Consider the following 55,773-nt stretch of genomic DNA (forward strand, 5'->3'; position numbering starts at 1 on the left):
TGACCTGGAAGGAGTACGAGGTCGACGCGGTGAGGCCGCTGATGGTCGCCGAGGTGCCCGTCACCGCCGTCACCTTGGTGCCGTTGCGGTAGACGTTGTAGCCGGTGGCGCCCGACACGGCCGACCAGGACAGTGAGACGGAGGAGGACGTCGTGCCGGAGACCGTCAGCCCGGAGGGCGCGGCGGGAACGGTGGGGGCCGGGTCGCCGCCACCGCCGCCGTCGGGGCCGTAGACGGAGATGTCGTCGGCGTAGTACGCGGCCTGGCCGTACCACCCGTGCGTGTACACCGTGACGGACGTCGTCGACGCGCCGGTGGTGAACGTCGTGGAGAGCTGCTTCCAGGACGCGGTGTCGGGGGTCCAGGTCGAGACGTCCGTCGTACCCGTGCCGGTGACGCCCAGGTAGGAGTAGCCGCCCTGGACCCATCCGCTCAGCGAGTAGGTGGAGTTGGGCTTAACCGCCACCGACTGGGTGCACTGGGCGTTGTCCTGACCGGCCGGGGTGGCCTTCAGGGCCGAGGCGCCGGAGTGGACGGGGGAGGAGACCGTCGTGCCGCTCGCGGCCGTACAGGTCCAGTTGCCCAGGCCCGACTCGAAGCCGGCGTTGCGGGCGTTGTTGACGTCCGCGGCCGAGGCGGGGGTCGTGGCCAGGCCCGCGACCGCGAGGGCGAGGGCGGTGGCGGCGGACCAGGTGCCGACGCGAGTCCGGCGTCTGCGTCCTGTCCGGTCCGATGGCATGGCTGATGCACGGTCCACAGGGGCCTCCGGTGGGGGAGTCGGTGGGGAGGGTGGGGCTGGGGACGGTGGCCACCGTTGGCGTACAAGTTGGTCTAGGCCAATCCGGCTGTCAAGAGGTCCAGACCAAAACCATCTCCGGTCGAGCGCTCAACCTGTCCGGTTTTGGAGCCACTTGTGCCCGATGAGTTCCACACGAGCTACACAAACGCTGTTCTCCGGTCATTGGGGCGTGGATACAGTGCTCAGGTAGTCACGCAATGAAGTCGTCCCGGCGCGTTGGAGTGACACCGACGAGCCGCGGGGCGTGAAGGAGCGGGGAGCTGCGCGTGCCAACTGCCATTGCCGTGACCAGTGCCGACATGGCACTGCCGGCGCAGGACGAACGGACCATGCCGGCCGTCGTGCTGCGCGACCTCGACCGGCGCCCGCTGGAGCACACCCTCACGGAGCTGCACGCTCTGACGGAGCAGTACGGGTACCTGGTCGTCGTGTGCTCGCAGGCCACCCCGGAACCCGTCGTGCGACGGCTGCACACCCTCCGCTCGCTCCTGGAGAGCGACCGCGTCGCCGTCTTCCGGCCCGAGCTCCCGCCGCTCGGCGTCGCCGTCCTCGCCCGGCAGTTGCGGCAGCTCGCCTCCTGCGACCTCAGCCCGGGCGTGCTCGCCTCGGCCGGCCGGCTGCTCACCCACTACATCCACGCCGGCGCCGTCCTCGGCTCGGTCGCCCGGCTCGACCGGGTGCCGGTCGGCCTCAAGGCGCACGCCAAGTCCTGGGTGCCGGGCAGCCAATTCGCCGTCGTCGCCCATCCCGAGCCGCAACTCGTCCGGGTCGCCCCCGGTGCCAAGCTCAAGGGTCCCGAGTTCGGCACCTGGATGCTCGTCGCCAGGGGGCAGTTGCAGAGCGACTGGCTCGCCGGACTCGCCAAGGAGTGGACCGCGCACGCGCTGCGCGAGACCCCGCTGCCCGCCGAGTCACCGCGCTGGTGGGGTACGGGCCGGGTGATCGAGTTCTGCAGCCACCTCGCCGACCTGTCCGTCCTGTACCAACTGGTCACCTCGGTACGGCAGTCCACCTGCCACTGGTGCGGCCTCGACGTCATCGGCGACCGCTGCGTGTTCTGCTCCGCCACCCCGCCCGCCCACGAGCCCCACGCGCCGCGCGCCCTGGAGCAGCGAACGCCCGCCTGACCAGCCCGAACGCCAGATCACATCCCGCTCGACCGATTCCCCCAATGAGGTTGCACGGTTCATGAACTCCCGTCAGCGCCGCGGCGTGATACTCCTGATCCTGTCGGTCCTGTGCGCTCTGGGCGCGTTCGCCGGCGTGCTCTCCGTCGTCCATGACGTGAACTCCAAGGTCGGGCCCGAGGTCACCGCCTACCGGGTCAAGTCCGACGTGAAGCCGTACACCGCGCTGAACACGGGCCAGTTCGAGAAGACCGAGATGCCGAAGCGGTGGCTGTCCGGCAACGCCGTCACCGATCTGCGGCAGCTCCGGGGCAAGATCGCCGTGACCACCCTGCGGGCGGGCTCCCTGCTCCAGACCGACATGATCGTCGACCGGCCCGCCCTCCAGCCGGGCCAGCAGGAGGTCGCCATCATGATCGACGCGGCGACCGGGGTCGCGGGCAAGATCACCCCCGGCTCGCGCGTCAACGTCTATGCCACCTTCGAGGGAAAGAAGGAGGGCGACCCCGACCAGTCGAAGATCATCGTGACCAACGCCCGCGTCCTCGACGTCGGCCGGATCACCGCGCTCGAACCCGACGCCGGCAAGGACCGCAGGGAGCCCACCGAGGCCGTCCCGATCACCTTCGCGCTGTCCACCCTCGACGCCCAGCGGATCACCTACGCCGAGTCCTTCGCCCAGCGGGTCCGGCTCGCCCTGGTGGCACCCGGCGGCCAGACCGGCGTCCCGGACAAGGACCGCACGTACGAACTCGCGACGGACAAGTGAGAGGCGGTCCGCATGCCCACCAGGATCCTCCCGGCCGGCGCCGACCCTGACGCCGTCCGCTCCCTCGTCACGCTGCTCAGCCAGCTTCCCGACGCGGAACCGCAGCCGCCCGCCACCGACTCCACCCAGCTCGTCGACACCCTCGCCCGGCTCGCCGCCGAGTCGGTCGACGAACTGCCCGAGGTCGTCGTGGTCCACGAACGCATCGGCCCGGTACCCGCGCTGGACCTGATCCGTGAGGTCGCCCTGCGCTTCCCGGCCGTCGGCGTCATCCTCGTCACCACCGACGCGAGCCCCGGCCTGTTCGCCGCCGCCATGGACTCCGGCGCCCGCGGCGTCGTCCCGCTCCCGCTGTCGTACGAGGAACTCGCCAGCCGGGTGCAGGCCGTCGCCCAGTGGTCGACGGGCGTACGCCGCCATCTCGGGCACGGCGCCGAGCCGTTCGGCGGGGCCGGCGGCACCGTCGTCACGGTCAGCGGCGCCAAGGGGGGCGTCGGTGCGACCCTGGTCGCCATCCAGCTCGCGCTCGCCGCCCAGGCCTCCGGCCGGCCCACCGCCCTGCTCGACCTCGACCTGCAGACCGGCGACATCGCCTCCTACCTGGACGTCCAGTTCCGCCGCTCGGTGGTGGACCTGGCCGCCATCAACGACATCTCCCCGCGCGTCCTCGCCGACGCCGTCTTCCGCCACGACACTGGGCTCGCCCTGCTCCTCGCCCCCGCCGAGGGCGAACGCGGGGAGGAGGTCACCGACCGCGCCGCCCGCCAGATCGTCAGCGCCCTGCGCTCGCGCTACGAGGTCGTCGTCGTGGACTGCGGCGCCCAGCTCGGCGGCGCGAGCGCGGCGGCGGTGGAGACGGCCGACACCGCGCTGCTGGTGGCCACGCCCGACGTGGTCGCCGTACGCGCGGCCAAGCGGACCGTGCGCATGTGGGACCGGCTGCAGATCCGCAAGGCCGAGGAGACCACGGTCGTCGTCAACCGGCACTCGCGGACCACGGAGATCCAGCCCCCGCTGGTGCAGCGCATCACCGGAACGGCGCTGGCGCGCACGGCCGTACCCGCCAACTTCCGGGAACTGCAGGCGGTCGTGGACGCGGGCCGGGTCCACGAGCTCGACGGCAGAAGCACCGTCAAGCAGGCCCTGTGGGCGCTCGCCGGGGAACTGGGCCTCGCGAAGGCGCCCGACGGCCCGTCCCACCGGGGCGGTGGCCGGCCGCGCGGCGACCGGGGGTCGGTGAGTTTCCGGCGGCGGAAGGAGTGAGGGTCCGATGAGACGCCTGCGCGGTGACGACCGGGGCCAGGTCGCCGTCGAGTTCCTGGGGATGACCCCGCTGATCGTGCTCACGCTGGTGCTGATGTGGCAGTGCGTGCTCGTGGGGTACGCCTACACGCTCGCGGGGAATGCTGCCGACGAGGGTGTGCGGGCGGGGACGGCGGCGCATCGGGGGGAGCGTTTCGGCGCGTGCGAACAGGCGGCGCTGAAGCACCTGTCAGGAGCCTGGCGAGAGGGTGCCGAGGTGACACAGTGCGGCGGGGAGGGCTACGTGACCGCCGACGTCTCGCTGAAGGTCCCCGTCCTCTTCCCCGGCTCCATCGACTTCCCCGTCACGGTGCACGGCCACGCCGGAGCCGTCGAGGAGGTGAAGGACTGACATGCCACGCAGGGGACGAGACCGCGGCCAGGTGGCCGTCGAGTACCTGGGGTTCATCCCGGTCCTGCTGATCGTCGGGCTGGCCGGGTTCCAGATCGGGGCGATCGCCTACGCCGCCGAGCAGGCCGGCACGGCCGCGCGGGCCGGGGCACGGGCCGAGTCGCTGGGGCAGTCCGCCCAGCAGGCGTGCGCGCAGGCCGTCAGCGGCGGGCTGACCGTGACGTGCGGCCCGAGCGGGGGAGGGGACGACTCCGTCACCGTCACCGCCTCCGTCTCCATCCCCTCGATCGTCCCGGGCTGGCACTTCGACCCCGCCGAGAAGTCCGCCACCATGCCCCGCGACCACTGACCGAGGAGAGGCGAACCCATGAGCCTGCGGGCACGCATCAACTCCCCCGAGGAGCAGGGCACCCGGGGAGAGGACGGGCATCTGGTCGCCTCCTACCGGGCCAAGCTGCTGGAGGAGATCGACCTCGCCGAGATGAGTTCGCTGGCCGCCGCCGAGCGCAGGGCGCGGCTCGAGCGGGTGCTCGGGCACATCATCAGCCGTGAGGGCCCGGTGCTCTCCACCGCCGAGCGCTCCCAGCTCATCCGGCGGGTGGTGGACGAGGCGCTGGGCCTCGGCATCCTGGAACCCCTGCTGGAGGACGCCTCCATCACCGAGATCATGGTGAACGGCCCGGACGCGATCTTCGTCGAACGCGGCGGCCGCGTCGAGCAGCTGCCGCTGCGCTTCGCCTCCGCCGACCAGCTCATGCAGACCATCGAGCGGATCGTCTCCACGGTCAACCGCCGGGTGGACGAGTCCAACCCGATGGTGGACGCCCGGCTCCCCTCCGGCGAGCGGGTCAACGTCATCATCCCGCCGCTGTCCCTGACCGGCCCCACCCTCACCATCCGCCGCTTCCCCCGCTCCTTCACCCTCCAGGAGCTGATCGGCTTCGGCTCACTCGACGAACCCATGGTGTACCTGCTGGCCGGGCTGGTGCAGGCGAAGTTCAACATCATCGTCTCCGGCGCCACCGGCACCGGCAAGACCACCCTGCTCAACGCCCTGTCCGGGCTCATCCCGGCACACGAGCGCATCATCACCATCGAGGACTCGGCCGAACTCCAGCTCCAGCAGACCCACGTGGTCCGGCTAGAGTCACGGCCGCCGAACGTCGAGGGCAAGGGGCAGGTCACCATCCGGGACCTCGTGCGCAACTCCCTGCGCATGCGGCCCGACCGCATCGTGGTGGGCGAGGTCCGCGGCGGCGAGTCCCTCGACATGCTCCAGGCCATGTCCACCGGCCACGACGGCTCCCTCGCCACCGTGCACGCCAACAGCGCGGAGGACGCCCTCACCCGGCTGCAGACCCTCGCCTCCATGTCCGACGTCGAGGTGCCCTTCGTGGCGCTGCACGACCAGATCAACAGCGCCGTCGACGTCATCGTCCAGCTCACCCGGTTCGCCGACGGCGCCCGCCGCATCACCGAGATCGCCCTGCTCGACAGCCACGGCGGCGATCCGTACCGGCTCGCCACCGCCGCCCGCTTCCACGCCCGGCCCATGACCGCCGACGGCCGGGTGTACGGCGCCTTCGAGTACCACCCGCTGCCCCGCCGCACCGCCGACCGCCTCCACATGGCGGGCCAGCCCGTCCCGCAGGCCTTCGGCGTCGCCCACTCCGCGGAACAGCTCGCCACCCGAGAAGCCAGGTAGGACCCGCATGGAACTCCATACGCTCGTACAGCTCACCACCGGTGTCGCCCTGCTGACCTGCGTCCTGGCCGTCGCCGGCATCCACACCTACGCCGCGGGCCGGGCCCAGCGCGCCGCACTCATCGACCGGCTCGCGCACACCGGAGCCGACTCCGTCCCCGGCCGCCGGCGCCGCTTCCGCACCCTGGACCGCCGGCTGCGCGGCACGGCGCTCGGCCGGAAACTGGAGCTGCGGCTGGCCGCGACCGGCCTGGACGTCACCCCGGGCGAGTTCTTCGCCTACATGCTCGCCACGGTCGCCGCGCTCTGGCTCATCGGGCAGGCCACGCTGGCCCCCTTCTTCGGGCCGCTCGCCGGGCTGCTCGGCGTCTGGGCGGCCGTCCAGTTCCTCAACTGGCAGCGCCAGAAACGCATCGAGCGCTTCATCAACCAGCTCCCCGAACTGGCCCGCATCCTGGCCAACGCCACCCAGGCCGGCCTCGCGCTGCGCACCGCGATCGGCATGGCGGCGGAGGAGCTGGAGGCACCCGCGGGCGAGGAACTGGCCAAGGTCTCCGACCAGCTCGCCATCGGCCACTCCCTCGACGACGCGCTCGGCGAACTCGCCGACCGGCTCCCCTCCCGCGAACTGGTCGTGCTCGTCACCACCCTGGTGCTGTCCAACCGGGCGGGCGGCCAGGTCGTGTCGGCACTCCGCAACCTCACCGAGACCCTCGAGGAACGCAAGGAGACCCGGCGCGAGATCCGCACCCAGCTCTCCCAGGTGACGATGACGTCGTACGCCGTCCCCGTCCTCGGCGTCGGCGCACTGTTCCTGATGAACGGGGTCAAGGACGGCGCCCTCGACCGCATGACCGGCTCACCGGTCGGCCAGGCCTGCGTGATCATCGCGTTCGCCATGTACGCCGTCGGGTTCGTCCTCATCCGCCGGATGAGCCGGATCGACGTGTGAGGGGGCTGACCTGATGGCACACCTGCTGGCCCTGCTCATGGGCCTCGGCGTCTGGGGCGTGTTCGCCGGCATCCGGATGTACCGCGCGGACGCGAAACTCCCCGGCGACCTAGCGCTCGCCCTCGAGGTCGGCGCCACCCGCACCGGCGCGGTGGACTCCGTGATCGACCGCATGGGCATGCGCTACGCCCCGGCCGTGCTCCGCCTGATGGGCCCGCGCCTGGTCGACCGGTACCGCCGCAGGATCGACCTCGCGGGCAACCCCGGCGGCCTCACCATCGACCGCTACGCGGCCCGCCGCGCGGTGTACGGAGCGCTCGGCGGCGTCGGCTTCCTGGTCTTCCTGCTGCGCGGCCAGTGGTTCGTCGCCCTGCTCCTGCTGCTGTTCGGGGCGTTCTGGACGGAGGTCGGCATCTGGTCGGCGATCCGCGTCCGCAAGGACGTCATCGAGCGGACCCTGCCGGACTTCCTGGACGTGCTCGCGGTGGTGGTGAGCGCGGGGCTCGGCTTCCGCCAGGCGCTGGACCGGGTGGCCACCCGCTACGAGGGCCCCTGGGCGGACGAACTGCGCATCACCCTGCGCCAGATGGACCTCGGCATGAGCCGCCGCCAGGCCTTCGCCGAGCTGCGGCGCCGGAACGACTCCGAACAGGTGGCGATGTTCGTGACGGCACTGCAGCAGGGCGAGGAACTGGGCGCGCCGATCGTCGACACCCTCGTCTCCCTCGCCAAGGACATGCGCCGCACGGACGCCCAGAACGCCCGCCGCAAGGCCGCCCGCGCCGTCCCCAAGGCCACGCTGATGATCACCACGTTCATGGTCCCGGCGACGATGCTGCTGCTGGGCGCGGGCCTGCTGCTGGGCTCCGGCGTCGACTTCGGCTCCCTGACGGGCGAGTAGGCGGGGACGAGGTGACGACCATGACGCCGGCGAGGGGGACCACGGGCCGCCGGCACTGGCGTGCCCGGGCGAGGGACGCGGGCGCGGGCAGGGGCGGCCCGGGCACCGGGGCCGGACTGCCCGCGGCGGGCGTCGGTGCCGGTCGCGGCCCCTCCGATGGCGCCGTTGGCGACGCGAACCCGGTGCCGGGCGGGGCCTATCCTCCTCCCCCCGACCCCGAGAAGCTGCAGATCCGTGCCCTGCAGGCGATGTGCCGGCAGGTCTTCGGGTTCCGCCTCGCCATGATCGTCCTGGCGGCCCCGGCAGCCCTGCTCAACGCGTCCCCCGGACTGGGCGTCCGCCTGGTCGGCGCGGCCGTCGTCGTCACCTTCATGGTGTCCTACGTGCTGTTCCGCGACTGGGAACGCTTCGGCCCCCTCCTGCTGCGCCACCCCAGCCTGCTGGCCGCCGACACCCTCTTCGGCTCCCTCCCGCTGATCTCCGCGGGCCCCGGCACCACCCTCGCCTACGTCAGCGTCTGCACCCCGCTGCTCGCCGGCCTGGTCTACGGCTGGCGGGGCGCGGCCTGCTTCGCCTCGCTCCAGTCGCTGATCCTGCTGCTGGTCCACGCCACCCTGAAGGCCGACCAGCGGGCGGGCGTCGCCGAGTCCCTGCTGCTGCCGGGCCTGTGCGTCGTCACCGGCGCGATGGGCTCGACCCTGCGCAACCTGATGCTCCGCTACGGCGCCGCGACCCAGGCCCTCACGGCGGTACAGGCCCGCCTGGCGGCGACGGAGGCGGTACACGCGGAACGGGCCCGGCTGGCCCGCGAGATGCACGACTCGGTGGCCAAGACCCTGTACGGCGTGGCCCTGGCGGCCGACGGCCTGGCGGCGACCGCGGCGGCCGGCGCCCCGGACCCGGCCCGGGTCCGCCGCCAGGCCGACCTGGTGTCCCGCTCGGCCCGCAGGGCGGCGGCGGAGTCCCGGGAACTCCTGGAGGACCTGCGCCGCGAGGACTCCCCGGCGGCTGCGCCGCACACGGACCTCTGGCCGGAAGCGACGTCCCGCGCGGCGGACTTCAGCACCCGCACCGGCCTACCGGTGACCTGCCGCCGCACGGACGACCCCCGGACTCCCCTCCCACCCCTCCCCCCACCCCTCGCCCGCCACCTCCTCGCCATCACCGCGGAGGCGCTGGAGAACGCCCACCGCCACGCGTCCGCCACCCGCGTGGAGCTGACCGCGGGAGTCGAGGGCGACCTGTTCCGCCTGTCGGTCACCGACGACGGCGACGGCCTGCCACCCGGTACGACGCTGGACAACCTGCGCCGCTCCGGCCACTTCGGCCTGCTCGGCATGGTCGAACGCGCCGCCGCGGCGGGAGCCCGCATCCGCGTCGGCCGCGGCGGCAACGCACGCGGCACGGAGGTCAGGGTGGAACTGCCCCTGCGGCCGGCACGGCCCGCGCACTTCGACGTCACGCCCGAGAAGCCCTGAGCCCATGAGCCCGAGAGGAGGCACCCGATGCAGCACCTGAACCCCGGCCCGGACTTCCCGCCGGCCACCGTCACGGCCCCCCTCCGCCTCGTGGTGGCCGACGACAACCCGGTCATCCGCGCGGGTCTCACCGCCCTCCTCTCCGACCGCGAGGACACCACGGTGGTGGCGCAGGCGGCGGACGGCCGCGAGGCGTACGAGGCGGCACTGCTCCACCGCCCCGACGTCATCCTCCTCGACGTCCGCATGCCCGGCGTCGACGGAATCTCGGCATTGCCCCACCTGGTACGCCTGGCCCCGGTCATGATGCTGACGTACAGCCATGAGACGGAGACGGTACGGGAGGCGCTGCGGCTGGGGGCGGGGGGTTACCTGGTGCACGGTGAGTTCACGACGGAGCAGCTGGTGAGGGCGGTGCGCGACGTACGCGAGGGACGGCCGCATGTGACGCCGGGCGCGGCGCGGGCGTTGGTGAACGGGTTGCGGGAGAGTGCATCTGCACATTCGGAGCCTGAACTGCCCTCCGTTCTAGGCTTGATTCCGCCCCAAAACCTTTCGCAACTGCAACCGGATGTGGGACAGTCGTATCGGTCGCGGTTCCAACTGAGCGGCAGGGAGGCGGAGATCATGGACCTCATCGCGTCCGGCATGACCAACCAGCAGATCGCCGCCGCCTGCTTCATCAGCGAGAAGACCGTCAAGAACCACATCAACCGCATCTTCGCCAAGCTCCACAGCACGACCAGGTCCCAGGCGGCGGCCAAGTGGCTGGGGGTGGCCTGAAATGGCCGACCGGGGGAGGGGCTGGGCCCGGGAATGGGTCCTGGGGCCCTTAGGGGAGCGTTGGGCTTCGCCCTACCTTCTCAGGGTTGAAAACGAAGCCGGAGGAGAGCACCGTGAGCGACCTGATGCTGAAGCTGCTGGAAGTCCTGCAGCGACGCGACAGCGACAAGGGGCAGACTGCGGTCGAGTACTTGGGGATCATCGCGGTGGTCGTGGCGATCGTGCTGGCAATCACCGGCACGGATATCGGGCAGACGATTCTGGACGCGATCAAGTCGAAGATCGCCGAGATCACCTGAGCCGTCCACGCAGGTTCAGCGACTCAGGGCAGGCCTTCCCCATCTACATCACGGTGGTGGCAGGCCTGCTCTTTCTTGCGTTCGCCTACCTTGCGGTCGGACAGGCCGCGGTGAACCGGGGCGGCGCCCAGACCGCGGCCGACGCAGCAGCGCTCGCAGCCGCCCAGGAGGCACGCGACCAGCTCGCCGGACTGTGGGTGGATGCCTTGTCCGACCCCGCCAAGTGGACTGACATCTTCGAGGGCAAGGGCGCCGACGATCCCTGCTGGCGAGCGGAGCAGCTGGCCGCGGAGAACGATGCCCACCTCAACTCCTGCAATCCTGAACTGCTCCGATACACAGTCGAAGTCCAGACCAACAAGTCGGTCGGGGACTCCGTCGTACCCGGCACCGAGAACATCAAGTCGACCAAATCCGCGACGGCTGTGATCGAGGCTCTATGTGATTTCGATCCTCCCGGCGAGGGCGCCACGACCGATGCGCTGCCACAACTCACCTGCGAGGACGGCAAGGACTGGGAACCGGATCCGGACGACCGAGCAGGACTGCCAAAGCCCGAAGATCTCTTCGATGTCCACTTGGCCGACTGACAAGCGCACGACGATCAAGAAGGAAGCAGAGTCATGAGCATTCGGTTCACTGCGCACGCCCGCAGAGGACTGGTCGCGCTCACAGTGTCGACCGGTCTGGCTCTCGGGGTAACCGCTTGTGGTGGCGGTGGTGGCGGTGGTGGCGGTGGTGGCGATGACGCCAAGAAGCCGGAGACCTCGGCTTCCGCTTCAAAGGGCGACGGTTCCAAGTCGAGTGCTCAGGAGGGACAGTCCGAGGAGCCATTGGCGGAGCTGAAGGGACCCAATGGCCTGCTACTTCAGATCACGGCGGCCGCGCGCGATTCGGGTGGATTCGTCACAGTGAGCGGAAACCTGAAGAACGACAGCGGGAGCAAGGCCGTCATCCCGTCCAATCTCAGCGGTAACGAGACGGAGATCATCAGGAACGGCAGCTCACTCGGTGGCGCCACACTCGTCGACTCCAAGGGCAAGAAGCGCTATTACGTACTGCGCGACACGGACGGAAGGCCACTCACCACCACGGGCCTGCCTACCCTCAAGCCTGGTGAAACGTTGCCGGTGTTCATGCAGTTCCCCTCTCCGCCGACCACCACATCCGAGGTCAACTTCCAGCTGCCCGGATTCCCCACGGCCTCCATCCAGATCTCCGGGTGAGGCCAAAGTGACCACCACACCCCGCCTCACCCTCACCCTCACCACAGCCCTCCTCCTCGCCGCCGCCAACCTCTCCCTGGCCCGCGCCGACGACACCTCCCCCAGCGAACCCCCGGGCACGGAACCCTCCGCCACCGCCCCCGTGGAAGTCGACCCCACCGACCCGGACCTCAAGCTTCCCGAGGGGGCCACCCTCGCCGAGTCCAAGGTGCTGGACATCAAGTCGGTCGTCGAGGACCAGAGCGGGGACGAGCGGCGGGAGGACACCAACGCCGACGTCACCTTCGCCCTCCAGGCCGAGGTCCTCTTCGGCAAGGACAGCGCCAAGCTGAGCGGCGAGGCCAAGGCCCGTATCGCGACGATCGCCGATGAGATCAAGAAGCAGAACGCGCCCCGGGTCCGCGTCTTCGGCTTCACCGACGACCTCGGCTCCTCCGCCCACGGCGACGTCCTGTCCAGGCAGCGCGCCAACGCCGTACAGGCCGTCCTCGACCAGGACCTGAACGACCCGAGCGTCACCTTCGAGGTGCGCGGCTACGGCGAGCAGTACCCGATCGCCGACAACTCGACGGAGGCGGGCAGGAAGAAGAACCGCCGGGTGGAGGTCTCCTTCCCGCGCACGGAGAACTAGGAGTCCCCGGCCGCTCCGCGCCACGAGGCCCGGCACCTACGCCGGCTCCACCTCGATCCCGACCCGTGCCCCCGCCGCCAGCCCCCACCCCGCCATGGCCCCCGCCTCCGCCTCCAGGACATGGCGGGCCCGGAGCCGGGGCAGGCCCAGGCGGCCGGGGTGCATCGTGTGGACGGCCAGGACGGTGAGGCGGCGGTCCAGGTAGGCGACGTCGATGGGGAAGCGCATGCGGAAGGTGTGCACGCTGCTCGCGGGGGACAGCAGCATCGCCCCGGTGAGCGAGTCACGGCCCAGCAGACCCCTCGTCCGCGCCCGGTAGGACGTCGCCATCTCCAGCGGGACGGTGACCGCCGCCCCGCCCCCGCTCGGCCGGATCACCAGCCTCCCCCGCCCGTTCCGCCAACGCGCCATCCCCAGCCCACCTCCGCGGGTGACCGTACCCGGGAGAGGGAAGGAGAAGCGCCAACAGCGGTGCCCGTAAAGGAGTTGTCCCGTTCGACGCCGCGCACTAGGAAGGCCCTATGACTGGACTAGGCGCGGTGTTCCGACCTCAGCTTCCTCCCGAGCGGCTTCGTGAAGTGGCCCGGGCCGCGGAGGAGTCGGGGCTCGGGGAGCTGTGGTTGTGGGAGGACTGCTTCCTGGAGGGAGGGGTGTCGACGGCCGCCGCCGCGCTCGCCTGGACCGAGCGGTTGCGGGTCGGGATCGGTCTGCTGCCCGTGCCGCTCAGGAACGTGGCCGTCACCGCCATGGAGGCCGCCTCGCTCGAGCGGATGTTCCCCGGCCGGGCCGTCCTGACCGTGGGCCACGGCGTCCAGGACTGGATGGGGCAGGTCGGCGCACGGGCCGCCTCGCCCCTCACCCTGCTGGGTGAGCATCTCGACGCCCTGCGCGCCCTGCTGCGCGGCGAGCGGGTCAGCGTGAGCGGACGGTACGTCCGGCTGGACGACGTCGCTCTCGACTGGCCCCCGGAGCGGCCGCTCGGCGTGCTGGCCGGCGCCACCGGCCCCCGAACGCTCCGTCTCGCCGGGCAGAAGGCCGACGGCGTCCTCCTCACCGCCTCCACCTCACCGGACGGCGTACGGCAGGCCCGGCGGATCATCGACGAGGCGCGCCGGGAGGCGGGTCGCGGCGGACCGTACCGGCTCGTCGCGAACCTCCTCACCGCCACCGGGCCGGACGCCGCCGCACGACTGCGGGCGGAACTCGTCACCGAGGGGCTGGAGTCGGTCCCGGACCTCGGTGTCGCGGGGGACGCGGTGGCCGTGGCCGCGGCGGTGCGCCGGATCGCCGAGGCCGGTGCAGACACCGTCGTCCTGCAGCCGACGGGTGACGAACCGGACCCCGAGGGCTTCGTGCGCTTCGCCGCGCGGGAGGTCCGGCCCCTCCTGCCGTAGCGGAGCCGTGGAAGGAGGGGGCGTTGTCAGTGGCGGCTGCCACACTGCACGGCATGACCGACGAACACGACGATGTGCGTCTGCGTGAAGTCAGGGACGACGACCTCCACGTCCTCCACGCCTACGAGAACGACCCGGAGGCCGTCCGGCGGTCGAAGTTCACTCCCCGGCCGCTGGACGCCTTCCTCGAGCACTGGCGGGAGCGGATCATCCGCGACCCCGACAGCCTGGTGCGCACGGTCACCGTCGACGGCGAGGTGGCCGGCAGCGTCGTCTCCTGGACCGCGAAGGACGGGCGCAGATTCGTCGGCTACTGGCTCGGCCGCCCGTACTGGGCGCGCGGCGTGGGAACCCGCGCCCTCGGCCTCTTCCTGGAGCTGGAGCGGGTGCGCCCCCTGTACGCCGACCCCTTCTCCGGGAACACCGCCTCGGTCCGCCTGCTGGAGAAGCACGGCTTCGAACACGTCGGCACGGACCGGGACGGCGACGACGTGTTCGTCGTGCTCGCCCTCCGGCGCCCTGCCGCGGAAGGCCGGTGACGGACCCCGCACCGGCCACCGGCGATCAGCCGGCCGCCGGGCGGTGCGCGCCCGTGGCCCCGTCGATCAGTTCGCGCAGGATGTCCATGTGGCCGGCGTGCCGGGCCGTTTCCGTGGTCATGTGGACGAGGGTCCAGCGCAGGGAGACGGACTGGTCCCGCCAGGAGGGGCGGCCCAGGGTGTCCAGGGGCAGGTCGGCGATCATCCGGTCGGCGGCGGCGCGGGCGCGGCCGTAGAAGGCGACGATCCGGTCCGTCGTCTCGTCCGGAGCGATCCGCATGTCCTCGCCCTCGTACGGGTCGAACCACAGGGGCTCCGGCTCGCCGCCGAACGTCTCCACGAACCAGCCGTACTCGACCGAGGCCAGGTGCTTGACCAGGCCGAGCAGGGTGGTTCCGGTCGGCGTCATGGGGCGGCGCACTTGTTCGTCGTCCAAGCCGTCGAGCTTCCAGAGCACGGCGTCCCGGTGGCGGTCCAGGCTCGCGCGCAGGATGTCCTTCTCTTCCGCGGCACCATCGGCGGGTGAGTTCGTCATGGACGCGGAAATTAACAGGACCCTGTGACAACGAGGCTGCGACGATGGCGTCCATGACAGAGAAGGGCTCCTTCCGCGCCTTCGAGGACCTCGTGGCCGAGGGCGCCGCCGTGCCCACCGAGGGCTGGGACTTCTCCTGGTTCGAGGGGCGGGCCAGTGAGGCTCGGCCCTCCTGGGGGTACGCCCGTTCGGCGGGGGAGCGGCTGGGGCGGGCCGAGTCCGCGCTGGACGTCCAGACCGGGGGCGGGGAGGTGCTCGACTTCGCCCTGGGCGGGGCTGGGACGGACCGGCCGCACCTCGTCGCCGCCACGGAGGGGTGGCCGCCGAACGTCGCCAAGGCCACCGCCCTGCTGCGGCCGCGTGGCGTGGTGGTCGTGGCGGCCCCCGACGATGCGCCGCTGCCGTTCGCCGACGAGTCGTTCGACCTGGTGCTCAGCCGGCACCCGGTGACCCCGCACTGGGCGGAGATCGCCCGGGTGCTGCGGCCGGGCGGTACGTACTTCGCCCAGCATGTCGGGCCCGGCAGCGTGTTCGAGCTGGTCGAGTACTTCCTCGGGCCCCAGCCGGAGTCCGTGCGCCGGGGCCGTGATCCCGAGGGCGAGCGGAAGGACGCGGAGGCGGCCGGGCTCGAGGTCGTGGACCTGCGGGCGGAGCGGCTGCGGATGGAGTTCCACGACATCGCCGCCGTCGTGCACTTCCTGCGCAAGGTGGTCTGGATGGTCCCGGGCTTCACCGTCGAGGCGTACGAGCCCCAACTCCGCGCCCTGCACGAGCGGATCGGGGAGGAGGGGCCGTTCGTGGCGCACAGCGCGCGGCACCTCTTCGATGTCCGGAAGCCGGCCTCCTGAAAAGAAGGAGAAACGGGGCATGTCGTCCACCGGTTCATCTGCGTTTCCCTCGGGGTTTTCACATCGTTATCGGGGGCGGTTCACATCCGTCTCATCCGTCACGTAGGTTCAGGCCAAGGTAATTCGCGTCAGCAAAGCTGCGCGGGCGGCACCGCGCGGTGGAGGGGGCTGCGCGGTGCCGCGACGCCCGCCGGATCCGCGGCGGGACCGTCAAGCCGCCGTTCGCTCGCCGGGTAGTCCGTCGGAGGGACCCGGGGACAACTCGCCGAGCGTTCACCAAGACGGCCCAAACCCTCTTGATCTCGCCGATCGCCACCCGATTCCCTGAGAATCCGCTGTGAATCGGCCATGAGACACCCCTGAATCCAGCGTTCCGCGCACACCTCGGCGTCGCCGGTCGATTCCGGAGAGTAGTTGTGGCACGCCGATGCACGCGTCCGCCCTCACGAAGGGTTATGGTGGAAACCCCCCCTCGGGCCGGTCCGTCTCCCCCCCACGGACCGGCCCGTTTTTTCTTCGGGAACCACCCGGCGGAGGGCCGGCGTCCCCACCCCGGGGGGCGAGCCGCCGGCGGCGGTACCCTCGAAACCCGCCCAGACAAACCCCGAAGGGTCTCTCCCGTGAACCTGCGCGACAAGCTGCGTGGCCTGCTCGTCGGGCTCTACGCGCGCCGGGTGGAAGGTCACCTGGACCACGCTCAGGTGCCCAAGCACATCGGCGTCATCATGGACGGCAACCGCCGCTGGGCGAAGGCGGCCGGTTCCACCACGGTCCACGGCCACCGGGCCGGTGCCGAGAAGATCGAGGAGTTCCTCGGCTGGTGCAGCGAGACCGATGTCGAGGTCGTCACCCTGTGGCTGCTGTCCACCGACAACTTCGACCGTCCGCAGGAGGAGCTGGTCCCGCTCCTCGGCATCATCGAGGACGTCGTCCGTACCCTTGCCGCCGACGGCCGCTGGCGGGTGCACCACGTCGGCACCCGCGACCTGCTGCCGGCCGGGATGCAGGGAGTCCTCAAGGAGGCCGAGGAGACCACCGCCCACGTGGACGGGATAGTGGTCAACGTCGCCATCGGTTACGGCGGCCGCCAGGAGATCGCCGACGCCGTGCGCTCCATGCTCCTCGACGCCCAGGACAAGGGCGCTTCGCTGGAGAGCCTCGCCGAGTCCGTCGACGTAGACATGATCGGCCGTCACCTCTACACCGGTGACCAGCCCGACCCGGACCTCGTCATCCGCACCAGCGGTGAGCAGCGGCTGTCCGGATTCATGCTCTGGCAGACGGCCCACTCCGAGTACTACTTCTGCGAGGTCTTCTGGCCGGCCTTCCGCAAGGTGGACTTCCTGCGCGCGTTGCGGGACTACGCCGCACGTCACCGCCGTTACGGCGGCTGACGCCGCACCACGCCCAGACCTCACGCCCCGCCGGCCTCCACACCGGCGGGGCGTCCCGTATACCCCGGTTGGGTGGGAAGTAACAAGGAGTTCACCGGTGCGCTGTCGGCCACTTCTGCATGGCGGCGCTTTTCGCAGGGCATAAGGCAAACAGGTCGACACCCGAACCACGGGTGTCGGATCTCAGCGGGCGGCACGGGGCCGTCCGCCCGGGAGGCCCTTTGCACCAGCCCGACCGTGCGGTCACCGTACGGAAGCAGCCGCGGAGGTCCGGTGTCCGGCCCGTCCTGCGCGGGGGCCGGGGACCGGTCGCAACGCTCCCGCCCTCCCGGCCCGGCTTCCACTTCGTCGCTCCCCGACCTCATCCGAGGGGGTACGTCCTTCCGTGGTGACCAGCACAAAGCGCCACAAGCCAGATCGGCGCACTTATGTTCTCGACACCAGCGTCCTGCTGGCCGACCCCAACGCCCTGACGCGCTTCGAGGAACACGAGGTCGTGCTCCCCGTCGTCGTGGTCACGGAGCTGGAGGCCAAGCGGCACCATCCCGAACTCGGCTACTTCGCCCGCCAGGCGCTGCGCCTGCTGGACGACTACCGGGTGAAGCACGGTCGCCTCGACGCCCCCATCCCGATCGGTGAACTGGGCGGAACCATCCGTGTCGAGCTCAACCACTCGGACCCCAGCGTGCTGCCCACCGGCTACCGCCTGGGGGACAACGACTCACGCATCCTCGCGGTGGCCCGCAACCTGCAGGCCGAGGGGTACGACGTCACCGTCGTCTCGAAGGACCTGCCGCTCCGGATCAAGGCCTCCTCGGTCGGCCTGCTGGCCGAGGAGTACCGGGCCGAGCTCGCCATCACGGAGAACTCCGGCTGGACCGGAATGTCCGAACTGACGCTTCCGGCCGAACAGGTGGACATCCTCTTCGAGGAAGGACACGTGTACGTCCCGGAGGCCTCCGCCTTCCCCGTGCACACCGGTCTGACCATCCAGTCCGAGCGCGGCAAGGCGCTCGGCCGGGTCACCGCCGAGGGCAATGTCCGGCTGGTGCGCGGCGACCGGGAGGCGTTCGGCATCAAGGGCCGCAGCGCCGAGCAGCGCATCGCGCTCGACCTGCTGCTCGACCCGGACGTCGGAATCGTCTCGATGGGCGGCCGGGCCGGCACCGGCAAGTCGGCGCTCGCGCTGTGCGCGGGCCTGGAGGCGGTCCTGGAGCGCCGTCAGCACCAGAAGGTGATGGTCTTCCGGCCGCTGTACGCGGTCGGCGGCCAGGAGCTGGGCTATCTGCCGGGCTCCGAGGCCGAGAAGATGAGCCCGTGGGCGCAGGCCGTCTTCGACACGCTCTCCGCCGTCACCAGCCGCGAGGTCATCGAGGAGGTCACCGCCCGGGGCATGCTGGAGGTCCTGCCCCTGACCCACATCCGGGGCCGCTCCCTCCACGACGCCTTCGTGATCGTCGACGAGGCGCAGTCCCTGGAACGGAACGTACTGCTGACCGTCCTGTCCCGGATCGGCGCCAATTCACGGGTCGTCCTGACCCATGACGTCGCCCAGCGGGACAATCTGCGGGTCGGCCGCTACGACGGCGTCGTGGCCGTGGTCGAGAAGCTGAAGGGGCATCCGCTCTTCGCCCATGTCACGCTGACCCGGTCCGAGAGGTCCCAGATCGCCGCCCTTGTGACCGAAATGCTCGAAGAGGGCCATATCTGACGGGAGTAGCCCCGTTGGCGCCGTCCGGCAAAGGCCAAGAGCCTAGCCGGGCGGCGCCTTCGCGTGTGGGGGTTTCCTGAAAACCCCTGGGGCAAACGAGGTGTGAGCTTTCACACGCAACTCAGAATTGCCACCCGGTGTCTGGTTACGGCAGAGTCTCACTCCTGTCAGGCCCCGCATACGACACACCTGTACCCCTGGGGGTACCCCCACGCCCTTGAGGCAGTGGGGGAGGTACGGCACCACAGAAGCAACGCTCCAACTCCATAGCGTCGTCGTATGCCGCCCGCGCACCACGCGGCGCTCCCCCTGGGGGAGTTGCCCACCGGGCCCGCGCCTCCCGTGACCCCGCAGTTGGGAGGCCAGTGCCAGGGGCACGATTGCGTCCGCCAGGGTCACCGAAGCGGGCGATGCTGGAAGGAAACCGTGTGAGCCGGATTTCGGTCCGGGGATTCGCAGTGGCCTCGGCCACCGCGGTCACCGCCGTCGGAAGCGTCGTCGGTGTTGCCTCGGGCAGCACCGCGCAGAACAACGACGCCGAGGCGACGGCAGCCGACACCACGCTCCTCGCGGACATACCCGCGGGTCAGCAGGCCCAGGTGCAGACCGCGTCCCTGACGCAGCAGGCCGACGCGCAGGCCATCGCCGCTGACGCGAGTGCCAAGAAGGACGCCGAGGAAGCCGCCCGCAAGGCAGCCGCCGAGACCGCGGTCGCCAAGAAGGCGGCGGCAGAGAAGGCGGCCGAGGCAGCCGCCAAGGAGCGCGCCGAGGCGAAGGCCGCGGCCACCCGCTCCACCCGGGACTCCTCGAGCTTCCCGGTGCAGAGCAGCTACAGCGTGGCGCAGATCCAGGCGATGGCACGTCAGATGGTGGCGGCCGACCAGTTCCAGTGCTTCAGCAACATCGTGAACCACGAGTCGAGCTGGAACTACCAGGCGGTCAACGCCTCGTCCGGTGCCTACGGCCTCTTCCAGGCCCTGCCCGCCGGCAAGTACGCCTCCGCCGGTGCCGACTGGCGGACCAACCCGGCGACCCAGATCAAGTGGGGCCTCAACTACATGAACGAGCGGTACCACAGCCCCTGTGGCGCCTGGTCGTTCTGGCAGGCCAACAGCTGGTACTAGGCCGACGGCCGGTCCAGGGCCGACCCCCGGCAGCGGGCCGGCCCCGCTCAACCCCGCGCAGCCCCTCCCCGTCCTACGGGGAGGGGCTTTCGCACTGTACGGTCGTACGCGAACGGCTCCCGGGGAGCGGTGGCGTACACCCGGGAGGCGGGGGAAGAGGACGGATCATGTCGCGAGTGCCAGGGTGGCTGGGCCGGCTGGGTGCCGGACTGACCGAGATGAGTGAGCGGTTGAACGAGCGCCGCGCCGAAGTGGAGAAGGACACCGGGTCCGACCCCGTCGCCCGCCGGAGGGCCGACCGGGCCGCCGACCCTGCGCCGCCCGCTCCCCGGCCGGCCGCACCGGCCGGGCCGCGGCCCGACCCGGCCCAGGCGGTGCCCTGGGGTGTGCGGGTCGCGGCGGAGGCGGGCTGGCGCCTGCTGGTCCTGGCCGGCACCGTGTGGGTCCTGATGCGGGTCATCAGCGCCATCCAGCTCGTCGTGTTCACCTTCGTCATCGCCCTGCTGGTCACCGCACTGCTCCAGCCGACGGTCGCCCGGCTGATGCGGCACGGGGTGCCGCGCGGCCCGGCCACCGCGCTGACCGCGATCCTCGGCTTCGTCGTCATCGGGCTGATGGGCTGGTTCGTGACCTGGCAGGTCGTGGAGAACATCGACACCCTCTCCAGCCAGATCCAGAGCGGCATCGACGACCTGCGCAACTGGCTGCTGAAGAGCCCCTTCCACGTCACCGACAAGCAGATCAACCAGATCGCCAAGAACCTCCGCGAGGCCATCGGCGCGAACACCGACCAGATAACGTCCGCGGGCCTGGAAGGTGTTCAGGTAGTCGTCGAGGCACTGACCGGCATCCTGCTGGTGTTCTTCTCGACGCTGTTCCTGCTCTACGACGGCGAGCGCATCTGGCAGTGGTCCCTGAAGCTGGTGCCCTCCGCGGCCCGCCCCGGCGTGGCCGGCGCCGGCCCGCGTGCCTGGCGCACCCTGACGGCCTACGTCCGGGGCACGGTGCTGGTGGCCCTCATCGACGCCATCTTCATCGGCATCGGCATCTACTTCCTCAACGTGCCGATGGCCGTCCCGCTGGCCGTCTTCATCTTCCTGTTCTCGTTCATCCCTCTGGTCGGCGCCGTCGCCTCCGGCGCGCTGGCGGTGATCGTGGCCCTGGTGACACAGGGCGTCTTCACCGCGCTGATGACCCTCGTGGTCGTCCTCGCCGTCCAGCAGATCGAGGGCCACGTCCTGCAGCCCTTCATCCTGGGCCGCGCGGTCCGAGTCCACCCGCTCGCCGTCGTCCTCACGGTGGCGGCCGGCGGCATGGTGGCCGGCATCGGCGGCGCGGTGGTGGCCGTACCGCTGGTGGCGGTGACGAACACGGTGGTGGGGTATCTGCGCCAGTACGCGCAGGAACCTGCGCCCGATCCGGACACAGTGCTGGTGGACTCCGAGGCGGCACCCGCGGCCGCCCAGGAAGCGGCCGGCGAGCCGTCGCGGGCGCCCTCGGAGGTGTCCTCAGCGGTAGAGGACGAGGAGGGACGCGAGCAGCAGCGCGCCTGAGGCGGAGAGCCCGAGGACGCGGAACCGGCTCCACGCCGTGAGCGCGAGGCAGCCCGACCAGACTCCGCCCACGACCATGGCGGCCCACCACCCCGCTGTCGTCTGCGCCGCCGAGAGGGGAAGCGGAGCCAGCAGGACCGTCGGAGGGATCACGGCGAGCCGGGGCCGTATCTCCAGCCGCTTGTAGACGACGATCAGCGTGATCAGGGCGACCGCGATGATCAACGGAAGGGCCGTCAGGTCCCACCAGGTGAAGCAGAGGCCGTCCGTCGTCTCGCACGCCTTGTCGCTGTGGTGCTTGACCCATGCGAGGTGGTGCACGGCACCGGCGGCCAGTACCGCGCCCGTGACGGCGGCTCCGGACACGCGCGGTGCCGCGTGCGGTGGCTCCGTGGCGAGGGTGTTCATGCCTGCAGTCTTCCTCAGTCGACGGCCGGGGGCCTGAGTGCGGATACTCAGGCCCCCGGATCGGTTGTCCGAAATCAGCGGTTCTCGATCAGCGCCCCGTCACATGCTCCTGAGGGTCTGTTCCAGTGTGTCCGCGTAGAGCCGGGCTCCCGCCGGCTTGGGGTGGAAGGACTGCATGGAGGGGTTAGGCGCCTCGTTGTCCGCCTGCTCCCGCCCGGTCTCCACGAGAGCGTGGATGCCTTCCGGATCACCGCAGGCCCCCTTGCCGTCGAAGTTCTTTCGCGGGTCGGAGAAGACCGCCCACGAACCGGCGTCCTGGGTGGCCCCGTTCATCTCGGTCGCGAGTGTGTCGGCCAGTGAACGCACCCAGTCGTTCTCCACGGTCTCGTATGCGCCGGGGAGGCAGCCGTGGTCCTTCTCCACCAGGCGCGGGTAGCCCATGAGGACGACCTTCGCGTTCTGCGCCCGGGTGTGGATGGCGTTGAGCACCTTGACGATCTGTGGCCGCACGGCGTCGTGCAGCCACGTCGGCGCCCAGTCCTTCAGGTCACCGGTGGAGCCGCTCGTCTTGTCGCCGGTCGCGGGGTCGACGTTGTCGAGTTCGGAGTACGGGCACGTGCTGAGCGACGGAACCGGCAGGTCGATGCACTTCTTCATGATGTCGGCGAAGCGTGCGTCGTTGCCGCCGATGCTGATCGTCACCAGCGTGGTGTTCTGGTCCAGGTACCCGGTGTCGATCTGGGGCACCTCGCTGGACTGACCCTCGCTGAGCACGTTGTAGGTGCGCGCTCCGGAGCAGGCCACGAAGTGGTAGTCCATCTTCGGGTCGAGGTTGTCGGACATGGCACCGATGGAGCTCGAGTATCCCGGGAGCGTCGCCTGCCTCGACCACGCCAGCTTGGAGCGGTGGCATTTGTCGATCTGCTTGTCGCTCAGCTTGTCGGGGTGGTCGGTCTCCGCGTACAGGTCGGCGCCGCCGGGCGCGGTGGCGCCTTCACCCGACGAGTAGGAGTCGCCCATCGCGACGACGGAGTTGGCCGGCTTGCCCGCGAGCGGCTGGAAGGCGACCGCCCCCCAGGCGATGTCCTCGTCGGCGGTTCCGTCCTCGGTCACGTTCGACAGCTCCACCCGCGGGGTGCCGGTGAAGTGGAACGCGCCGAGGCTGACCCAGCCCCCCGCGCGTTGCAGCACGACCCGCTTGGGGCTCTTGCTGTCCGTGCCGAGCACGTTGTAGGAGGCCTGCCGCGTCTGGGCGCCGGTGTCGGGAAGGTGCACCAGGACGCGTGCCCAGTTCAGGCTCTGGCCGAGGGTCCAGGTGCCGTCGACGGTCATGTAGCCGTTGGGGCCACCGAAGTGGTCGGCGTCGCGTGTGTGGGTGTACCAGTAGTGGCCGCCGTAGCCGCCGCCCACCGAGTGCAGGTCGGCCTTCGCCTGGTATCGGCCTTCTGTGCCCGGGTTGAAGGAGAACTGGAAACTTCCCGCGGAGGAGACCGTCGCGCAGTCGCTCTGGTCGCTCCAGGTCGGTGTTCCGTTCGGGACGGAGGCGACGACCTTGGAACCGGCCGGGGCGCCGGAGCACACCGGCGTGCCGTTCTTGAGGCGGTAGCCGCGTCCCGGTTCCTGCACCAGGGACTGGTACTTGATGTTCTCGTGGCCGCAGGTGGCGGCGCAGTCGCTCTTCCAGGTCACATTGGGCTGGTTCCACCAGTACTGCGCGTAGCACTCGGCGTCCGGGCACTTCGGCGGCGTGTCGGGGTCGCAGCCGTTCTTGGAGTTGCAGAACGCGTCGAGCGAGGGCTGAACGTGCACCCGGTTGTATCGAGCGCTGCCTTCGTACAGGTAGGGCTGGTCCGATCCGTTCCAGTAGGCCGGGCGGAAGCCGGCGGAGGAGAAACCGGACTCACCCGGCCAGTCCTGGCGGCCCGAGGTCGCGTAGGAGAAGCCGGTGTCCATGGACCAGGCGGACCAGCCCATCACCTTGACCTCGTACGGCCAGTCCTGCGGATGAGCCGCGTCCTTGACGGCGTACGGGTCCACGTCGGTGTTCATGAACGGACGGCCCCAGCCCTTGGCGTAGATCGGGTTGGCCGGGTTGTTGTACCAGCCGAGGCCCCAGTGCCCCGCGTGCTTCCCGGCCTCGGAGGGCGGGTTGAACCCGAGGTTGTAGTTCCAGACGGCGGTGAACCAGTTCTCCACGTAGGCCGGGTCGTCGTTGTTGACGGTGATCTTCTGGCCGGCCTTGTGGACCTCGTTCCACTTGTCGGCGAGGATCTTCAGGGAAGCGGCGATGTTCGTCGCGTAGTCGATCGCGACGAGTTTCTGCAGAGCCGGGGACAGGCTGGTCTCGTGGTCCTTCTCGTGACCGGCCATGCGCATGCCGTCGGTCACCTGGCCGACGCCGTACCCGCAGTCCGACTTGTCCCAGTTGATCTGCCAGTACGCGGCCGGGTCGTTCGGGTCGGCCTTGTGGCCGTAGTAGCCGTCGACGGCCGCCAGGGGGTTGCCCATCTGCCCGGGTACCGACCCGCCCTCGGCCTGCCACATGTTCGACTCCTGGGCCATGATGCCGAGGAGCACGTTGACCGGGATCCTGCCGCCGCCCGTCAGCTTCGGCAGCGGGAACAGGGACTGCGGGTCGATGGTGCCCAGACCGGCCTGGCCGCGGTATCCGCCCTGGCGGATATAGCTCGCGCTCAGATTGCCGCGCACCGCCATGTCGACGGCCCACTCGACCTGGTTCGGCGTCGGCTGCAGGGCCTGAGCCTTCATGTCGTTGCGGGACACGGCGCACCAGCGGTCGTCGTCCGTCGGGGAGCTCGCGGTCAGGCCCGCCTTCGAGGAGGCGCCCCGCGGCCGGTGGGTCCCGGTGGCCGCGGCCAGGGCCGGGGAGGGATCGTTCCCCGAGCCGTTGACGGCGTCGTGCAGCACGCTCTGGGTCAGCTTCGTCCCGGTGGTGGTGGCGGTGCTGGTGACCGTCAGCGCCTTGTCGCCCTCGTCGGCCGGCGTCGCCGTGCGCGAGTCGGGTTCCCCGGACTTCGTGAAGCCCTTGCCCGCGCCCTTGATGTGCGTCAGGCCGGCGCGGACACCGGGCGTGAGCACGGGCTCGACGGCGAGCCTGCCCTGGGAGGACACATCGGTGCCGGCCGGGGCGTTCAGACGGGTGACGCCGGTTCCCGCGGTGGCGGGAGAGCCCTTGGGGTGGCCGGTGAGGAAGACCCGGCCGCCGTCGCCCGGCATGAGGTCGAGGTCGCCGAGCCTGCCCGAGGCGATGCTCTTCGGCTTGCCGCGGCCGGTGAACAGCTTGGCGTGCGCCGTGGACTCGCCCTTGCGGTCGACGAAGGCGATACCGCCGTCGGCGGCGGGCCGGATGTCGAACGGGGCACTGTCCGCGTCCGCGAGGTTCTTCACCTTGCCGGAGCGGTCGAGGTGGATAAGGCGGCTGCCGAGCGCGGCGACCGCGCCGTCCTTCACCGGCACGGCGCTCGTGATCTCACCGCGCGCCGCCGCAGTGCCCGTCGTCCTCCCGGACACGTTCACGGTGATCACACGGGTCCGCGTGCTCGCGGCGTCGTTCATGTCCCGGAAGCCGGTGAACGCGGCCTGGTGGGTGGTCGTGTTGCAGGACGGGTCGAAGTAGGCCAGCGACGCGGTGAAGGGCAGCTTGGTCACCTTGCCGGTCGTCAGATCGACGACGGCGGCGAAGGCGCCGCCCTGCATCAGGTCGGGCTTGTTGGTGAAACCGCGCGGCGCGTAGACGACGGCCGCGTGCGAGCGGTCCATCAGGCACTGGTTGCCGATCCACGAGTCCGCCGGCATGCCCGGTTCCGACAGCAGCGCGACGGTCTTCCACGCGTAGGCCTTGGAGCTGTCGGCGACGAGGATCCGCAGACCGTCGGCGTCTGCGGCGGCGGTGACCGCGCGGTCGGGACTGTTCTGCCAGCCCTTGCCGAGCTGCCCGCCCGGGTTCCGTACCGCGCCGGAGGGTGCGGGCGGTGGCGGGGTGGTGCGGGCGGAGGGGTGGGACGCCGGAGTGGCGCCGGCGGGTGCCGCCTGAAGCATGCCGCCGGTCACAGCGGCGCAGGCCACGAGGGCCACCAGGGGCGCGCGAGTTCGTCTCTTGGAGCGCAAAGGAGCTTTCCCCGTATTTCATTGAGTTGTTTCCGTGCCTTTCCGGGCACGGGCGAACGCCCCTCCGCCCGGGGCGGGACAGCCCTGCGGGACGGATGGCGGTGGGAATTCGAATTCAGCGATCCGGGACTCCGCGCGTGCGACGCGCGAAGTCCCGGTGCACCGTTCGGGCAGTGCCTGCTAGTTGCAGTTCGTGCTGTCCTGAACGTTGTTGACGATGTACGTGCTCGAGCTGGAGCTGGTCTTCATCAGCGAGGTGACCGTGCCGCAGCCGCCGTGGTTGCGGTAGACGGGGCCCGCGTACTGGGAGTAGGTGCCCGCGTCGCTCGCGCAGCCCTCCGCCGTGTAGTTCGAGCAGAGCTTGATCTTCATCCACTTCGCGCCCGACGTGTTGTTGTCGAGGATGGCGCAGGTGGGAGCGTCGTTGCTGGCGGGGTTGTCGCCCTTGACGTAGACGAAGAGAGTCGCCTTGCGCGACGCGTCGGGCAGGATGTCCGCCTTGTAGAGCTTGTATCCCGTACCGCAGACGGTCGCGCCCGCGGCGGCGGCGGTGGGCTGCGCCGCCGCGATCGCGTCGGTGTGCCTGTCGGCCTTGACGGAGATGGCGGGCACCGGCTGGTCGGTGGCGGCGACCTGCGGTGCGGTCACACCGAGGAGGCCCAGGCCGGCCGCGGTGGCGGCGAGCGCGGTCCTCGCCGAGACACGGAATCGAATGGACATGCGTCCCCCCATGGAATGCATTTGAGCTGCATTTGAGCTGCCGTCGGAAAGTCAGGCCGACGGCATAAATGTGGTCCCGGGGAGCTAATCAGATCCTCTTTGCGACTGTCGAACAGTAATTCGGAAGCAAAGTGGAGCTTTGTATTCCGCTATGACTCTGGGCGTGCGGAGCTTCTTCGCATGAAGGGGTGAACCGGGCATCGTCCGGAGGCTTGTTCACTCATGGTTTCCGGCCCGGAGCGGAGGGAGTAGTTCTTGTCACACCATCGAACGCACGACGGCCCCCGCCCATCGGATGGGCGGGGGCCGTGATGTTCCGGAGCGGTTACTCGGCCGCCTGGGCCAGGGCCGCCTCCGCGTCGAGGGTCACGCCGACGGCCTGGACCACGGACGCGATCTTGAACGCCTCCTGGACCACGTCGCGCTCGACGCCGGCCTTGCGCAGCACCTGCTCGTGCGAGTCGAGGCACATGCCGCAGCCGTTGATCGCGGAGACCGCGAAGGACCACAGCTCGAAGTCGACCTTCTCCACGCCCGGGTTGCCGATGACGTTCATCCGCAGACCGGCGCGCAGGGTGCCGTACTCGTGGTCGGACAGCAGGTGCCGGGTGCGGTAGAAGACGTTGTTCATCGCCATCACCGCGGCCGCGGCCTTGGCGGCCGTGTACGCCTCCGGCGACAGGTTCGCCTTCGCCTCCGGCTCCAGCTCACGCAGCACGATCGGGGAACGGGAGGCGATGGCGGTCGCCAGCACCGTGCCCCAGAGCTGCTGGGCCGGCAGGTCGGAGTTGCCGATGACCGAACCCAGGTTGAGCTTCAGGTCCTTGGCGTAGTCCGGGACGCGGGACTTCAGCGAGTCGAGCGACATGGGTCACTCACCGGCCAGCAGCGCGACCGGGTCGAGCGTCTCGTCGCCCTTGCTCCAGTTGCAGGGGCACAGCTCGTCCGTCTGCAGGGCGTCGAGGACCCGCAGGACCTCCTTGGGGTTACGGCCGACGGAGCCGGCGGTCACCATGGAGAACTGGATCTCGTTGTTCTGGTCGACGATGAAGACGGCGCGCTTGGCGAAGCCGTCCTCGCCCTCGATGCCCAGCTCGCGCATCAGCTCGTGCTTGGAGTCGGCCATCATCGGGAAGGGCAGGTCACGAAGGTCGTCGTGGTCCTTGCGCCAGGCGTGGTGGACGAACTCGGAGTCACCGGAGAAGCCGAGGATCTGGGCGTCGCGGTCGGCGAACTCGTCGTTCAGCTTGCCGAAGGCGGCGATCTCGGTCGGGCACACGAAGGTGAAGTCCTTGGGCCAGGCGAAAACGATCTTCCACTTGCCCTCGTAGGTCTTGTGGTTGATCGTGTCGAACTCCGCGCCCTTCTCCAGCGAGACGCAGGCGGTCAGTTCGAACTCGGGGAACTTGTCACCGACAGTGAGCACACGCTCTCCTTGCAGCGAGGGAGCGCCCGGATCGCGGGCACTACCCATGGGTTGGACTTTGTCGATGTTGGCACAGGGTGCATTGATACGAGAAATAGCTACACTCGGTCGTGTTGATCGGAGGTATCTATCAGTGACCGTCAGTAGCGCGAGTGGTAAGCGGCGCCAGCCCAGCCTGTCCCAGCTCCGGGCCTTCGCGGCCGTGGCCGAGCACCTGCACTTCCGGGACGCGGCCGCGGCCATCGGGATGAGCCAGCCCGCCCTGTCCGGCGCGGTCTCGGCGCTGGAGGAGATCCTGGGCGTGACCCTCCTCGAGCGTACGACCCGCAAGGTGCTGCTCTCGCCCGCGGGCGAGCGGCTCGCGGTGCGGGCGAAGGCGGTGCTGGACGAGGTCGGGGCGCTGCTGGAGGAGGCCGAGGCGGTCCGGGCGCCGTTCACCGGCGTGCTGCGGCTCGGGGTGATCCCGACCGTCGCGCCGTATCTGCTGCCCACCTTGCTGGGCCTGGTCCACGAGCGGTACCCGCACCTCGACCTGCAGGTGCACGAGGAGCAGACCGCCCGTCTCGTCGAGGGCCTGCAGTCCGGCCGTCTGGACCTGCTGCTGCTGGCCGTCCCGCTCGGCGTCCCCGGCATGACCGAACTCCCGCTGTTCGACGAGGACTTCGCGCTCGTCACGCCGCCCGACCACCGACTCGGCGGCCGTGAGGGCATCCCGCGCGAGGCGCTGCGGGAACTCAACCTGCTGCTGCTGGACGAGGGTCACTGCCTGCGCGACCAGGCCCTGGACATCTGCCGCGAGGCCGGACGGGAGGACGCGCCGGTCACCACCACGGCCGCCGGGCTGTCCACACTGGTGCAGCTCGTCGCGGGCGGTCTCGGCTGCACCCTGCTGCCGCGCACCGCCCTGAAGGTCGAGACGACCCGTGGCAGCCGGCTCCGCACCGGCTATTTCGCCGAACCCGCCCCCAGCCGCCGGATCGCCTTCGCCATGCGCGCGGGCGCCGCCAGGGGGGCGGAGTACGAGGAACTGGCGGCGGCCCTGCGGGAGGAGCTGCGGCCCCTGCCCGTGCGGGTGCTGGACGCCTGACCGCCCTTCCGGGGGCCGGGCGGCGCCCCCGCACGGGACGCCGGCGCCTACTCGGTGCGCAGCCCGTCCGGCCGCATCAGCCTGAGCAGCGGGGGCAGGCTGAGCAGGGTCACCGCGAGCACCACCGCGGCGCCGACGCCGGTCATGGACAGCACGCTCGCCCAGTCGACCGTCACCGGGGTCGCCGTCATCTTCAGCAGCACGGCGCCCAGGGTCAGGCCGACCACCGAGGACAGCAGCAGCCCGAGGACGATCGGGACCGCCGTCTGCCACAGCACCGACAGGCCCAGCGTGCGGCGCCGGGTGCCGAAGGCGACCAGCGAGGACAGCAGCTTGCGCCGCTCGCGGAGCTGCTCCAGTTGCGAGACCAGCAGGCTCGCGCCGATCAGCGCCAGCACGCAGACCGCGCCGACGAAGAGGCCGGTGCGCAGCGAGGTGTACTTCGTGGACTCCTCGGTCGCCGCCCAGGTGAACACGTCCGCGGTCGCGTCCACCCGGGCGGCCGTGTTGCGCACGTGCTCCGGCGCGTCCGGCACCGACTCGTCGGTGCGGACGAAGACATGGCCGCGCAGCGAGGGCCGCGCCTTCGCGGGCAGGGCGGACGGCGTGGCCAGCAGACCGTTGGCGTCGCTCTGCAGCGAGTCCTCGCGGTAGGGCACCTGCTCGAGACCGGCCGGCAGCTTCCAGGGCACCTGAAGGCTGGGCGCGTCCGAGCGGTCCGGGGCGAGGTAGAGCTGCCGGCCGGGCCGTGCGACGGCTTCCATGGAGTCGTTGTACGCGGAGTCGTAGTGCGGGTTGCGCAGCTTGAACACGTCGCCGTCCCGGCAGGAGGGCAACCGGGCCACCTCCCGAAGGGCGGCGCAGTCACCGACCGTGAGGTCGATCAGGTTCTCCGGGTCCCGGCGCCTGTCCGCGGCCGCCGTGGTGGACAGCGCCACCGACACCCGCACCCCTTCGGTCCGGCGGAACGCCTCGCCCACGGCGGCGGCGTCACTGCGGTCCGGCAGCGTGACCTCCATCGACGCCCGGTTGGGGTCCCGGCCGGTGCTCTTGGTGTACTGGCTCTCCACGCCCGCGAACAGCATCTGCAGCGCGATCGCGCCGGCCACCGCCACCGCGATGCCGTTGACCATGCGGGCCGCCGTGCCGCTGCTCAACTGCAGCCTTCGCACCGCCAGTTGCCAGGAGACCGGCCCGGCGCCGAGCCGGGCGACGACCCGCTCCACGATCCACGGCAGCAGCGCGGTCACGCCCACCAGCAGCAGCAGGACGCCGCCGGTCACCAGGTACTGGTTGAAGCCGCCGTTGTCCCGGCCCTTGCCGACCATCGGGTACAGCAGCGCGAGGCCCGCAAGCGGCAGCAGCAGCCGCCACCACAGGCGGCGCCGGGCCGGCCTGGCCGTCCGCACCACGCCGAGCGGCTCCACGACCACCCCGCGCATCGCGAGCAACGTCACCAGGACCGCGGACGCCGGAACCGCCACCGCCACCAGCGCGACGAGCGCGGGGGAGGGGTCGAGGTAGCCGGGGAACACGCTCTCGCCCAGCACCTCCACCGAGCCCGCGATCTGCCGTCCGACCAGGAAGAAGACCGTGCCGACGGCCAGTCCCAGCAGAGCCCCGGCCAGCGCCTCGCCCGCGGCGATCCGCCGGGTCATGCCGCTGTCGGAGCCCACTAGCCGCAGCGCGGCCAGCCGGCGGTCGCGCCGCTCACCGCCGAAGCGCACGGCCGCGGCGATGAACACGGCGACCGGCATCAGCAGCACCACGAACACGACCAGCACCATCAGCAGCAGCACCGGATCGGCCTTCTCGGTGGTCGGGTGCGGATCGCCGAACCGGACCAGCCGGTCCACCCGTACGCCGCCGTCCGCGTCGGGGTCCAGGCCCTTGGCGCCCGCGTAGTAGGCCAGCTCCTGCGAGCCGATCAGCCCGCTCTCGCCGATCGTCCCGACGACCCGGTAGGGCAGCCGCTCGCGCAGCAGCCGGGCGCCGTCCGAGGCGAGCAGTTCCCGCAGCGCGGGGGAGACGACCATCTCGCCCTTGGCGGGGAAGCGTCCCAGACCGGGCGGCAACGGCGCCCGCGCGCCCTCGGGTTCGAGGAGCCGGCCCCGCACGTCCTTGGAGTGCCACTGGGTGTCGGTCGCGGCGACCAGCACGGTGTTGTCGGCCCTGGGGCGTGTGGTGCTGGAGAACGTGTAGTCGTAGCGGGCCTCCTCGACCCGGTGGCGGGCGCTGAACACGTTCGGCAGCGCGGTGGTCAGCAGCAGCAGGGCGACGCCCAGCCCGACGCCGACCGCCGTCAGCGTCATCCGGACCCAGCCCTCGCGCCCGCCGGTGACGGCGAACCGGGCGCCCATGGCGAGATCCCTGAACCTCCCCCGCGCGCGGCCTCGTCCGCGCGGGAGGTCCCCCGTCCGCGGCTTCATATGGCCCGCTCCATGTCCCGGGACCTGCCGTCGCGCACGACGATCTCGCGGTCCGAGTACGCGGCCACCCGGGCCTCGTGCGTGACCAGCACGACGGCCGCGTTGGTGGAGCGGGCCGCGTCGGTGAGCAGCTCCATCACGCGCTCCCCGTTGAGCGAGTCCAGCGCGCCGGTCGGCTCGTCGGCGAACAGCACCCGGGGCCCGGTGACCAGCGCCCGCGCCACCGCGACCCGCTGCCCCTGACCGCCGGAGACCTCACCGGGCCGCTTGCCCCTGAGGTCGTCCACCTCGAGCCGCTCCATCCAGCCCAGCGCGGCCCGTTCGGCCTCCTTGCGGGAGGTGCCGTTCAGCCGCAGCGGGAGCGCCACGTTCTCCACGCAGGTCAGCTCCGGCACCAACTGCCCGAACTGGAAGACGAATCCGAAGTCGCTGCGCCGCAGCGCGCTGCGCTCGACGTCGCTCATGGTGGCGAGTTCCCGTCCGGCGTACGTGATCGAGCCGGAGTCGGGCGGCACGATACCGGCGAGGCAGTGCAGCAGCGTGGACTTGCCGGACCCGGAGGGGCCCATCACCGCGACGACCTCGCCGGGGTGGATGGAGAACGCGGCGCCGTCCAGGGCGAGTGTGGGGCCGTAGGCCTTGCGCAGGTCCTCGGCGGCGAGCAGGGAGCCGGGGGGAGGGGTCACCGGGCCACCTCCGCACGGAGCTTGTCGAGCCGGGCGGCGGTCAGTTCCAGCCAGCGCAGGTCGGCCTCCAGGTGGAACAGGGCGTGGTCGCAGATGAGCTGGTCCGCAAGGTCGCCCTTGCGCTTGCGGTCGGTGAGGACGCGCATGCTGCGCAGGTGCTCGGCGCGCTGGCTGTCCAGGATGTCCGCCGCGTCGCGGTGGGTGAGCAGCGCCAGGACGACCTTGGTGTAGAGGGTCGACTGGAGGTACTCCTCCGGTTTCTCCGGGGTCGCGAGCCACCGCTCGACGTCGGTGACGCCGGCGTCGGTGACGGCGTACCGCTTGCGCTCGGGTCCGCCGCCCGACTCGATCCCGTCGACTTCCACGAGCCCGTTCCGCAGCAGCCGGGACATCGTCGAGTAGACCTGGCCGTAGTGCAGCGGCCGGTCGTGACCGAACTTCTCGTCAAAGGCCCGCTTCAGGTCGTAACCGTGTCGGGGGCCGGACTCCAGGAGCCCTAGGAGGGTGTGACCGATGGACATGAGAGCACTCTACACGCGGTGTATACGCCGGGTGTATACGCGGAGTGTCCAGTGCCTGGCGCGCGGTGGCGCGGCGCAGGTCGGAGCCGGTTGTCCGGATTCGGTAACAGCGGCGGGCCCGCCCCCGCGTCCACGGGGGCGGCCCGGCCGGAACGTGTCCGCCCTCAGGGCGTCGGCGGCCCGGCGGCGGAGCCCCCGGGCGGCCGCCCGCGGCGGGGCAGCGGGCCGGTGTCCCGCGGCAGGCGCCCCGCCTCCGACAGCGCCTTGCGCAGCAGGAACTCGATCTGCGCGTTGGCCGACCGCAGTTCGTCCCCGGCCCAGCGTGCGAGGGCGTCGTAGACCGACGGGTCCAGCCTCAGCAGCACCTGCTTGCGCTGCTGGGGCCGTCGCCTCGGCGTCTCCTCGGACGGATCGGTCACTGGTAGAGGGTCCCGGTGTTGAGCACGGGCTGCGGGGCCCGGTCCCCGCACAGCACCACCATCAGGTTGGACACCATCGCCGCCTTCCGCTCCTCGTCCAGCTCCACGATGTCCTGCTCCGCGATCCTGGCGAGCGCGGCCTCCACCATGCCGACCGCGCCGTCCACGATCTGCCGCCGGGCCGCTACGACCGCGCCGGCCTGCTGGCGTTGGAGCATCGCCGAGGCGATCTCGGGAGCGTACGCGAGATGCGTGAAGCGCGACTCGACGACCCGCACTCCGGCCGCCTCCACCCGCGCCTGCAGTTCGACGGCCAGCTTCTCGGTGATCTCCTCGGCGTTGCCGCGCAGCGAGAGGCCGTCCTCCTCGTGGGCGTCGTAGGGGTACTCGATGGCGATGTGCCGTACGGCCGTCTCGGTCTGGGTGGCGACGAACTCGGCGTAGTCGTCCACCTCGAACGTGGCCTGCGCGGTGTCCTGGACCTTCCACACCACGACCGCGGCCAGCTCGATCGGGTTGCCGTAGGCGTCGTTGACCTTCAGTACGGCGGTCTCGTGGTTGCGCACGCGGGTCGAGATGCGGGTGCGCGAGGTGAGGGGGTTCACCCAGCGCAGTCCGTCCTGCCGGATCGTCCCCCGGTAGCGGCCGAAGAGCTGGACCACGCGGGCCTCGCCGGGAGCGACCGTGTTCAGGCCGCGCATCGCGATCACGGCGGCGAGGAAGACGAGCACACCGCAGACGATGAGCCCGCCCTTGGCGCCGGCCCCCGTCACCGCCGAGGCGGCGGCGAACAGGGCCACGGCCGCGGCGAGCCCCAGCAGGCCGAGGAGCAGGGCGAGGCCGCCGCCGATGCTGTGGGCCGGGAACTCGCGGACCCGCGGTGCGGGCATCTCGGGTATGTCGGCGGGCGTGGAGGTGTCGGGCGCGGACGTGTGGGCTGCGGACATGGTGGGACCCCCGGTTCTCGAAGACGTCCGGCTTCTGCGGACGTCTAGCTTGCTTCTATCTAAGTGATATCACTTTACTTCTCCGGGCAACCCAAAGCCAGGGATAACCGTCGGTTCCCTGTGGGGCGGGTGCTGATTCTCACGTCCGTAAAAGAGCGGATCGGGCGCCCTTTGTCATATAGACGGGTGTTAGCTTTCGGAGCTGACCACTGAGACGGAAGCAGGAGCGTAGGACTCATGGGACGAGCGGAAGAGAGACGAGCGCGACAGCGTGGTGGTCGCCGCGCGGCGCCCAAGCGCCACCGCTCGCAGTCCACGGCCGAATCCGCGGCGGCGCCCGGCGGCAGGCCCGCCAAGGGCCGAATACGCAGGCTGTTCACCTGGAAGAAGATCCTCGGCACGTTCTTCGGACTGTGCCTGCTGTCCATCGGCGCCTTCTTCGCGCTGTACATGGCGGTCGACGTGCCCGCCGGCAACATCGCCGCCCAGCGGCAGAGCAACGTCTACAAGTACAGCGACGGCAGCATCCTGGCCCGTGACGGCAAGGTCAACCGCGAGATCGTGGACCTGGACAAGGTGCCCAAGGGCGTCCAGCGGACCTTCGTGGCGGCCGAGAACAAGTCCTTCTACACCGACCCCGGAGTGGACCTCAAGGGCACCGCCCGAGGCCTGGTCAACACCCTGTCGGGGCGGGGCAAGCAGGGTGGCTCGACGATCACCCAGCAGTACGTGAAGAACTACTACCTGAACCAGGACCAGACCGTCTCGCGGAAGCTGAAGGAACTGGTCATCTCGCTCAAGGTGGAGCGCGAGAAGTCCAAGGACGACATCCTCGCCGGCTACATCAACACCTCCTACTACGGCCGCAACGCCTACGGCATCCAGGCCGCCGCCCAGGCCTACTACCGCGTCGACGCCGAGGACCTCTCCGTCCAACAGGGCGCCTACCTGGCCGCCCTGCTCCAGGCGCCGAGCCAGTACGACTGGACGGCCGCCACCCCCGTCGGCAAGCGGCTGGTCAAGGCGCGCTGGAACTACGTCCTGGACAACATGGTCGAGGAGAACTGGCTGTCCAAAGCCAAGCGCGACGCCATGACGTTCCCGGTGCCCAAGGAGCCCAAGGGCGCCCCGGGCATGGAGGGTCAGAAGGGCTACCTGGTCCGGCTCGCCAACGACCAGCTCGCCCAGAAGCTGATGCGTGACGAGGGCCTGTCCAGGTCCGACGCGGCTGCCAAGGTCGACAGCCAGGGCTGGACCATCACCCTGAACGTCAGCCGCAAGAAGCAGGCCGCGCTGGAGAAGGCGGTCAAGGAGCGGCTGACCAGCAAGCTGGAACCGAAGAAGCGCAAGGTCGACGACGACGTCCAGGCCGGCGCCGTGTCGGTGGACCCGAAGACCGGCAGGATCGTCGCGATGTACGGCGGCGAGAACTACTTCGACCACTGGACCAGCAACGCCACCCGCCGGGACTACCAGCCCGCGTCCACGTTCAAGCCGATCATCCTCGCCGCCGCACTGGCGCAGAGCGCCACCACGCAGGAGGGCAAGCCGATCGAGGCGAGCACGGTCTACGACGGCACCAGCCGACGCCAGGCCGTCGACCACGGCGCCAAGGTCGGCTTCGCACCGCCGAACGAGGACAACCGGAACTACGGCCCCATCACCGTCCAGCAGGCGATGAACCAGTCCGTCAACTCCGTCTTCGCGCAGATGGGCGTCGACGTGGGCATGGACAAGGTCATGAGCACCGCGAAGCGGCTCGGCATGGACACCGAGGGCATGCAGGCGGTGCCCGCGCAGACGCTGGGCTCCATGGGCGCCAGCCCGCTGGAGATGGCCGGCATCTACGCCACCTTCGCCAACCACGGCCGCGAGGTGACGCCCAGCATCGTCAAGTCGGCCGAGCAGAAGAGCCGTTCCGTCCAGATGCCCGACGCCGTCGGCGACCAGGTGATCAGCCGTACGGTGGCCGACAGCGTGACCTCGGTGCTGACCGGTGTGGTCGACGACGGCACCGCCCGCACGTCCGTGGCGGGCAACCCGCTGCGGGACGGCCAGCAGGTCGCGGGCAAGACGGGTACCTCCGACTGCAACCGCTCGGCCTGGTTCACCGGCTACACCCCCGACCTCGTCACCTCCGTCGGCCTGTTCGGCGAGGCGGCCAAGTCCGGCGGCACCGGCTGCGACGGCAAACCGGTCAAGAAGAACGACCACGTCACGCTCAGCGGCGCCATGGGCGGCGGCCGGGTCAACGGCGGCGGCCCGCCGGCGGAGATCTGGGCGGCCTACACCTTCGGTGTCACCCAGAGGTCCGAGTTCGACCTGGACACCACCCAGGGCGCGGCCGTCGAGCCGACGGACACCCCGACGGTCAGCGAGTCGCCCTCCGACACCCCGTCGAGCTCACCGAGCAGCGAACCGCCGGTGTCCGAGTCGCCGTCGCAGACGCCGTCCCAGACCCCGTCGAGGTCGCCGAGCCAGTCGCCCTCCCAGTCGCCGTCCCAGAGCCCGTCCAGTCAGCCGCCGACGGACCCCGTCACGGAGGACCCGCTCGACCCGGCCGGTGACGTCGGCCAGTAGGCGCACGACAAGAGGGGCGCCCGGACCACTCCGGGCGCCCCTCCTCGTCCGCCGTGACGTCAGGCCATGCTGACTTCCCAGCTGCTGCAGTTGCGGATCGTGTCCGTGCTGTTCTCCAGGCTGCCCTTCCAGTCGCCGACGCAGGCCCGGAAGTTGACGGTGGTGTGCTCGTACAGGTCCATGTTCACGTTGCGCGTGGTGCCTTCGCCGTCCCGGTTGAAGTACGTGAACGTGTGGTACCGGTCCTCCGCCTGGTCCCACCACCGGAAGATCGCGACCGCCGAGTGGCCGTCCGCCACGGTGTCCTTGATGAGCAGGTGCTCGCCGTCCGCGTGCCAGGTCACGCGCGAGCCCTCGGGGAAGGACTCGGTGGTCTTGTCCAGGTCGTTCGCTGAGGCGATCCCCGCCTGAGTGGTGGCCAGCGCGGCAACGCCGAGCAGCGTCACCAGGCTCCGCCTGATGGTCCTGTGCATGGGTGATACCCCGTTTCGTGCTGAAATCGCGTCCGTAATCGAACGCGTGGTCGACCCGGAGCTTAGGCTCGACCGGAGGGGAAGCGCACCCCATTTCGGCGATCAAGGAATGTGATCTCCGCCGCGCCCGCACGGGCGGGGCGCCCGCAGGCGGACGCCCCCGAACCCGCCTGCGCTCACGCCCTGTTCAGCTCGAACCAGACCACCTTGCCGGTGCTCAGCCGCGTGGCGCCCCAGCGCCGGGCCAGCCTGTTGACCAGGTACAGCCCGCGGCCGCCCTCGTCGGTCGCCCGCGCCTGGCACAGCCGCGGCAACTGGGGCACATCGTCGCCGACCTCGCAGCGCAGCACGTCCGTGCGCAGCAGACGCAGCGTCACCGGACGCGAGGCGTAGCGCACGGCGTTCGTGACCACCTCACTGACCAGCAGCTCCACCGAGTCCGTCAGCTCCTCCAGACCCCAGCGGGCCAGCGCACGCCGCGCCAGCCGACGGGCCTCGCGCGGGGCCGCGTCCTCCGGCTCCAGCGTCCAGTACGCCACATCGCTCGGCGCGATCCCGTCGAAACGGGCCGCGAGCAGCGCGATGTCGTCGTCCCGGTCACCCGGCCCGAGCATGTCCAGCACCTCGTCGCACAGCGCCTCGAGCGGCGGCGGATGGTCCGGACCGGTCAGCCGAGCGGTCGCGGCGAGCTTCTCGCGCAACTGCTCTATGCCCGTCCACACGTCCCGCAGCCGGGACTCCACCAGCCCGTCGGTGTACAGCAGCAGCGTGGCCCCGGCCGGCGCGTCCAGCTCCACCGCCTCGAAATCCACCCCGCCCACACCGATCGGCGCGCCCGGCGGCACCCGCAGCACCTCCGCCCGGCCGCCCAGATGCAGCAGCACGGGCGGCGGATGACCCGCGTTGGCGATCGTGATGCGATGCGTCACCGGGTCGTACACCGCGTACAGACAGGTCGCCATCCGGTCGGTGCCCAGCCGCTGCGCCTGCTCGTCCAGATGGTGCAGCACCTCCTGCGGAGGCAGGTCGAGACCGGCCAGCGTCTGCGCCGTCGTGCGCAGCTGACCCATGATCGCCGCCGAGGTCATGGAATGCCCCATGACATCACCGACCACCAGCGCCACCCTGCTGCCGGGCAGCGGGATAGCGTCGTACCAGTCGCCGCCCACCCGCGCCGTCTCCGCCGCCGGCAGATAACGGGACGCCAGCCGCACCCCGGTCGGCCGGGGCAGCGTCTCCGGCAGCATGGTGCGCTGCAACTCGTCGGCGATGTACGCCTCCCGGCCGTACAGCACCGCCTTGTCGATGCCGAGCGCGCTGTGCGTGGCCAGCTGCGCCGCCACCAGCAGATCGTCCGCCTCGAACGCCGGCCGCTCCGGACGCCGCAGGAACAGCGCGGCACCGATCACCCGGCGCCGGCCCCGCAACGGCGCGAGGATCGCGTGCCGCCCGCCCGGCACGGCCGCCTCCCCACCCTCGCCGAGCAGCTCGGGCAGCGCCGCCCTCGCGGCGGGCGCGTCGGCGAACACCGGCCGCACCCCGCGCAGCACCTCGTTCAGAGCACCACCCGGACGCACCTCGCACAGCTCGGTGGTCAGCGACGACAGCTCGGTGAGGGCCGAAGCCTCCGGCTCCGGCTCGGGGAACGGAGGCAGCGACAGGCCCTCCGTGTCCCGCTCGTCCGGAATCCGGTCCGTGCGGCGCAGCCGCAGCACCACAGGACCGGTCGGACGCTCGTCACCCACCGGCAGCGGGTCGCGCAGATAGACCAGGATCGCGTCGGAGAACGTCGGCACGGTGGCCCGGCACAGCCCCATCACGATCTCGTCCAGATCGAGGCCGCGCGCGATCCGCCGGGTCGCCGCGCCCACGAACCTGAGCCGGTCCCCGTCACGCCGCATCGGCATCGGCCGCCCCGGTGGCAGCCCCCGCCCGGTACGGCGGTCCTGGCCGCCGGGCCCCCGCTCCTGCTCGGCGCCCGGCTGCGGCGGAATGGCCTCCGGCGCGGGACGCGGGCGACCCGTGTCCGTCGGCGCGGTGGCGGGCTGGGAGTGCTCGGGGCCGTTGACTGGAGGCTCCTTCCCCTTGTTCCCCTTGCCGCGGGGCGCGGTCGTCCCCGGTGCGGAGGGCGGTCCGTCGGCCCGGGCCTGTGCCGGTAAGGCCGGGCTGCCGAGCTGCTCCGGGGTACGCAGGAGCGCCCCGCGGGACTCCGCGGGGTCGGCGCCCGACTGCGGGCGGTCGTAGGACGTGGGGTGCTCCGTCACGCGCGTCGAATCCATCCGTCCGGGGCTGCGCGCCTGGCGCGCACATGGTCCCGCCGAAAGTCCGATACCCGGAATACGTGCCCCAGGAACGGAATTCCCGCGTGGTCAGAGGTCGTGCCTGTGCCGCCGGTGAACCCTGCCGGGCCCGCCGGGGTGTTGCCCTCGTACCCCTCGCTCACTCCTGCCGCCCCTCGGTGACGTCTGGTCAGACCCGGTTCGCACCCCGGGAGTTGTCTTGCGGATTCTTGCGGAGGACGATCCTACGGTTGTGGGCCGGGGGCGCATCAAGGGTCTCATGAGGACACGTGCGCGGGCGTACGGTCCCAGTCCTCGGGAAGTGACGGTACCGCCCAGGACGGATCCGGGCGCCAGTGCTGCCAGCCGTCGGAGAACGGCGGGCCCCAGGCGTCGATCACCTCCACCGCGGCCCGGCCGGCCGCCCGCACCCGCTCGGCGGTCCCCTCGTCCATCAGCCCGTCCCGCTGAGCCTGCGCGAACTCGTCCTCGTCCCGCCAGTGCCAACTGCGGTCCGGATGAACCGAGATGTCCAGGAAGTGATCCTCGGAGTCGACCCCGCCCGCCCAGCGGGTCAGCGGCTGCTCGAGATTGACGTACCAGTTCTTGAACCGCCAGCCCGGCTCCCAGAACAGCCACACCGACCAGGGCTCGGCGGGCCGGGCCAGCTTCAGCACACCCGTGCCGAACCAGCGGTCCCGCTGCACCGAACGCGGCCTGGTGTAGCGGCTCTCCAGCGGCTCCACGTGCACCGGCGTACCGTCGGCGAGCACCGGCTTCACACACTCGGTACCGGGCGCCATCCACACGGCGAGCAGTTCCGCGTCGTCCCGGACGACGGTGACGGGCCGCGCGATGTGGAAGCGCGCGCCGGCGTTCTCCCGGTACCGCCACAGGATCTGGCTCCCGGGGGTCCAGTAGGTCGCAGGCCCCGCCGCCACTCGTCTCACCGCTCCGTTGTCCGCCATGAACAGATATTAGGTGCCGTACACATACGACGCTGCGGTTCACGTCACGGTTCTACGCGGCGGGGCCGGTTGTCACGGCCGTGTCATCCGCAGGACATCCAGCGCCTCGTCGAGCTGCGCCGGCGTGAGGTCGCCGCGCTCCACATAGCCGCCCTCCAGCACGACCTCGCGGATGGTCCTGCGCTCGGCCAGCGCCTTCTTCGCGACCTTCGCGGCCTCCTCGTAACCGATGTACTTGTTCAGGGGCGTCACCACCGAGGGCGAGGACTCGGCGTACTCGCGGGCGCGTTCGCGGTCGGCGGTGACACCGTCCACGGTCCGGTCGGCCAGCAGCCGGGAGACGTTCGCCAGCAGCCGGACCGACTCCAGCACGTTCTTGGCGATGACCGGGAGCATCACGTTCAGCTCGAAGTTCCCGGCGGCGCCGGCGGTGGCGATGGCCGCGTCGTTGCCGATCACCTGGGCGGCGACCATGAGCACGGCCTCGGGGATGACCGGGTTCACCTTGCCCGGCATGATCGAGGAGCCCGGCTGCAGATCGGGCAGCCGGATCTCGGCCAGCCCCGTGCGCGGCCCGGACGCCATCCAGCGCAGATCGTTCGCGATCTTCGTCAGCCCGACCGCGATGGTCCGGAGCTGTCCGCTGGTCTCCACCACCCCGTCCCGGGCGCCCTGCGCCTCGAAGTGGTCGCGGGCCTCGGTGAGCGGCAGCCCGGTGGCCCGCGCGACCTCCTCGATCACCGCGGCGGAGAACCCGGGCGGCGTGTTGATCCCGGTGCCGACCGCCGTCCCGCCCAGCGGCAGCTCCGCCAGCCGGGGCAGCGAGGCCCGCAGCCGCTCCACGCCGTACCGCACCTGGGCCGCGTATCCGCCGAACTCCTGCCCCAGGGTCACCGGCGTCGCGTCCATCAGATGCGTCCGCCCGGCCTTGACCACGTCCGCGAACTCCTCGGACTTGCGCCCGAGGGCGGCGGCGAGGTGCTCCAGCGCCGGGATCAGGTCATGGGTGACGGCGGCGGTGGCGGCGATGTGCAGCGACGAGGGGAAGACGTCGTTCGAGGACTGCGAGGCGTTGACGTGGTCGTTGGGGTGCACGTCCCGGCCGAGCCGCTCACCGGCCAGGGTGGCGATGACCTCGTTGGTGTTCATGTTGGACGAGGTCCCGGACCCCGTCTGGAACACGTCCACCGGGAAGTGCTCGTCCCACTTCCCCTCGGCGACCTCCCGGGCCGCCTCCTGGATCGCCTCCGCGACATCCTTGTCCAGCACGCCCAGCCCGGCGTTCACCTTCGCCGCGGCGCCCTTGATCCGCGCCAGCGCCTCGATGTGCGCCCGCTCGATCCGCTGCCCGGACACCGGAAAGTTCTCGACGGCACGCTGCGTCTGCGCCCGCCACTTGGCATGGGCGGGCACTCGGACCTCGCCCATGGAGTCGTGCTCGATGCGGTATTCGTCGCTCATACCGCTTACAGCGATCGACGGCGCTCCGATGTTCCGCCGCCCCTTTTACGGGGGGGGCGGGCGGCAAGGGGATGCCCTCGCCGCCCGCCGCACCCGGGTTGCTACGCCAGGCCGGGACCCCGCACCGGAATCGACGTGAACGTCGGCGCGGGAGCGGGGTTCTGGAAGAAGTCGTTGCCCTTGTCGTCAACGACGATGAACGCCGGGAAGTCCTCGACCTCGATCTTCCAGACGGCCTCCATGCCCAGTTCCTCGTACTCCAGCACCTCGACCTTCTTGATGCAGTCCTGGGCGAGGCGGGCGGCCGGGCCGCCGATGGAGCCGAGGTAGAAGCCGCCGTGCGCGTCGCACGCGTCGGTGACCTGCTTGCTGCGGTTGCCCTTGGCGAGCATCACCTTGGAGCCGCCCGCCGCCTGGAACTGCTCCACGTAGGAGTCCATGCGGCCGGCCGTCGTCGGGCCGAAGGAGCCGGACGCGTAGCCCTCGGGCGTCTTCGCCGGGCCCGCGTAGTACACCGGGTGGTCCTTCAGGTACTGCGGCATGTCCTCGCCCGCGTCCAGCCGCTCCTTGATCTTGGCGTGCGCGATGTCCCGGGCGACGACCAGCGGGCCGGTGAGGGACAGCCGGGTCTTGACCGGGTACTTGGTCAGCTCGGCGAGGATCTCGTCCATCGGCTGGTTCAGGTCGATGTGGACGACGTCCCCGTCCTGCTCCAGGTGCTCGTCCGTGGTCTCCGGCAGGAACCGCGCCGGGTCCGTCTCGAGCCGCTCCAGGAAGACGCCCTCGGCGGTGATCTTGGCGACCGCCTGGCGGTCCGCGGAGCAGGAGACGGCGATCGCGACCGGGCAGGACGCGCCGTGCCGCGGCAGCCGCACCACGCGCACGTCGTGGCAGAAGTACTTGCCGCCGAACTGCGCGCCGATGCCGATCCTCTGGGTCAGCTCGAAGACCTTGTCCTCCAGCTCCTTGTCCCGGAAGCCGTGGCCGAGCGGCGAGCCCTCGGCCGGCATGTTGTCCAGGTAGTGCGCGGAGGCGTACTTGGCGGTCTTCAGGGCGTACTCGGCGCTCGTGCCGCCGACGACGATGGCCAGGTGGTACGGCGGGCAGGCGGCCGTGCCGAGCGAGCGGATCTTCTCCTCCAGGAACTTCATCATGGAGGCCTCGTTCAGGACGGCCTTGGTCTCCTGGTAGAGGAAGGACTTGTTGGCGGAGCCGCCGCCCTTGGCCATGAAGAGGAACTTGTAGGCGCCGCCGTCCGTCGCGTACAGCTCGATCTGCGCCGGGAGGTTGGAGCCGGTGTTCTTCTCCTCCCACATGGTGAGCGGGGCCATCTGCGAGTAGCGGAGGTTCAGCTTGGTGTAGGCGTCGTAGATGCCGTGGGAGAGGGCCTTCTCGTCCTCGCCCTCGGTCAGGACGTTCTGGCCTCGCTTGCCCATGACGATCGCGGTGCCGGTGTCCTGGCACATCGGGAGCACGCCGGCCGCCGCGATGTTCGCGTTCTTCAGCAGGTCCAGGGCGACGAACTTGTCGTTGCCGGAGGCTTCGGGGTCGTCGATGATGCGGCGCAGCTGGGCGAGGTGGGCCGGGCGCAGGTAGTGCTGGATGTCGTGGATGGCCTCCTCGGCGAGCTTGCGCAGCGCCTCCGGCTCCACCTTGAGGAACGTCCGCCCGTCCGGCCCCTCGACGGTGGACACGCCTTCCGAGGTCACCAGCCGGTAAGGGGTGGTGTCCTCGCCCTGGGGAAGCAGATCGGTGTACGCGAACTCAGGCATCTCAGCCCATTCCTCACTCTGACGGACGGCTGCCCGCCGACGTTGGCGGGCCGTACCAGCGTAGAACCTGCCGTCGGCGCGGAACCTGTGAGGTGGGGCTCAGTTCGACACGCCCGGGGTCGTCCACACCCCTAGTCGCGATCTATCGCGTTTCGGTACGCTGCTGCCGTGGACCTTCAGAAGCACGCCCAAGCCCAGGACGGGGCCCCGGCCCCCGCCGACCTGCGCGCCTCGGACGCCGACCGTGACCGCGTCGCCGACATCCTCCGTGAGGCCCTGGCCGAGGGCCGGCTGACCGCGGACGAGCACGCCGAGCGCGTCGAGGGGGTGCTGCACGCCAAGACGGTCGGCGAGCTGGAGGTCTTCATCCGCGACCTGCCCGCGGCCCATCGCGGGCCCGCGGCTCCCGACTACGCGTCCGCGCCGCCCCGTCCGGCTCCCGGTGCGATACCGGCCGAGGCGGACGCCAATGTGGTGGCCGTCTTCAGCAGTGCCATGCGGCGGGGCCGCTGGCGTGCCGGGCGCCGGCTGCACGCCTACGCGGTCTTCGGCAGCGTCGAGATCGATCTGAGCGAGGCGGTCTTCGAGTACCAGCAGGTCGTCATCAAGGCCGTCTCGGTCTTCGGCGACGTGCAGATCCGGGTCCCGGAGAACGTCTCGCTGCGCGGCACGGGGGGCGGTGTGCTGGGCAACTTCGAGGTGGCCCCGCTCGATTCGGTCGAGCCGGAGGCGCCCGTGATCTACGTCGACGGCTGGGCCGTGCTGGGCAACGTGGAGGCGCGGCCCAAGCGCGGCAGGCTCGTGGCGGACATCCTCGACCGCGTCCAGGGCAAGTTCGACCGGAAGCTGCGCAAACACCTGGACCATTGACGGTCGCGAATCCGCCGGTGGCCGGAGGGGTGCCGTCCGGTCGCCGGCGGGGGCGTGGGGGCGTGAACAGGACGACGTGCGCCCGCGGTTGAGAACGCTGTGCATAGGCGCGCGCACAGCGGGTAGGCCTTGCTGCATCGTCGCTCGCTCGCGAAGCCGTCGTCAGGAGTAGACCGTGCTGCAACCGCCGCCTTCGTCCCTGCAGGTAGCTGCCGTTCCGGCCCAGCGGGTGCCAGTGCGAGACAGGGACCAAGACGCCCCCTGGCACACCGAGGCGGTGTGCCAGCGTGACGAGGCCGGCCTGTTCTTCGCCCCGTCCAAGGAGCCGACGGCCGCCCGGCTGTCCCGCGAGGAGGCGGCCAAGCGCGTCTGCGCGCGCTGCCCCGTCATGGTCGAGTGCCGCGAGCACGCCCTGCTGCAGCCCGAGCCGTACGGCGTCTGGGGCGGCCTCACGGCGGCCGAGCGCCGCGTGGTGCTGGCGCGTCGCCGCCGCCGGGAGCTGGAGCTGAAGAAGGCGGCACGGGCGACGACGGACCGCATAGCCGGCTAGCCACGGGAAATGGGCGCCCTCTCCGCACAGAGGGCGCCCATTCGGCTTCCGGGGGGAGCGGGGCTCACCCCGGGCGGGTCACTTCGCCCGGTCGAAGTCGATCGCGCTGTAGGCCCGCAGCTTGCTCAGCCGGTGCTCGGAGTCGATCCGCCGCACGGTGCCGGACTTCGACCGCATCACGATCGAGTCGGTGGTGGCGGTCTCCGACCTGTACCGCACCCCGCGCATCAGTTCACCGTCGGTGATACCCGTGGCGACGAAGAACACGTTCTCGCCGGTGACCAGGTCCTCGGTGGTCAGGACGCGGTCCAGGTCGTGCCCGGCGTCGACGGCCCGCGCCCGCTCCTCGTCGTCCTTGGGCCACAGCTTGCCCTGGATGGTGCCGCCCAGGCACTTCACGGCGCAGGCGGAGATGATGCCCTCCGGGGTGCCGCCGATGCCGAGCAGCAGGTCGATGCCGGTGCCCTCGCGCAGGGCGAGGATGGAGCCGGCGACGTCACCGTCGGAGATCAGCTTGATGCGTGCGCCGGTGTCGCGGATCTCCTTGATGATGCCTTCGTGCCGGGGCCGGTCCAGGATGACGACCGTGACGTCCTCGGGTGTGCGGCGTTTGGCCTTGGCGACCCGGCGGATGTTGACCGACACGGGCGCGTTGATGTCGACGAAGTCGGCGGCCTCGGGGCCGGTGACCAGTTTGTCCATGTAGAACACGGCGGACGGGTCGAACATGGCCCCGCGCTCGGCGGCGGCGAGGACCGCGATCGCGTTGGGCATGCCCTTGGCGGTCAGGGTGGTGCCGTCGATCGGGTCGACGGCGATGTCCACCTCGGGACCGGTGCCGTCGCCCACGTGCTCCCCGTTGAAGAGCATCGGGGCCTCGTCCTTCTCGCCCTCACCGATGACGACGACGCCGTTCATCGAGACGGTCGAGACGAGGGTCCGCATGGCACGCACCGCGGCGCCGTCGGCGCCGTTCTTGTCACCGCGCCCTACCCAGCGGCCGGCGGCCATGGCGGCGGCTTCGGTGACCCGGACGAGCTCCAGGGCGAGGTTGCGGTCGGGTGCCTCGGAGGGCACATCGAGCTCGGACGGCAGATGATGATTCTCGGTCATCGGAGCGCACCTTTCTGATACGACGACGGCCGGATGAGGGTGTTGGTCCCGACTCTATCGTTGAGCAGACAAAATGAGCAGGGGACCCCACGGATGAGCGCTCCGGGCACCTGCGACGATAGAGGGCGTGGCAGGTTCCAACGGCAAGCAGAAGACGGTCCGGGACATGATCCTCTCCCTGGGCCTCATCGGGATCGCGGCGGCGGTCATCTACGTCTTCGTCCCGCACGACGATCACGCTCCCGACATCAAGCGGGTCGACTACCGGGTCGAGCTGGACACGGCGCGTCGCGCCGCGAGCTACCCGGTGGCCGCCCCCGAGGGCCTGCCCGGCGCCTGGAAGGCGACCTCGGTGCGTTTCCAGGGCGAGAACTCCGACCGCTGGCACCTCGGCTTCCAGGATCCCGAGGGTCAGTACGTGCAGGTCGAGCAGTCCACTCAGAAGCGGTCCGACTTCATCCAGCAGGCCAGCCAGGGTTCGAAGGCGACGAAGCGGACCGAGCGGATCGGCGACCGCACCTGGACCCGGTACACCGGCGGCCGTTACGACGCCCTGGTCCTGAAGGACACCCCCGGCGGCTCGACCACGGTGGTGTCCGGCACGGCCCCCTTCGACCGGCTGACGAAGATGGCCGCGGCTCTGAAGATGTCCTGAGCGCCCTGCCCGTATGCGAAGAGGCCCCCGGCATCGCCGGGGGCCTCTTCGCATACGCGGGGGTCAGACGGTCGTGATGACGTCCTCGTACGCCAGGCGCGGCGAGCGCGGGTACCAGGCGTCCGGGCCCGGGCGGCCGATGTTGACGACCATCAGCGGGGTGTGGTCGTCGTCCAGGAACTCCTTGCGGACGCCCTCGAAGTCGAAGCCGGTCATCGGGCCGGCGGCGAGCCCGGCGGCGCGGACGCCGACGATGAAGTAGCCGGCCTGGAGGGCGGCGTTCATCGCGGCGGAGCCCTCGCGGGCCGGGCGCTCGGCGAAGAAGACGTCCTTGGCCTGCGGGAACGCCGGGAAGAGGGCCGGCAGCTCCTCGTGGAACTCGTTGTCCGCGGAGAGGATCGCGACCAGCGGGGCGGCGGCGGTCTTGGCCTGGTTGCCCTCGGACATGTGCTTCACCAGGCGCTCGCGGGCCTCGGGGGAGCGGACCAGGGTGATGCGCAGCGGAGTCTGGTTGAAGGCGGTGGGGCCGTACTTGACCAGGTCGTAGATCGCCTGGACCTGCTCCTCGGTCACCGGCTCGTCGGTGAAGGTGTTCGCGGTGCGGGCCTCGCGGAACAGCAGGTCCTGGGCGGCGGGGTCAAGAACGAGAGACATGCGTGCCTTCCTCGGGTGCGCGTCCGGTCCGGGGTGCCGGATGCCTGCGACCCTACGGCAAAGTTCAACCTTCAACCAAACCCGGGATGTGGTGAGCTCCGGCACAGCGCCGCGTGCCGTGTACCGCCGCCCTACTCGGCGTCCTCCTCCTCGGCCTCCTCGGCCAGCGCCGCGTCCAGCCGGGCCCGGGCCCCCTCCAGCCAGCGCCGGCACACCTTGGCCAGCTCCTCGCCCCGCTCCCACAGCGCCAGGGACTCCTCGAGCGACGTGCCGCCCGTCTCCAGCCGCCGTACGACTTCGATCAACTCGTCCCGGGCCTGCTCGTACGACAGCGCCTCGTCCACCTTGCCGCTCATCCCACCCACCCTAGACATCGGCCCGCACATCGACTCGGACCCCGAACTCGCCCTCGGCGACCCGCGCCCGCAGCGCCTCGCCCCCGGTCACTTCCTCCGGGTCGCGCACCACATGCCCGTCCGCCCGCTGGAGCACCGCGTATCCGCGCTTGAGGGTGGCGGCCGGGGAAAGGGCCACCACGCGCGCGTGCGTGTGCGTCAGCTCGGAGTCGGCGCGGTCCAGCAGGTGGCCGAGGGTGCGCCGGCCGCGGTCCAGCAGCGACGCGACATGGTCGGCGCGCTCGTCGACCATCCGGTGCGGATCCTCCATCGAGGGCCGCGCCAGCGCGTGCGCCAGCCCCCGCTCCTCCCGCTCCACGGACGCCGACACGCACCGCCGGGCCCGGTCCCGCAGCATCCGCACCCGCTCGAACTCCTCGCCCACGTCCGGCACGACCTTCTTGGCGGCGTCGGTCGGGGTGGAGGCGCGCAGGTCGGCCACATGGTCCAGCAGCGGATTGTCCGGCTCGTGCCCGATGGCGGAGACCACGGGCGTACGGCACTGGGCCACCGCGCGTACGAGCTGCTCGTCGGAGAAGGGCAGCAGGTCCTCCACGCTGCCGCCGCCACGGGCCACGACGATGACGTCCACGCCGTCCATCCCGTCCAGCTCCTTGACCGCCTGCACGACCTGTGGAACGGCGTGCACACCCTGCACGGCCACGTTGCGCACCTCGAAGCGGACGGCGGGCCAGCGGTGTCGGGCGTTCTCCAACACGTCCCGCTCCGCTGCGGAGGCCCGCCCGCAGACCAGCCCGATGAGCTGCGGCAGGAACGGCAGCGGCTTCTTCCGCTCCGGCGCGAACAGTCCCTCGGCCGCGAGCGCCTTCTTGAGCTGCTCCAGCCGGGCCAGCAGCTCACCGACGCCCACCGGCCGTATCTCGGCGGCCCGCAGCGAGAGCTGCCCGCGCGGCGCGTACCACTCCGGCTTCGCCAGGACGACGACCCGGGCGCCCTCGCCGACCACGTCGGCCACGGCGTCGAACACCTGCCGGTAGCACGTCACACTGACGGAGATGTCGTGCGAGGGGTCCCGGAGGGTCAGGAACACCACCCCGGCGCCCGGCCGCCGTGAGAGCTGCGTGATCTGCCCCTCGACCCACACCGCGCCCAGCCGGTCGATCCACCTCCCGATGAGCCGCGAGACCTCGCCCACGGGCAGGGGCGTCTCGGGCGACGTGTTCACAGCCATGCCGCGAGCGTAACGGCGGCCACCGACAAAAGGCCCCGCCCGCACCCGCGCCCGCGGCGGACCCGTACGACGGGCCGCGCGGGCACGCGATCCCGGAGCCCATGAACACACCCTTACGATGGGTCCCATGACCGCTTCGTCTGGCCGCCGTGTCCTGCTCGCCGCCCCCCGGGGCTACTGCGCCGGTGTCGACCGCGCTGTGATCGCCGTCGAGAAGGCCCTGGAGCAGTACGGGGCCCCGATCTACGTCCGGCACGAGATCGTCCACAACAAGTACGTCGTGCAGACCCTGGAGAGGAAGGGCGCCGTCTTCGTCGAGCGGACGGAGGAGGTGCCGCCGGGCAACATCGTGATGTTCTCCGCGCACGGCGTAGCCCCCGTCGTGCACGAGGAGGCCGAGCGCGGCCGGCTGGCCACGATCGACGCGACCTGCCCGCTGGTCACCAAGGTCCACAAGGAGGCCGTCCGGTACGCCAAGGAGGACTACGACATCCTCCTGATCGGGCACGAGGGCCACGAGGAGGTCATCGGCACCTCCGGCGAGGCCCCCGAGCACATCCAGCTCGTCGACGGCCCCGAGGACGTCGCCAAGGTCGAGGTCCGCGACCCCTCGAAGGTCGTCTGGCTGTCCCAGACCACCCTCTCCGTGGACGAGACCATGGAGACCGTCGACGCCCTGAAGACGAAGTTCCCCGGCCTGGTCTCCCCGCCGAGCGACGACATCTGCTACGCCACGCAGAACCGCCAGCTCGCCGTGAAGCAGATGGGCGCCGAGGCCGAGCTGGTCATCGTGGTCGGCTCGCGCAACTCCTCGAACTCCAAGCGGCTGGTCGAGGTCGCCAAGCTCGCCGGTGCCCGCGCCGCCTACCTGGTGGACTTCGCCGACGAGATCGACGAGGCCTGGCTGGAGGGCGTGACGACCGTCGGCGTCACCTCCGGTGCCTCCGTACCCGAGGTGCTGGTCGAGCAGGTCCTGGAGTGGCTCGCCGAGCGCGGCTACGGGGACGTGGAGATCGTCAAGGCCGCCGAGGAGTCCATCACGTTCTCGCTGCCCAAGGAGCTGCGCCGCGACCTGCGCGACGAGGCGGCGACCCTGGTCGCCGAGCGCGGCGGGAGCGGCACCGCAGGGGCGTGACCGCCACGTCCAGGCCGAGACCGCCACGTCCGGGCCGAGACCGGCATCTCCGTGGCGTGACCGTCAGTCGCACGTCGTAACGTGGTGCCATGCAGATCTTCGGCGTGGACATCGGTGGATCCGGGATCAAGGGCGCCCCTGTGGACCTGGACAAGGGAGACCTGGCCCAGGAGCGCTGCAAGGTGCTCACCCCGCACCCGGCGACGCCCGACGGCGTCGCCGACGGGGTGAAGCAGGTCATCGAACACTTCGGCTGGACCGGCCCGGTGGGCCTGACCTTCCCCGGAGTGGTCACGGGCGGCGCCACGGTCCGTACGGCGGCCAACGTCGACAAGAGCTGGGTCGACACGGACGCGCGCGCGTTGTTCGGCGGCCGGCTGGGCGGCCTGCCCGTGACCGTGGTCAACGACGCGGACGCGGCGGGCGTCGCCGAGGTGCAGTTCGGCGCCGGCCGGGACCGGCGGGGCACGGTCATCCTGCTCACCTTCGGCACCGGCATCGGCAGCGCCGTCTTCGTGGACGGAGTGCTGGTCCCCAACACCGAGCTGGGCCATCTCGAGCTGAACGGCCACGAGGCCGAGAAGCGGGCCTCCAGCAAGGCCAAGGAGGACCACGACCTGAGCTGGGAGCAGTGGGCGCGCCGGGTCGGGAAGTACCTCGCCCATGTCGAGATGCTCTTCTCGCCCGAGCTGTTCATCGTCGGCGGCGGGGTCAGCCGCAAGGCCGACAAGTTCCTGCACCTCATCGAGGGCGTGAAAGCCGAGATCGTGCCGGCCCAGCTCCAGAACAACGCGGGCATCGTCGGGGCGGCGATGCACGCGGCGCAGGCGCAGGCGCGGCTCGGGGATTAGCCGGGCGCCCCCGGGCTCAGGCCCGGGACGCGGAGTGCGGGAACCGCCGGTCAGGTACGGCTCCGGCGGGACCGCACCCACAGCACCCGGCGTACCAGCACGATCACCCCCGCGAGCAGCGTGCCCCCGTACAGCCAGCCCGCCTGTGTGGCGAGCCCGGTGACCAGCCCCATCAGCCGCCCGAGCAGCCCCCCGCTGCCGTCCGTCACAGGGAAGAGACCCGCCGCGAAGGCGATCGGCACGACGACCGGCGCGGTGAGCACGTCACCGCCGCGAACCCACAGCGCGGTCAGTACGCACACCGGCAGGAACAGCACGCCGTACAGCGTCAGGGACGCGCCGAAGACCATCTGGTCCAGCAGGCCGAGCAGGAGCATCACCGCCGCGCAGAACAGCCCGCCGCCGAGCCCGGTGAGCCGCAGCCCCGCCGGCTGCCCGTCCGCCGCTCCGGCACTCGCCGGCCGTCCGTCCGCAAGCCGCGACCCGCGCGGGGCCGGCCTACGTAGCTGCGGCGGCAGCGACGCGGGCGGTGTGCCGCGTCGCCGTCCGTTGTTCGGGGGTCGGCTTCTGCGCTGCTCCATTGGACCAACCTAGGTCTGCTTATGTGCTCAATCGGCCCTCAGACACGCCGGTGGGCGCGGCTCGGCCGGAGGTCCCGCGCTCCCGCGAGCCCGCCATCGCGGACGCCGTAGACTGGTGGATCGGCCAGTGTCTCTGGCCCCTGGCAGCCCCTGGCCCCTCTCATCTACGGGAAGTCGCAACGTGTCGCTCACGATCGGAATCGTCGGCCTGCCCAATGTCGGCAAGTCGACCCTGTTCAACGCCCTGACCAAGAACGACGTGCTGGCGGCCAACTACCCGTTCGCCACGATCGAGCCGAACGTCGGTGTGGTCGGCGTCCCGGACGGCCGCCTCGCCAAGCTGGCGTCGATCTTCAAGTCGGAGCGGATCCTCCCCGCCACGGTCGATTTCGTCGACATCGCGGGCATCGTGCGCGGAGCCTCCGAGGGCGAGGGCCTGGGCAACAAGTTCCTCGCGAACATCCGTGAGTCCGACGCGATCTGCCAGGTGATCCGCGCCTTCAAGGACGAGAACGTCGTCCACGTCGACGGCAAGGTCTCGCCGAAGGACGACATCGAGACGATCAACACCGAGCTGATCCTCGCCGACCTCCAGACCATCGAGAAGGTCCTGCCCCGGCTCCAGAAGGAGTCGCGGATCAAGAAGGACATCGCTCCCAAGGTCAAGGCCGTCGAGGAGGCCAAGGAGATCCTGGAGAAGGGCGACACCCTCTTCGCGCACGGCATCGTCCAGGGCACCGAGCGCAACGAGCTCCTGCACGACCTGCACCTGCTCACCACCAAGCCGTTCCTCTACGTCTTCAACGTCGACGAGGACGAGCTGGTCGACGAGGACTTCAAGAACGAGCAGCGCGCCCTGGTCGCCCCCGCCGAGGCGATCTTCCTCAACGCCAAGCTGGAGCAGGACCTCGCCGAGCTGGACGAGGAGGACGCTCTGGAGCTCCTGGAGTCGGTCGGCGCCGAGGAGCCCGGCCTCGCCACCCTCGCCCGCGTCGGCTTCAACACCCTCGGTCTGCAGACCTACCTCACGGCCGGCCCCAAGGAGTCCCGCGCCTGGACGATCAAGAAGGGCGCCACGGCCCCCGAGGCGGCCGGTGTGATCCACACCGACTTCCAGAAGGGCTTCATCAAGGCCGAGGTCATCTCCTTCGGCGACCTGGTCGAGACGGGCTCCGTCGCCGAGGCCCGCGCCAAGGGCAAGGCCCGCATGGAGGGCAAGGACTACGTGATGCAGGACGGCGACGTGGTGGAGTTCCGCTTCAACGTCTGAGCGCGCACGCGGAGGGGCCGGGTTCGGGAGAGCCCGGCCCCTCCGCGTTCTCCGCGACTCGACGGGCCGACGAGCCCGCCGAGTTGAACATCAGCGGAAACGACGTAGATTCGTAAGTGGGCCGCCCGCGGAGCGACCGGCGACCGACTCGATCGTGAGTCCGCCTGGAAGCAGTTCACCGTGGGGCCGGGTCTGTCGCACAAGTTCCGGCCCAGCTTCGCCCGATCGATCGAGTCGGCGACGGAACGAGCATTGTTCGTCGCATCGGGAAGAATCACACCGAGAATATGTGGCCGCGCCGTGCAGCGGCAGCGTTCCGGCGCGCTCATGTTCGCGAGGATGATCATGAAGACGCAGAAACCACAATGCCATGCGCCCGCCTGATGTGAGGGCTTCGGACGAGCCACGGCCGGCGGATCCACCGGCCGGACCGGCTCGGAAACGTACGGATCAGAACGAGGGACTGCCGGCGGACCATGGTGGCAAAGCGGCCGGGATCCAACGTCTGTCCGCGGTATCGCTGATCGTCGTGGCGCTCTCGGTGGTGGGAGTCCTGGTCGCGGTCGCCGTGCACTCGGTGGTGCTGTTCCTGGGCGTCGCCCCTTCCAACGCGCTGTCCCGGCAGCACGCCGCCGGAATCGCCAAATACGCGTACCCCGAGTTCACGCAGAACTGGAAGTTCTTCGCTCCCGAGCCGACGTCGTCGAACACCCATGTGCAGGCCCGGGTGAAGGTCGTGCGGCCCAACGGGGTTCCGTTCACCACCTCGTGGGTCGACCTGACCGCGATGGACGAGGGATGGATCAGGCACAACCCGTTCCCCAGTCAGGCGCAGCAGAACCAACTCCGGAACGCGTGGGCCAACTTCGTCTCCTCGCTCGATGACCAGGGCCGGCCGGCCGGCCAGTACGGGCAGAGGATGCAGCAGTACCTGCTGCGGACCGCCGCCCAGCGCTTCGGACCGTATGTCGAGGGTGGCACGGTGCAGTCCATACAGCTGCGCTCGGCCAGTACGCCCATCGCGGCGCCTCCGGGGAGCGGCGGATACGTCAACACCACGACCGGCTATCTGGTCGAGCCGTGGTGGACCGTCAGGGCGGAGGACTTCCAGTGAGCGCTCACTCCTCTCCGGCGACGCCCGGCCGCGCGTCCACACCGCCCCACGACACGCGCCTGTGGCACCGCGTCGGCAGCGGGGTCAGGCAGGGCCTGGAACGAGTCACCAGCGGTCCGATCGCCCCGTACCAGGCGGCGGTCATCCGGATCGGCCTCTCCTTCACCTGGCTGGTCCTGCTGTTGCGCGAATGGGTGCACCGCGACGTGCTCTACGGGCCGGGAAGCCCGTGGGGCTGGGACATGGCCCGTGAATGGAGTGCCACGAACGGGGCCTTCACCGTGCTCCTCTGGCACGACGGCCGGCTGTGGTTCGAGTTCGTCTACCTGGCGGCCATCGCCGCCGCGGTGATGATGCTCGTCGGCTGGCGGACCCGTACCGCCTCGCTGCTGTTCCTGATCGGCGTGCTGGCGATCCAGAACCGGAACCCCTTCGTGGGCAACGGTGGCGACAACGTCATCCACATCATGGCGATCTACCTGGTGTTCGCGCGCTGCGGCCGGGTCTGGTCCCTGGACGCCCGGCGGCCGGCGGAGGACCAGCAGGGCGGCCGGGACGTCGTCGGGATCGCCCTGTGGGCGTCTCTCACCGTCGTGCTCGCGCTGTTCACCGGACTGGGCGAACTGGGCGCCGGCTGGGCGCTGCTGCTCTGGGGCTTCGCCGCCGCGCAACTGGCGTGGTGGGCGGTGCGGCGCTATGCCCCCGGGGAACCCCGCGCCGTGTTGGAGATGGTCGGCAACGTGGTGCACGCGGGTGCGCTGCTCATGGTCGCGATCCAGGTGTGCCTGATCTACGCCACCTCCGGCTGGTACAAGATCCAGGGCCTCCAGTGGCAGGACGGCACGGCGCTCTACTACGTGCTGAACCTCGGCAACGTCTCCCCGTGGCCCGCTCTGTCCCACGCCGTCGCGGGCAGCAGCCTCGTCGTCCTGCTGCTGACCTACGGCACCGTGATCGTCGAAGTCGCCTTCCCCTTCACGCTGTTCAACAGACGGCTGCGGACCGTGATGGTAGCGATCATGGCTGCCATGCATGTGGGCATCGGCATCCTGCTCGGCCTGCCGTTCTTCGCACTGGCCATGATCACGACGGACGCCTTCTTCCTGCCCACCGCCGTGCTGCACTGGCTGGTCGACCGCGCGAGGCGTTCGGTGCTGTGGGCGCAGAGCTTGACGCAGAGCTGGCGGCCCATACCGCCGATAGCCGAGAAACCGGCCGAGCCTGTCCATCGCCGCGGATGACGCGGGGACGCGGAAAGGCGGTTGCTCCCCGCGGGCTTGCTCCCCGCGGGGAGCCTCCCGCCGTCGGTCACCTCACGGCCTGTCCCAGCGCGCGGTACGGCGGGGTCTGCACCGGGTGGTAGCGCCAGGTGAGTGCCGTCAGTTTGTCCTCGGTGCCGCTGCCGGGCTGGGGAGTCTCCAGAATGACCCGCCGGCCCGAGCGGTCGTCGACGACGAGCGCGGTCTCCTCCAGCATCATGTGCCCGACCAGAGGATGCCTGACCTCGCGGGTGGTGACGCGCTGCCTTCCTATTTCGTGCTGCCGCCACCAGGCGCGGAAATCCGTGCTGCATTCGCTGAGTTCGCGAACCAGCACGGTGAACCACGGTTCGTGCACGTAGAGTCCGGTCGCCGAGCGGAACTCGGCGAGTATTGAGCGGGCGCTCG

The 55,773-nt window shown here is 70.7% G+C and carries 55 protein-coding genes (2 of these 55 cut by a window edge); 31 read left to right on the forward strand and 24 right to left on the reverse strand.

What is annotated here, in order from left to right; translation table 11 throughout:
* Nucleotides 1–739, reverse strand: partial view of a chitinase gene (locus ACZ6B1_RS10740; RefSeq protein WP_468776828.1) — the start only. Its footprint begins 977 nt before the window's first position; the window shows 739 of its 1,716 coding nt (coding positions 1–739); its start codon is at nt 737–739; its stop codon lies off the left edge, out of view.
* A 359-nt stretch (nt 740–1,098) separates the two neighbouring features.
* Between ACZ6B1_RS10740 and ACZ6B1_RS10745 the strand changes: the two genes are divergently transcribed.
* From ACZ6B1_RS10745 to ACZ6B1_RS10810, 14 genes are all read left to right on the forward strand, one after another.
* On the forward strand, nt 1,099–1,926 hold the full coding sequence (locus tag ACZ6B1_RS10745) for a hypothetical protein (protein ID WP_468777482.1): 828 nt from the start codon (nt 1,099–1,101) through the stop codon (nt 1,924–1,926).
* A gap of 61 nt (nt 1,927–1,987) precedes the next feature.
* Nucleotides 1,988–2,695, forward strand: a complete 708-nt coding sequence (cpaB, locus tag ACZ6B1_RS10750; protein WP_468776830.1) for a Flp pilus assembly protein CpaB — start codon at nt 1,988–1,990, stop codon at nt 2,693–2,695.
* 12 nt (nt 2,696–2,707) lie between these two features.
* The gene (locus ACZ6B1_RS10755) at nt 2,708–3,958 is read left to right on the forward strand and encodes an AAA family ATPase (protein WP_468776832.1); all 1,251 of its coding nucleotides are present in this window, start codon (nt 2,708–2,710) and stop codon (nt 3,956–3,958) included.
* Nucleotides 3,959–3,965: 7 nt separating this feature from the next.
* Entirely contained in the window at nt 3,966–4,349 is a 384-nt protein-coding gene (locus tag ACZ6B1_RS10760) for a TadE/TadG family type IV pilus assembly protein (RefSeq protein WP_468776834.1), read from the forward strand.
* 1 nt (nt 4,350) lies between these two features.
* Complete coding sequence (locus ACZ6B1_RS10765) at nt 4,351–4,698, forward strand: TadE/TadG family type IV pilus assembly protein (protein WP_468776836.1); 348 nt, start codon at nt 4,351–4,353, stop codon at nt 4,696–4,698.
* 18 nt (nt 4,699–4,716) lie between these two features.
* Complete coding sequence (locus tag ACZ6B1_RS10770; protein ID WP_468776838.1) at nt 4,717–6,054, forward strand: CpaF family protein; 1,338 nt, start codon at nt 4,717–4,719, stop codon at nt 6,052–6,054.
* A gap of 7 nt (nt 6,055–6,061) precedes the next feature.
* Nucleotides 6,062–7,006: a type II secretion system F family protein gene (locus ACZ6B1_RS10775; protein ID WP_468776839.1), complete on the forward strand. Its 945-nt coding sequence runs from the start codon at nt 6,062–6,064 to the stop codon at nt 7,004–7,006.
* A 13-nt stretch (nt 7,007–7,019) separates the two neighbouring features.
* The gene (locus tag ACZ6B1_RS10780) at nt 7,020–7,907 is read left to right on the forward strand and encodes a DUF5936 domain-containing protein (RefSeq protein WP_468776841.1); all 888 of its coding nucleotides are present in this window, start codon (nt 7,020–7,022) and stop codon (nt 7,905–7,907) included.
* Nucleotides 7,908–7,927: 20 nt separating this feature from the next.
* Nucleotides 7,928–9,385: a sensor histidine kinase gene (locus ACZ6B1_RS10785; protein ID WP_468776843.1), complete on the forward strand. Its 1,458-nt coding sequence runs from the start codon at nt 7,928–7,930 to the stop codon at nt 9,383–9,385.
* Nucleotides 9,386–9,412: 27 nt separating this feature from the next.
* On the forward strand, nt 9,413–10,168 hold the full coding sequence (locus tag ACZ6B1_RS10790) for a response regulator (protein WP_468776844.1): 756 nt from the start codon (nt 9,413–9,415) through the stop codon (nt 10,166–10,168).
* Nucleotides 10,169–10,281: 113 nt separating this feature from the next.
* A complete protein-coding gene (locus ACZ6B1_RS10795; protein ID WP_468776845.1) occupies nt 10,282–10,467 on the forward strand; it encodes a hypothetical protein in 186 nt (61 codons plus the stop codon).
* Complete coding sequence (locus ACZ6B1_RS10800) at nt 10,464–11,057, forward strand: pilus assembly protein TadG-related protein (RefSeq protein WP_468777486.1); 594 nt, start codon at nt 10,464–10,466, stop codon at nt 11,055–11,057. Before ACZ6B1_RS10795 ends, ACZ6B1_RS10800 begins: the two co-directional genes overlap by 4 nt.
* A 33-nt stretch (nt 11,058–11,090) precedes the next feature.
* Complete coding sequence (locus ACZ6B1_RS10805; RefSeq protein ID WP_468776847.1) at nt 11,091–11,693, forward strand: hypothetical protein; 603 nt, start codon at nt 11,091–11,093, stop codon at nt 11,691–11,693.
* A gap of 7 nt (nt 11,694–11,700) precedes the next feature.
* Nucleotides 11,701–12,324, forward strand: a complete 624-nt coding sequence (locus tag ACZ6B1_RS10810; protein WP_468776849.1) for an OmpA family protein — start codon at nt 11,701–11,703, stop codon at nt 12,322–12,324.
* A 36-nt stretch (nt 12,325–12,360) separates the two neighbouring features.
* On the opposite strand, the gene ACZ6B1_RS10815 is transcribed toward ACZ6B1_RS10810, so the two are convergent.
* Entirely contained in the window at nt 12,361–12,735 is a 375-nt protein-coding gene (locus ACZ6B1_RS10815; protein WP_468776851.1) for a DUF192 domain-containing protein, read from the reverse strand.
* Between the two features lie 110 nt (nt 12,736–12,845).
* Between ACZ6B1_RS10815 and ACZ6B1_RS10820 the strand changes: the two genes are divergently transcribed.
* Both ACZ6B1_RS10820 and ACZ6B1_RS10825 read left to right on the forward strand, forming a co-directional pair.
* Nucleotides 12,846–13,718, forward strand: coding sequence for an LLM class flavin-dependent oxidoreductase (locus ACZ6B1_RS10820; RefSeq protein WP_468776853.1), 873 nt, complete (start codon nt 12,846–12,848; stop codon nt 13,716–13,718).
* A 53-nt stretch (nt 13,719–13,771) separates the two neighbouring features.
* The gene (locus ACZ6B1_RS10825) at nt 13,772–14,257 is read left to right on the forward strand and encodes a GNAT family N-acetyltransferase (protein ID WP_468776854.1); all 486 of its coding nucleotides are present in this window, start codon (nt 13,772–13,774) and stop codon (nt 14,255–14,257) included.
* 25 nt (nt 14,258–14,282) lie between these two features.
* Here the strand turns inward: ACZ6B1_RS10825 and ACZ6B1_RS10830 are convergent, their stop codons facing one another.
* Nucleotides 14,283–14,792, reverse strand: a complete 510-nt coding sequence (locus ACZ6B1_RS10830) for a DinB family protein (RefSeq protein WP_468776856.1) — start codon at nt 14,790–14,792, stop codon at nt 14,283–14,285.
* Nucleotides 14,793–14,845: 53 nt separating this feature from the next.
* Here ACZ6B1_RS10830 and ACZ6B1_RS10835 point away from each other — a divergent pair, with 53 nt between their 5' ends.
* The 5 genes from ACZ6B1_RS10835 (at nt 14,846) to ACZ6B1_RS10855 (ending at nt 21,422) form a co-directional block, all read left to right on the forward strand.
* Nucleotides 14,846–15,640, forward strand: a complete 795-nt coding sequence (locus ACZ6B1_RS10835; RefSeq protein WP_468776858.1) for a class I SAM-dependent methyltransferase — start codon at nt 14,846–14,848, stop codon at nt 15,638–15,640.
* A gap of 620 nt (nt 15,641–16,260) precedes the next feature.
* Nucleotides 16,261–17,034, forward strand: a complete 774-nt coding sequence (locus tag ACZ6B1_RS10840; RefSeq protein WP_351662244.1) for an isoprenyl transferase — start codon at nt 16,261–16,263, stop codon at nt 17,032–17,034.
* 385 nt (nt 17,035–17,419) lie between these two features.
* Nucleotides 17,420–18,745: a PhoH family protein gene (locus tag ACZ6B1_RS10845; protein ID WP_468776859.1), complete on the forward strand. Its 1,326-nt coding sequence runs from the start codon at nt 17,420–17,422 to the stop codon at nt 18,743–18,745.
* A gap of 428 nt (nt 18,746–19,173) precedes the next feature.
* Nucleotides 19,174–19,869 (forward strand): aggregation-promoting factor C-terminal-like domain-containing protein, encoded by a 696-nt coding sequence (locus tag ACZ6B1_RS10850; RefSeq protein ID WP_199211821.1) that lies wholly within the window; start codon nt 19,174–19,176, stop codon nt 19,867–19,869.
* 167 nt (nt 19,870–20,036) lie between these two features.
* The gene (locus tag ACZ6B1_RS10855; RefSeq protein ID WP_468776861.1) at nt 20,037–21,422 is read left to right on the forward strand and encodes an AI-2E family transporter; all 1,386 of its coding nucleotides are present in this window, start codon (nt 20,037–20,039) and stop codon (nt 21,420–21,422) included.
* Here ACZ6B1_RS10855 and ACZ6B1_RS10860 read toward each other — a convergent pair.
* The 5 genes from ACZ6B1_RS10860 to ACZ6B1_RS10880 all read right to left on the reverse strand — a co-directional run bounded on the left by ACZ6B1_RS10860 (nt 21,378) and on the right by ACZ6B1_RS10880 (nt 28,104).
* Nucleotides 21,378–21,830: a hypothetical protein gene (locus ACZ6B1_RS10860; RefSeq protein WP_468776863.1), complete on the reverse strand. Its 453-nt coding sequence runs from the start codon at nt 21,828–21,830 to the stop codon at nt 21,378–21,380. The two genes, ACZ6B1_RS10855 and ACZ6B1_RS10860, sit on opposite strands and share 45 nt — an antisense overlap.
* Before the next feature lie 99 nt (nt 21,831–21,929).
* On the reverse strand, nt 21,930–25,889 hold the full coding sequence (locus ACZ6B1_RS10865) for an SGNH/GDSL hydrolase family protein (protein WP_468776864.1): 3,960 nt from the start codon (nt 25,887–25,889) through the stop codon (nt 21,930–21,932).
* A 249-nt stretch (nt 25,890–26,138) separates the two neighbouring features.
* Nucleotides 26,139–26,678: a hypothetical protein gene (locus ACZ6B1_RS10870; RefSeq protein ID WP_468776866.1), complete on the reverse strand. Its 540-nt coding sequence runs from the start codon at nt 26,676–26,678 to the stop codon at nt 26,139–26,141.
* 325 nt (nt 26,679–27,003) lie between these two features.
* A complete protein-coding gene (locus tag ACZ6B1_RS10875) occupies nt 27,004–27,546 on the reverse strand; it encodes an alkyl hydroperoxide reductase (RefSeq protein WP_390051175.1) in 543 nt (180 codons plus the stop codon).
* Nucleotides 27,547–27,549: 3 nt separating this feature from the next.
* Entirely contained in the window at nt 27,550–28,104 is a 555-nt protein-coding gene (locus ACZ6B1_RS10880) for a peroxiredoxin (protein ID WP_359545496.1), read from the reverse strand.
* A gap of 133 nt (nt 28,105–28,237) precedes the next feature.
* Between ACZ6B1_RS10880 and ACZ6B1_RS10885 the strand changes: the two genes are divergently transcribed.
* Entirely contained in the window at nt 28,238–29,191 is a 954-nt protein-coding gene (locus ACZ6B1_RS10885; RefSeq protein WP_468776867.1) for a LysR substrate-binding domain-containing protein, read from the forward strand.
* Between the two features lie 47 nt (nt 29,192–29,238).
* On the opposite strand, the gene ACZ6B1_RS10890 is transcribed toward ACZ6B1_RS10885, so the two are convergent.
* The 5 genes from ACZ6B1_RS10890 to ACZ6B1_RS10910 form a co-directional block, all read right to left on the reverse strand.
* Nucleotides 29,239–31,551, reverse strand: a complete 2,313-nt coding sequence (locus ACZ6B1_RS10890) for an ABC transporter permease (RefSeq protein ID WP_468776868.1) — start codon at nt 31,549–31,551, stop codon at nt 29,239–29,241.
* Nucleotides 31,552–31,616: 65 nt separating this feature from the next.
* The gene (locus ACZ6B1_RS10895; protein ID WP_358927416.1) at nt 31,617–32,306 is read right to left on the reverse strand and encodes an ABC transporter ATP-binding protein; all 690 of its coding nucleotides are present in this window, start codon (nt 32,304–32,306) and stop codon (nt 31,617–31,619) included.
* On the reverse strand, nt 32,303–32,827 hold the full coding sequence (locus ACZ6B1_RS10900) for a PadR family transcriptional regulator (protein ID WP_468776871.1): 525 nt from the start codon (nt 32,825–32,827) through the stop codon (nt 32,303–32,305). Before ACZ6B1_RS10900 ends, ACZ6B1_RS10895 begins: the two co-directional genes overlap by 4 nt.
* 164 nt (nt 32,828–32,991) lie before the next feature.
* Nucleotides 32,992–33,246: a type II toxin-antitoxin system antitoxin gene (locus tag ACZ6B1_RS10905; protein WP_468776873.1), complete on the reverse strand. Its 255-nt coding sequence runs from the start codon at nt 33,244–33,246 to the stop codon at nt 32,992–32,994.
* Complete coding sequence (locus ACZ6B1_RS10910) at nt 33,243–34,193, reverse strand: SPFH domain-containing protein (protein WP_468776874.1); 951 nt, start codon at nt 34,191–34,193, stop codon at nt 33,243–33,245. Before ACZ6B1_RS10910 ends, ACZ6B1_RS10905 begins: the two co-directional genes overlap by 4 nt.
* Before the next feature lie 237 nt (nt 34,194–34,430).
* Here ACZ6B1_RS10910 and ACZ6B1_RS10915 point away from each other — a divergent pair, with 237 nt between their 5' ends.
* Nucleotides 34,431–36,773, forward strand: coding sequence for a transglycosylase domain-containing protein (locus ACZ6B1_RS10915; protein ID WP_468776876.1), 2,343 nt, complete (start codon nt 34,431–34,433; stop codon nt 36,771–36,773).
* A 59-nt stretch (nt 36,774–36,832) separates the two neighbouring features.
* Here ACZ6B1_RS10915 and ACZ6B1_RS10920 read toward each other — a convergent pair whose 3' ends face one another.
* From ACZ6B1_RS10920 to ACZ6B1_RS10940, 5 genes are all read right to left on the reverse strand, one after another.
* Nucleotides 36,833–37,246 (reverse strand): hypothetical protein, encoded by a 414-nt coding sequence (locus tag ACZ6B1_RS10920; RefSeq protein ID WP_468776878.1) that lies wholly within the window; start codon nt 37,244–37,246, stop codon nt 36,833–36,835.
* Nucleotides 37,247–37,422: 176 nt separating this feature from the next.
* Entirely contained in the window at nt 37,423–39,525 is a 2,103-nt protein-coding gene (locus ACZ6B1_RS10925) for a SpoIIE family protein phosphatase (RefSeq protein WP_468776880.1), read from the reverse strand.
* Nucleotides 39,526–39,803: 278 nt separating this feature from the next.
* Complete coding sequence (fomD, locus tag ACZ6B1_RS10930) at nt 39,804–40,493, reverse strand: cytidylyl-2-hydroxypropylphosphonate hydrolase (RefSeq protein ID WP_468776882.1); 690 nt, start codon at nt 40,491–40,493, stop codon at nt 39,804–39,806.
* A gap of 72 nt (nt 40,494–40,565) precedes the next feature.
* On the reverse strand, nt 40,566–41,954 hold the full coding sequence (locus ACZ6B1_RS10935; protein WP_468776884.1) for a class II fumarate hydratase: 1,389 nt from the start codon (nt 41,952–41,954) through the stop codon (nt 40,566–40,568).
* 101 nt (nt 41,955–42,055) lie between these two features.
* Nucleotides 42,056–43,726: a fumarate hydratase gene (locus tag ACZ6B1_RS10940; protein ID WP_468776886.1), complete on the reverse strand. Its 1,671-nt coding sequence runs from the start codon at nt 43,724–43,726 to the stop codon at nt 42,056–42,058.
* 168 nt (nt 43,727–43,894) lie between these two features.
* Between ACZ6B1_RS10940 and ACZ6B1_RS10945 the strand changes: the two genes are divergently transcribed.
* Together ACZ6B1_RS10945 and ACZ6B1_RS10950 are read left to right on the forward strand one after the other, a co-directional pair.
* A complete protein-coding gene (locus ACZ6B1_RS10945) occupies nt 43,895–44,596 on the forward strand; it encodes a DUF1707 SHOCT-like domain-containing protein (protein WP_468776888.1) in 702 nt (233 codons plus the stop codon).
* Between the two features lie 175 nt (nt 44,597–44,771).
* Nucleotides 44,772–45,146, forward strand: a complete 375-nt coding sequence (locus ACZ6B1_RS10950; RefSeq protein WP_468776890.1) for a WhiB family transcriptional regulator — start codon at nt 44,772–44,774, stop codon at nt 45,144–45,146.
* 78 nt (nt 45,147–45,224) lie between these two features.
* Here the strand turns inward: ACZ6B1_RS10950 and glpX are convergent, their stop codons facing one another.
* Nucleotides 45,225–46,259, reverse strand: coding sequence for a class II fructose-bisphosphatase (glpX, locus tag ACZ6B1_RS10955; RefSeq protein ID WP_143627361.1), 1,035 nt, complete (start codon nt 46,257–46,259; stop codon nt 45,225–45,227).
* 127 nt (nt 46,260–46,386) lie between these two features.
* Here glpX and ACZ6B1_RS10960 point away from each other — a divergent pair, with 127 nt between their 5' ends.
* Entirely contained in the window at nt 46,387–46,914 is a 528-nt protein-coding gene (locus ACZ6B1_RS10960) for a DUF4245 domain-containing protein (RefSeq protein WP_468776892.1), read from the forward strand.
* A 63-nt stretch (nt 46,915–46,977) separates the two neighbouring features.
* Here ACZ6B1_RS10960 and ACZ6B1_RS10965 read toward each other — a convergent pair whose 3' ends face one another.
* From ACZ6B1_RS10965 to xseA, 3 genes are all read right to left on the reverse strand, one after another.
* Entirely contained in the window at nt 46,978–47,568 is a 591-nt protein-coding gene (locus ACZ6B1_RS10965; protein ID WP_468776894.1) for a malonic semialdehyde reductase, read from the reverse strand.
* Nucleotides 47,569–47,699: 131 nt separating this feature from the next.
* Complete coding sequence (locus ACZ6B1_RS10970) at nt 47,700–47,924, reverse strand: exodeoxyribonuclease VII small subunit (RefSeq protein WP_468776896.1); 225 nt, start codon at nt 47,922–47,924, stop codon at nt 47,700–47,702.
* Between the two features lie 10 nt (nt 47,925–47,934).
* Nucleotides 47,935–49,155 carry an exodeoxyribonuclease VII large subunit gene (xseA, locus tag ACZ6B1_RS10975; RefSeq protein WP_468776898.1) on the reverse strand — a complete coding sequence of 407 codons (1,221 nt, stop codon included), beginning with the start codon at nt 49,153–49,155 and terminating at the stop codon, nt 47,935–47,937.
* A gap of 118 nt (nt 49,156–49,273) precedes the next feature.
* Between xseA and ACZ6B1_RS10980 the strand changes: the two genes are divergently transcribed.
* A complete protein-coding gene (locus tag ACZ6B1_RS10980) occupies nt 49,274–50,290 on the forward strand; it encodes a 4-hydroxy-3-methylbut-2-enyl diphosphate reductase (RefSeq protein WP_468776900.1) in 1,017 nt (338 codons plus the stop codon).
* 89 nt (nt 50,291–50,379) lie between these two features.
* The gene (gene ppgK / locus ACZ6B1_RS10985; protein ID WP_468776902.1) at nt 50,380–51,141 is read left to right on the forward strand and encodes a polyphosphate--glucose phosphotransferase; all 762 of its coding nucleotides are present in this window, start codon (nt 50,380–50,382) and stop codon (nt 51,139–51,141) included.
* A gap of 50 nt (nt 51,142–51,191) precedes the next feature.
* On the opposite strand, the gene ACZ6B1_RS10990 is transcribed toward ppgK, so the two are convergent.
* Nucleotides 51,192–51,722, reverse strand: a complete 531-nt coding sequence (locus tag ACZ6B1_RS10990; RefSeq protein ID WP_468776904.1) for a DUF6542 domain-containing protein — start codon at nt 51,720–51,722, stop codon at nt 51,192–51,194.
* 181 nt (nt 51,723–51,903) lie between these two features.
* Between ACZ6B1_RS10990 and ychF the strand changes: the two genes are divergently transcribed.
* From ychF to ACZ6B1_RS11005, 3 genes are all read left to right on the forward strand, one after another.
* Nucleotides 51,904–52,992, forward strand: a complete 1,089-nt coding sequence (gene ychF, locus ACZ6B1_RS10995; protein ID WP_184968237.1) for a redox-regulated ATPase YchF — start codon at nt 51,904–51,906, stop codon at nt 52,990–52,992.
* A gap of 529 nt (nt 52,993–53,521) precedes the next feature.
* Nucleotides 53,522–54,106 (forward strand): DUF5819 family protein, encoded by a 585-nt coding sequence (locus tag ACZ6B1_RS11000; protein ID WP_468776906.1) that lies wholly within the window; start codon nt 53,522–53,524, stop codon nt 54,104–54,106.
* Nucleotides 54,103–55,347, forward strand: coding sequence for an HTTM domain-containing protein (locus ACZ6B1_RS11005; RefSeq protein ID WP_468776908.1), 1,245 nt, complete (start codon nt 54,103–54,105; stop codon nt 55,345–55,347). Before ACZ6B1_RS11000 ends, ACZ6B1_RS11005 begins: the two co-directional genes overlap by 4 nt.
* 67 nt (nt 55,348–55,414) lie before the next feature.
* Here ACZ6B1_RS11005 and ACZ6B1_RS11010 read toward each other — a convergent pair whose 3' ends face one another.
* A protein-coding gene (locus tag ACZ6B1_RS11010) for a helix-turn-helix transcriptional regulator (protein WP_468776910.1) crosses the window boundary here: on the reverse strand, nt 55,415–55,773 show its end. It continues 520 nt past the right edge of the window; 359 of the gene's 879 nt are visible here — the last part of the coding sequence; the start codon falls outside the window, past its right edge — the gene reads right to left on this strand; its stop codon occupies nt 55,415–55,417.

It is taken from the genome of Streptomyces sp. NPDC041129 (genome assembly GCF_055592265.1).

Bases quoted from the DNA above. Each gene is read 5' to 3' on its own strand.
- ACZ6B1_RS10745 (WP_468777482.1), top strand. From the start codon at position 1,099: ATGGCACTGCCGGCGCAGGACGAACGGACCATGCCGGCCGTCGTGCTG.
- cpaB (WP_468776830.1), top strand. From the start codon at position 1,988: ATGAACTCCCGTCAGCGCCGCGGCGTGATACTCCTGATCCTGTCGGTC.
- ACZ6B1_RS10755 (WP_468776832.1), top strand. From the start codon at position 2,708: ATGCCCACCAGGATCCTCCCGGCCGGCGCCGACCCTGACGCCGTCCGC.
- ACZ6B1_RS10760 (WP_468776834.1), top strand. From the start codon at position 3,966: ATGAGACGCCTGCGCGGTGACGACCGGGGCCAGGTCGCCGTCGAGTTC.
- ACZ6B1_RS10765 (WP_468776836.1), top strand. From the start codon at position 4,351: ATGCCACGCAGGGGACGAGACCGCGGCCAGGTGGCCGTCGAGTACCTG.
- ACZ6B1_RS10770 (WP_468776838.1), top strand. From the start codon at position 4,717: ATGAGCCTGCGGGCACGCATCAACTCCCCCGAGGAGCAGGGCACCCGG.
- ACZ6B1_RS10775 (WP_468776839.1), top strand. From the start codon at position 6,062: ATGGAACTCCATACGCTCGTACAGCTCACCACCGGTGTCGCCCTGCTG.
- ACZ6B1_RS10780 (WP_468776841.1), top strand. From the start codon at position 7,020: ATGGCACACCTGCTGGCCCTGCTCATGGGCCTCGGCGTCTGGGGCGTG.
- ACZ6B1_RS10785 (WP_468776843.1), top strand. From the start codon at position 7,928: ATGACGCCGGCGAGGGGGACCACGGGCCGCCGGCACTGGCGTGCCCGG.
- ACZ6B1_RS10790 (WP_468776844.1), top strand. From the start codon at position 9,413: ATGCAGCACCTGAACCCCGGCCCGGACTTCCCGCCGGCCACCGTCACG.
- ACZ6B1_RS10805 (WP_468776847.1), top strand. From the start codon at position 11,091: ATGAGCATTCGGTTCACTGCGCACGCCCGCAGAGGACTGGTCGCGCTC.
- ACZ6B1_RS10815 (WP_468776851.1), bottom strand. From the start codon at position 12,735: ATGGCGCGTTGGCGGAACGGGCGGGGGAGGCTGGTGATCCGGCCGAGC.
- ACZ6B1_RS10820 (WP_468776853.1), top strand. From the start codon at position 12,846: ATGACTGGACTAGGCGCGGTGTTCCGACCTCAGCTTCCTCCCGAGCGG.
- ACZ6B1_RS10825 (WP_468776854.1), top strand. From the start codon at position 13,772: ATGACCGACGAACACGACGATGTGCGTCTGCGTGAAGTCAGGGACGAC.
- ACZ6B1_RS10830 (WP_468776856.1), bottom strand. From the start codon at position 14,792: ATGACGAACTCACCCGCCGATGGTGCCGCGGAAGAGAAGGACATCCTG.
- ACZ6B1_RS10835 (WP_468776858.1), top strand. From the start codon at position 14,846: ATGACAGAGAAGGGCTCCTTCCGCGCCTTCGAGGACCTCGTGGCCGAG.
- ACZ6B1_RS10855 (WP_468776861.1), top strand. From the start codon at position 20,037: ATGTCGCGAGTGCCAGGGTGGCTGGGCCGGCTGGGTGCCGGACTGACC.
- ACZ6B1_RS10860 (WP_468776863.1), bottom strand. From the start codon at position 21,830: ATGAACACCCTCGCCACGGAGCCACCGCACGCGGCACCGCGCGTGTCC.
- ACZ6B1_RS10865 (WP_468776864.1), bottom strand. From the start codon at position 25,889: ATGCTTCAGGCGGCACCCGCCGGCGCCACTCCGGCGTCCCACCCCTCC.
- ACZ6B1_RS10870 (WP_468776866.1), bottom strand. From the start codon at position 26,678: ATGTCCATTCGATTCCGTGTCTCGGCGAGGACCGCGCTCGCCGCCACC.
- ACZ6B1_RS10875 (WP_390051175.1), bottom strand. From the start codon at position 27,546: ATGTCGCTCGACTCGCTGAAGTCCCGCGTCCCGGACTACGCCAAGGAC.
- ACZ6B1_RS10890 (WP_468776868.1), bottom strand. From the start codon at position 31,551: ATGGGCGCCCGGTTCGCCGTCACCGGCGGGCGCGAGGGCTGGGTCCGG.
- ACZ6B1_RS10900 (WP_468776871.1), bottom strand. From the start codon at position 32,827: ATGTCCATCGGTCACACCCTCCTAGGGCTCCTGGAGTCCGGCCCCCGA.
- ACZ6B1_RS10910 (WP_468776874.1), bottom strand. From the start codon at position 34,193: ATGTCCGCAGCCCACACGTCCGCGCCCGACACCTCCACGCCCGCCGAC.
- ACZ6B1_RS10915 (WP_468776876.1), top strand. From the start codon at position 34,431: ATGGGACGAGCGGAAGAGAGACGAGCGCGACAGCGTGGTGGTCGCCGC.
- ACZ6B1_RS10920 (WP_468776878.1), bottom strand. From the start codon at position 37,246: ATGCACAGGACCATCAGGCGGAGCCTGGTGACGCTGCTCGGCGTTGCC.
- ACZ6B1_RS10925 (WP_468776880.1), bottom strand. From the start codon at position 39,525: ATGGATTCGACGCGCGTGACGGAGCACCCCACGTCCTACGACCGCCCG.
- fomD (WP_468776882.1), bottom strand. From the start codon at position 40,493: ATGGCGGACAACGGAGCGGTGAGACGAGTGGCGGCGGGGCCTGCGACC.
- ACZ6B1_RS10935 (WP_468776884.1), bottom strand. From the start codon at position 41,954: ATGAGCGACGAATACCGCATCGAGCACGACTCCATGGGCGAGGTCCGA.
- ACZ6B1_RS10940 (WP_468776886.1), bottom strand. From the start codon at position 43,726: ATGCCTGAGTTCGCGTACACCGATCTGCTTCCCCAGGGCGAGGACACC.
- glpX (WP_143627361.1), bottom strand. From the start codon at position 46,259: ATGACCGAGAATCATCATCTGCCGTCCGAGCTCGATGTGCCCTCCGAG.
- ACZ6B1_RS10965 (WP_468776894.1), bottom strand. From the start codon at position 47,568: ATGTCTCTCGTTCTTGACCCCGCCGCCCAGGACCTGCTGTTCCGCGAG.
- ACZ6B1_RS10970 (WP_468776896.1), bottom strand. From the start codon at position 47,924: ATGAGCGGCAAGGTGGACGAGGCGCTGTCGTACGAGCAGGCCCGGGAC.
- xseA (WP_468776898.1), bottom strand. From the start codon at position 49,155: ATGGCTGTGAACACGTCGCCCGAGACGCCCCTGCCCGTGGGCGAGGTC.
- ACZ6B1_RS10980 (WP_468776900.1), top strand. From the start codon at position 49,274: ATGGGTCCCATGACCGCTTCGTCTGGCCGCCGTGTCCTGCTCGCCGCC.
- ppgK (WP_468776902.1), top strand. From the start codon at position 50,380: ATGCAGATCTTCGGCGTGGACATCGGTGGATCCGGGATCAAGGGCGCC.
- ACZ6B1_RS10990 (WP_468776904.1), bottom strand. From the start codon at position 51,722: ATGGAGCAGCGCAGAAGCCGACCCCCGAACAACGGACGGCGACGCGGC.